Origin of the sequence: Polaromonas sp. AER18D-145 (assembly GCF_002379095.1) — a bacterium.
Lineage (GTDB): Bacteria > Pseudomonadota > Gammaproteobacteria > Burkholderiales > Burkholderiaceae_C > Polaromonas.
In genome coordinates this window covers 1-55,870 of record NZ_NBZV01000031.1, presented here as the reverse complement: position 1 = coordinate 55,870, position 55,870 = coordinate 1, and the positions used below count along the sequence as shown (strand labels likewise).

Annotated in this window: 56 protein-coding genes and 1 pseudogene; 31 read left to right on the top strand and 26 right to left on the bottom strand. The window is 60.1% G+C overall.

Annotated elements, in window-relative coordinates:
- Positions 1-100: 100 nt before the first annotated feature.
- From B7G52_RS15530 to B7G52_RS15520, 3 genes are read right to left on the bottom strand one after another with little or no spacing between them, the layout of a single operon-like run.
- A complete protein-coding gene (locus B7G52_RS15530; protein ID WP_096698453.1) occupies positions 101-490 on the bottom strand; it encodes a response regulator in 390 nt (129 codons plus the stop codon).
- A 15-nt stretch (positions 491-505) separates the two neighbouring features.
- Positions 506-853, bottom strand: a complete 348-nt coding sequence (locus B7G52_RS15525) for an Hpt domain-containing protein (protein ID WP_096698452.1) — start codon at positions 851-853, stop codon at positions 506-508.
- Positions 854-857: 4 nt separating this feature from the next.
- On the bottom strand, positions 858-1,676 hold the full coding sequence (locus tag B7G52_RS15520; RefSeq protein WP_096698451.1) for a M48 family metallopeptidase: 819 nt from the start codon (positions 1,674-1,676) through the stop codon (positions 858-860).
- 69 nt (positions 1,677-1,745) lie between these two features.
- Here B7G52_RS15520 and B7G52_RS15515 point away from each other — a divergent pair, with 69 nt between their 5' ends.
- The 4 genes from B7G52_RS15515 to B7G52_RS15500 all read left to right on the top strand — a co-directional run bounded on the left by B7G52_RS15515 (position 1,746) and on the right by B7G52_RS15500 (position 6,459).
- Positions 1,746-3,152 carry an AmpG family muropeptide MFS transporter gene (locus tag B7G52_RS15515; RefSeq protein WP_096698450.1) on the top strand — a complete coding sequence of 469 codons (1,407 nt, stop codon included), beginning with the start codon at positions 1,746-1,748 and terminating at the stop codon, positions 3,150-3,152.
- A 270-nt stretch (positions 3,153-3,422) separates the two neighbouring features.
- Positions 3,423-4,133 carry a response regulator transcription factor gene (locus B7G52_RS15510; protein ID WP_096698461.1) on the top strand — a complete coding sequence of 237 codons (711 nt, stop codon included), beginning with the start codon at positions 3,423-3,425 and terminating at the stop codon, positions 4,131-4,133.
- Positions 4,134-4,292: 159 nt separating this feature from the next.
- Entirely contained in the window at positions 4,293-5,504 is a 1,212-nt protein-coding gene (locus B7G52_RS15505) for an ATP-binding protein (RefSeq protein WP_096698449.1), read from the top strand.
- 337 nt (positions 5,505-5,841) lie between these two features.
- The gene (locus tag B7G52_RS15500; protein ID WP_096698460.1) at positions 5,842-6,459 is read left to right on the top strand and encodes a carboxymuconolactone decarboxylase family protein; all 618 of its coding nucleotides are present in this window, start codon (positions 5,842-5,844) and stop codon (positions 6,457-6,459) included.
- 3 nt (positions 6,460-6,462) lie between these two features.
- On the opposite strand, the gene waaF is transcribed toward B7G52_RS15500, so the two are convergent.
- From waaF to radA, 5 genes are all read right to left on the bottom strand, one after another.
- The gene (gene waaF / locus B7G52_RS15495) at positions 6,463-7,482 is read right to left on the bottom strand and encodes a lipopolysaccharide heptosyltransferase II (protein WP_096698448.1); all 1,020 of its coding nucleotides are present in this window, start codon (positions 7,480-7,482) and stop codon (positions 6,463-6,465) included.
- 99 nt (positions 7,483-7,581) lie between these two features.
- Positions 7,582-7,791 carry a zinc-finger domain-containing protein gene (locus B7G52_RS15490; protein ID WP_096698447.1) on the bottom strand — a complete coding sequence of 70 codons (210 nt, stop codon included), beginning with the start codon at positions 7,789-7,791 and terminating at the stop codon, positions 7,582-7,584.
- A 2-nt stretch (positions 7,792-7,793) separates the two neighbouring features.
- Positions 7,794-8,735, bottom strand: a complete 942-nt coding sequence (locus B7G52_RS15485) for a branched-chain amino acid transaminase (protein ID WP_096698446.1) — start codon at positions 8,733-8,735, stop codon at positions 7,794-7,796.
- Between the two features lie 98 nt (positions 8,736-8,833).
- The gene (locus B7G52_RS15480; protein ID WP_096698459.1) at positions 8,834-9,268 is read right to left on the bottom strand and encodes a glycerate kinase; all 435 of its coding nucleotides are present in this window, start codon (positions 9,266-9,268) and stop codon (positions 8,834-8,836) included.
- Positions 9,269-9,443: 175 nt separating this feature from the next.
- Complete coding sequence (gene radA, locus B7G52_RS15475) at positions 9,444-10,811, bottom strand: DNA repair protein RadA (RefSeq protein WP_096698445.1); 1,368 nt, start codon at positions 10,809-10,811, stop codon at positions 9,444-9,446.
- A 107-nt stretch (positions 10,812-10,918) separates the two neighbouring features.
- Between radA and hpaR the strand changes: the two genes are divergently transcribed.
- The 11 genes from hpaR to B7G52_RS15420 all read left to right on the top strand — a co-directional run bounded on the left by hpaR (position 10,919) and on the right by B7G52_RS15420 (position 20,014).
- Positions 10,919-11,350 (top strand): homoprotocatechuate degradation operon regulator HpaR, encoded by a 432-nt coding sequence (hpaR, locus tag B7G52_RS15470; RefSeq protein WP_096698444.1) that lies wholly within the window; start codon positions 10,919-10,921, stop codon positions 11,348-11,350.
- Entirely contained in the window at positions 11,347-11,970 is a 624-nt protein-coding gene (locus B7G52_RS15465) for a fumarylacetoacetate hydrolase family protein (protein ID WP_096698443.1), read from the top strand. The genes hpaR and B7G52_RS15465 overlap by 4 nt, the downstream gene beginning before the upstream one ends.
- Positions 11,967-12,713, top strand: coding sequence for a fumarylacetoacetate hydrolase family protein (locus tag B7G52_RS15460; RefSeq protein ID WP_096698442.1), 747 nt, complete (start codon positions 11,967-11,969; stop codon positions 12,711-12,713). Before B7G52_RS15465 ends, B7G52_RS15460 begins: the two co-directional genes overlap by 4 nt.
- 2 nt (positions 12,714-12,715) lie before the next feature.
- Positions 12,716-14,176 (top strand): 5-carboxymethyl-2-hydroxymuconate semialdehyde dehydrogenase, encoded by a 1,461-nt coding sequence (gene hpaE / locus B7G52_RS15455; protein WP_096698441.1) that lies wholly within the window; start codon positions 12,716-12,718, stop codon positions 14,174-14,176.
- 142 nt (positions 14,177-14,318) lie between these two features.
- Complete coding sequence (gene hpaD, locus B7G52_RS15450; protein ID WP_096698440.1) at positions 14,319-15,242, top strand: 3,4-dihydroxyphenylacetate 2,3-dioxygenase; 924 nt, start codon at positions 14,319-14,321, stop codon at positions 15,240-15,242.
- A gap of 14 nt (positions 15,243-15,256) precedes the next feature.
- Complete coding sequence (locus B7G52_RS15445; RefSeq protein WP_096698439.1) at positions 15,257-15,664, top strand: 5-carboxymethyl-2-hydroxymuconate Delta-isomerase; 408 nt, start codon at positions 15,257-15,259, stop codon at positions 15,662-15,664.
- Positions 15,665-15,666: 2 nt separating this feature from the next.
- The gene (gene hpaH / locus B7G52_RS15440) at positions 15,667-16,467 is read left to right on the top strand and encodes a 2-oxo-hept-4-ene-1,7-dioate hydratase (RefSeq protein WP_096698438.1); all 801 of its coding nucleotides are present in this window, start codon (positions 15,667-15,669) and stop codon (positions 16,465-16,467) included.
- Positions 16,468-16,476: 9 nt separating this feature from the next.
- A complete protein-coding gene (locus B7G52_RS15435) occupies positions 16,477-17,298 on the top strand; it encodes an aldolase/citrate lyase family protein (RefSeq protein ID WP_096698437.1) in 822 nt (273 codons plus the stop codon).
- A 12-nt stretch (positions 17,299-17,310) separates the two neighbouring features.
- Entirely contained in the window at positions 17,311-18,081 is a 771-nt protein-coding gene (locus tag B7G52_RS15430; protein WP_096698436.1) for a class II aldolase/adducin family protein, read from the top strand.
- A gap of 38 nt (positions 18,082-18,119) precedes the next feature.
- Positions 18,120-19,115, top strand: a complete 996-nt coding sequence (locus B7G52_RS15425) for a 2-dehydropantoate 2-reductase (RefSeq protein WP_096698435.1) — start codon at positions 18,120-18,122, stop codon at positions 19,113-19,115.
- Positions 19,112-20,014 carry a DMT family transporter gene (locus B7G52_RS15420; RefSeq protein ID WP_096698434.1) on the top strand — a complete coding sequence of 301 codons (903 nt, stop codon included), beginning with the start codon at positions 19,112-19,114 and terminating at the stop codon, positions 20,012-20,014. The genes B7G52_RS15425 and B7G52_RS15420 overlap by 4 nt, the downstream gene beginning before the upstream one ends.
- A 25-nt stretch (positions 20,015-20,039) precedes the next feature.
- Here B7G52_RS15420 and B7G52_RS15415 read toward each other — a convergent pair whose 3' ends face one another.
- Together B7G52_RS15415 and alr are read right to left on the bottom strand one after the other, a co-directional pair.
- Positions 20,040-20,843, bottom strand: coding sequence for a hypothetical protein (locus B7G52_RS15415; protein WP_096698433.1), 804 nt, complete (start codon positions 20,841-20,843; stop codon positions 20,040-20,042).
- On the bottom strand, positions 20,840-21,937 hold the full coding sequence (alr, locus tag B7G52_RS15410; RefSeq protein WP_096698432.1) for an alanine racemase: 1,098 nt from the start codon (positions 21,935-21,937) through the stop codon (positions 20,840-20,842). The genes B7G52_RS15415 and alr overlap by 4 nt, the downstream gene beginning before the upstream one ends.
- 195 nt (positions 21,938-22,132) lie before the next feature.
- Here alr and lplT point away from each other — a divergent pair, with 195 nt between their 5' ends.
- The 3 genes from lplT to B7G52_RS15395 are packed head-to-tail and all read left to right on the top strand — an operon-like array spanning position 22,133 to position 24,894.
- Complete coding sequence (lplT, locus tag B7G52_RS15405) at positions 22,133-23,413, top strand: lysophospholipid transporter LplT (RefSeq protein ID WP_096698458.1); 1,281 nt, start codon at positions 22,133-22,135, stop codon at positions 23,411-23,413.
- Between the two features lie 10 nt (positions 23,414-23,423).
- Positions 23,424-24,353: a DMT family transporter gene (locus B7G52_RS15400; protein ID WP_096698431.1), complete on the top strand. Its 930-nt coding sequence runs from the start codon at positions 23,424-23,426 to the stop codon at positions 24,351-24,353.
- A gap of 55 nt (positions 24,354-24,408) precedes the next feature.
- Positions 24,409-24,894 carry a glutathione peroxidase gene (locus tag B7G52_RS15395; protein ID WP_096698430.1) on the top strand — a complete coding sequence of 162 codons (486 nt, stop codon included), beginning with the start codon at positions 24,409-24,411 and terminating at the stop codon, positions 24,892-24,894.
- Positions 24,895-24,941: 47 nt separating this feature from the next.
- Here the strand turns inward: B7G52_RS15395 and glcF are convergent, their stop codons facing one another.
- The 7 genes from glcF to B7G52_RS15360 form a co-directional block, all read right to left on the bottom strand.
- On the bottom strand, positions 24,942-26,168 hold the full coding sequence (gene glcF / locus B7G52_RS15390) for a glycolate oxidase subunit GlcF (protein ID WP_096698429.1): 1,227 nt from the start codon (positions 26,166-26,168) through the stop codon (positions 24,942-24,944).
- Positions 26,168-27,265 carry a glycolate oxidase subunit GlcE gene (gene glcE / locus B7G52_RS15385; protein ID WP_096698428.1) on the bottom strand — a complete coding sequence of 366 codons (1,098 nt, stop codon included), beginning with the start codon at positions 27,263-27,265 and terminating at the stop codon, positions 26,168-26,170. Before glcE ends, glcF begins: the two co-directional genes overlap by 1 nt.
- 78 nt (positions 27,266-27,343) lie before the next feature.
- Positions 27,344-28,273 (bottom strand): SMP-30/gluconolactonase/LRE family protein, encoded by a 930-nt coding sequence (locus tag B7G52_RS15380; RefSeq protein WP_371329027.1) that lies wholly within the window; start codon positions 28,271-28,273, stop codon positions 27,344-27,346.
- The gene (locus B7G52_RS15375; RefSeq protein ID WP_096698426.1) at positions 28,273-29,139 is read right to left on the bottom strand and encodes an aldose 1-epimerase; all 867 of its coding nucleotides are present in this window, start codon (positions 29,137-29,139) and stop codon (positions 28,273-28,275) included. Before B7G52_RS15375 ends, B7G52_RS15380 begins: the two co-directional genes overlap by 1 nt.
- Before the next feature lie 171 nt (positions 29,140-29,310).
- Positions 29,311-30,828: an ammonium transporter gene (locus B7G52_RS15370; protein WP_096698425.1), complete on the bottom strand. Its 1,518-nt coding sequence runs from the start codon at positions 30,826-30,828 to the stop codon at positions 29,311-29,313.
- A gap of 27 nt (positions 30,829-30,855) precedes the next feature.
- The gene (gene glnK / locus B7G52_RS15365) at positions 30,856-31,194 is read right to left on the bottom strand and encodes a P-II family nitrogen regulator (protein ID WP_077591625.1); all 339 of its coding nucleotides are present in this window, start codon (positions 31,192-31,194) and stop codon (positions 30,856-30,858) included.
- A 37-nt stretch (positions 31,195-31,231) separates the two neighbouring features.
- Positions 31,232-31,999: a TorF family putative porin gene (locus B7G52_RS15360; protein WP_240523479.1), complete on the bottom strand. Its 768-nt coding sequence runs from the start codon at positions 31,997-31,999 to the stop codon at positions 31,232-31,234.
- 204 nt (positions 32,000-32,203) lie between these two features.
- On the opposite strand from B7G52_RS15360, the gene B7G52_RS15355 reads away from it, so the two are divergent.
- From B7G52_RS15355 to B7G52_RS24480, 6 genes are all read left to right on the top strand, one after another.
- A complete protein-coding gene (locus B7G52_RS15355; protein WP_240523478.1) occupies positions 32,204-33,514 on the top strand; it encodes a YifB family Mg chelatase-like AAA ATPase in 1,311 nt (436 codons plus the stop codon).
- 927 nt (positions 33,515-34,441) lie between these two features.
- Complete coding sequence (locus B7G52_RS23650) at positions 34,442-34,867, top strand: hypothetical protein (protein ID WP_170954781.1); 426 nt, start codon at positions 34,442-34,444, stop codon at positions 34,865-34,867.
- Entirely contained in the window at positions 34,785-36,815 is a 2,031-nt protein-coding gene (locus tag B7G52_RS15350; RefSeq protein ID WP_096698424.1) for a DDE-type integrase/transposase/recombinase, read from the top strand. The genes B7G52_RS23650 and B7G52_RS15350 overlap by 83 nt, the downstream gene beginning before the upstream one ends.
- A 9-nt stretch (positions 36,816-36,824) precedes the next feature.
- A complete protein-coding gene (locus tag B7G52_RS15345; RefSeq protein ID WP_096698423.1) occupies positions 36,825-37,763 on the top strand; it encodes a TniB family NTP-binding protein in 939 nt (312 codons plus the stop codon).
- Complete coding sequence (locus tag B7G52_RS15340; RefSeq protein WP_170954780.1) at positions 37,750-38,790, top strand: TniQ family protein; 1,041 nt, start codon at positions 37,750-37,752, stop codon at positions 38,788-38,790. The genes B7G52_RS15345 and B7G52_RS15340 overlap by 14 nt, the downstream gene beginning before the upstream one ends.
- Positions 38,787-40,367, top strand: coding sequence for a TniQ family protein (locus tag B7G52_RS24480; RefSeq protein ID WP_096698421.1), 1,581 nt, complete (start codon positions 38,787-38,789; stop codon positions 40,365-40,367). The genes B7G52_RS15340 and B7G52_RS24480 overlap by 4 nt, the downstream gene beginning before the upstream one ends.
- Before the next feature lie 350 nt (positions 40,368-40,717).
- Here the strand turns inward: B7G52_RS24480 and B7G52_RS15330 are convergent, their stop codons facing one another.
- Positions 40,718-41,194: a hypothetical protein gene (locus tag B7G52_RS15330; protein WP_141397476.1), complete on the bottom strand. Its 477-nt coding sequence runs from the start codon at positions 41,192-41,194 to the stop codon at positions 40,718-40,720.
- 1,019 nt (positions 41,195-42,213) lie between these two features.
- Here B7G52_RS15330 and B7G52_RS15325 point away from each other — a divergent pair.
- The 3 genes from B7G52_RS15325 to B7G52_RS15315 all read left to right on the top strand — a co-directional run bounded on the left by B7G52_RS15325 (position 42,214) and on the right by B7G52_RS15315 (position 46,035).
- On the top strand, positions 42,214-42,759 hold the full coding sequence (locus B7G52_RS15325) for a thermonuclease family protein (RefSeq protein ID WP_205853073.1): 546 nt from the start codon (positions 42,214-42,216) through the stop codon (positions 42,757-42,759).
- A 298-nt stretch (positions 42,760-43,057) separates the two neighbouring features.
- A complete protein-coding gene (locus tag B7G52_RS15320; protein ID WP_096698419.1) occupies positions 43,058-44,305 on the top strand; it encodes an SIR2 family protein in 1,248 nt (415 codons plus the stop codon).
- Positions 44,305-46,035 carry an ATP-binding protein gene (locus B7G52_RS15315; protein WP_096698418.1) on the top strand — a complete coding sequence of 577 codons (1,731 nt, stop codon included), beginning with the start codon at positions 44,305-44,307 and terminating at the stop codon, positions 46,033-46,035. Before B7G52_RS15320 ends, B7G52_RS15315 begins: the two co-directional genes overlap by 1 nt.
- A gap of 455 nt (positions 46,036-46,490) precedes the next feature.
- Here B7G52_RS15315 and B7G52_RS15310 read toward each other — a convergent pair whose 3' ends face one another.
- The 7 genes from B7G52_RS15310 to B7G52_RS15280 all read right to left on the bottom strand — a co-directional run bounded on the left by B7G52_RS15310 (position 46,491) and on the right by B7G52_RS15280 (position 51,589).
- A complete protein-coding gene (locus B7G52_RS15310; RefSeq protein WP_096698417.1) occupies positions 46,491-46,994 on the bottom strand; it encodes a hypothetical protein in 504 nt (167 codons plus the stop codon).
- A 63-nt stretch (positions 46,995-47,057) separates the two neighbouring features.
- Positions 47,058-47,633 (bottom strand): AAA family ATPase, encoded by a 576-nt coding sequence (locus B7G52_RS15305; RefSeq protein ID WP_096698416.1) that lies wholly within the window; start codon positions 47,631-47,633, stop codon positions 47,058-47,060.
- Positions 47,633-48,250: a PolC-type DNA polymerase III gene (locus B7G52_RS15300; RefSeq protein WP_096698415.1), complete on the bottom strand. Its 618-nt coding sequence runs from the start codon at positions 48,248-48,250 to the stop codon at positions 47,633-47,635. Before B7G52_RS15300 ends, B7G52_RS15305 begins: the two co-directional genes overlap by 1 nt.
- Positions 48,247-49,638, bottom strand: a complete 1,392-nt coding sequence (locus B7G52_RS15295; RefSeq protein WP_205853072.1) for a radical SAM protein — start codon at positions 49,636-49,638, stop codon at positions 48,247-48,249. The genes B7G52_RS15300 and B7G52_RS15295 overlap by 4 nt, the downstream gene beginning before the upstream one ends.
- A 151-nt stretch (positions 49,639-49,789) precedes the next feature.
- Positions 49,790-50,554 carry an ImmA/IrrE family metallo-endopeptidase gene (locus B7G52_RS15290; RefSeq protein ID WP_096698413.1) on the bottom strand — a complete coding sequence of 255 codons (765 nt, stop codon included), beginning with the start codon at positions 50,552-50,554 and terminating at the stop codon, positions 49,790-49,792.
- Positions 50,544-50,960 (bottom strand): hypothetical protein, encoded by a 417-nt coding sequence (locus B7G52_RS15285; protein ID WP_096698412.1) that lies wholly within the window; start codon positions 50,958-50,960, stop codon positions 50,544-50,546. The genes B7G52_RS15290 and B7G52_RS15285 overlap by 11 nt, the downstream gene beginning before the upstream one ends.
- On the bottom strand, positions 50,957-51,589 hold the full coding sequence (locus B7G52_RS15280; RefSeq protein ID WP_240523475.1) for a hypothetical protein: 633 nt from the start codon (positions 51,587-51,589) through the stop codon (positions 50,957-50,959). Before B7G52_RS15280 ends, B7G52_RS15285 begins: the two co-directional genes overlap by 4 nt.
- 138 nt (positions 51,590-51,727) lie before the next feature.
- On the opposite strand from B7G52_RS15280, the gene B7G52_RS15275 reads away from it, so the two are divergent.
- From B7G52_RS15275 to B7G52_RS15260, 4 genes are all read left to right on the top strand, one after another.
- Positions 51,728-51,952: a DUF2188 domain-containing protein gene (locus tag B7G52_RS15275; protein WP_096698454.1), complete on the top strand. Its 225-nt coding sequence runs from the start codon at positions 51,728-51,730 to the stop codon at positions 51,950-51,952.
- Positions 51,953-52,107: 155 nt separating this feature from the next.
- Entirely contained in the window at positions 52,108-52,566 is a 459-nt protein-coding gene (locus B7G52_RS15270) for a hypothetical protein (protein ID WP_096698411.1), read from the top strand.
- A gap of 45 nt (positions 52,567-52,611) precedes the next feature.
- On the top strand, positions 52,612-53,505 hold the full coding sequence (locus B7G52_RS15265) for a hypothetical protein (RefSeq protein WP_096698410.1): 894 nt from the start codon (positions 52,612-52,614) through the stop codon (positions 53,503-53,505).
- Between the two features lie 421 nt (positions 53,506-53,926).
- Positions 53,927-54,733: a hypothetical protein gene (locus tag B7G52_RS15260; RefSeq protein WP_096698409.1), complete on the top strand. Its 807-nt coding sequence runs from the start codon at positions 53,927-53,929 to the stop codon at positions 54,731-54,733.
- Between the two features lie 101 nt (positions 54,734-54,834).
- On the opposite strand, the pseudogene B7G52_RS15255 reads toward B7G52_RS15260, so the two are convergent.
- Positions 54,835-55,713 (bottom strand): annotated as a pseudogene (locus B7G52_RS15255) (protein kinase); the annotation flags it as partial.
- Positions 55,714-55,870: the final 157 nt, after the last annotated feature.

Sequence of the window (55,870 nt, the reverse complement as noted above, 5' to 3'; positions counted from 1 at the left end):
GGCATGGGGCGGGGTGCTGGGACGGGTCTGGCTTCAATGGCCGGCGGCGAATCCGGTTCTGCGCTGAAGCGTTCCGGACAGGCTGCAGGCGCAAATGTTTTTACTGCCCCCGCTGCGCCCAGATGCGGCTGATCTGCGCCGACAGCTCCATCGGATCAAACGGCTTGTGAATCACGTCGATCGCACCGAGCTCGCGGTACTGCGCCACTTCGGCGGCCTGCACCTTGGCGGTCATGAAAATCACCGGCGTGCCGGCCGTGGCGGGCAGCGCCCGCAGGGCCTTGAGCGTGCTCGGGCCGTCCATGCCCGGCATCATGACGTCCAGCAGCAGCAGGTCGGCCTGGGCGGTCGGTGCCGCGGCCAGCGCTTCGCTGCCGGACGGGCAGGCGATCACGGTGAAGCCGCCCACGGCCTCCAGAGCCATCTGCGCCACCATGCGGATGTCGGGTTCGTCTTCGACATAAAGAATGCGGGCAAGTGTTTTGCTCATGGCTATCGTCCTTGGTCAAGAAAGAGGTTCATCGGCCGGCAGGCTGGCCTGCAGCACGTCAACGGCCAGCGCAATTTCGGCGCGCTGTGGTGGCAAGGGTACCTGACCGGCCGGCGCGGCCTGCTCGAGCAGCAGTTCCAGCGCCCTGGCGGCTGCCCCCACCTCATGAAACCCCAGGGTGCCGGCCGTGCCGGCCAGCGTGTGCACCAGGCGCTCCAGCTCCGCCGGCGGCGCCGTGTCGCCACCGCCGGCCACCGCGTTCCACAGGGTCCGGATGTGCGCCATTTTTTCCGGCAAGGCACGCCGGTAGTCGGCGCGCTGCTGATCGAGAAACTTCTGAAAATCCTGTTGCGGGGTGCTCATGCGCTCAGCTTTTTCGCGCCCGCTCGTACAGCGGCATCACCCTGGGCAGGGTGCGCTCCATGTCGGCAATCCGCGTGGTGCCGGCCGGGTGGCTGCTCAGCCACTGCGGTGGTGCGCCCTTGCTGGCCGCGGCCATTTTCTGCCAGAGTGTGATGCCGGCGCGCGGGTCAAAGCCGGCACGCGCGCCGAGTTCCATGCCGACCAGATCGGCCTCCGACTCGTCTTCGCGGCCAAAACGCAGGTTGATCAGTTCCACGCCGAGACCTGCGACGGTCTGGCCCAGATCCCCCAGGCCCAGCAGTTGCGACAGCAGGCTGGCACCGATGTTGGTGGCCGCCGACTTGCCCATGCGCTCGCGCGCGTGTTCACGCAGGGCATGGGCCATTTCGTGGCCCATGATCATGGCCACCTCATCGTCGTTCAGCTGCAGCTGGTCCAGGATGCCGGTGTAAAAGGCAATTTTTCCGCCCGGCATGCAAAACGCATTGATCTGCTTGCTGCCGATCAGGTTGACCTCCCACTGCCAGTCCTTCGCACGCGGGTTCCAGGCCACGGCATGCGGGATGATGCGCTGGGCAATGCGGCGCAGGCGCTGCAACTGCGGATGGCTGGCAGGGGCCAGCGCCTTCTGGGCCGCCGCCTCCTGCAGCATCTTGCCGTATTGCTGCCGGGAGGCCTGCTCGATCTCCCCCGCCGGCACCAGCTGGGTGAAGCCCGAGTTGCCGCCGAAGGTCACCCCTTCACGCTGGGCCTGGGCCGGTGCCGCGCCCAGCAACAGGGCTGCGGACAAGGCCGCCAGGGTCAGTCTCAACGCAAATGTCATCGCCTTCTCCAAATAAAGGGGCAGGTTCCGGCCGGTCGGGCAAAACGGCCCACAGCGTATTATTCCTGCATGAGCGAGACCTTATCCGACGATCCCCAGGCAAAACGTCAGCCAACGCCGCTTTCTGAAGCTCATCTTTCCGCAATCGCTCCCGCCCGGGCCGCGCGCCCAAGCTGGGGCGAGACCTTGCGCGTCTACCTCGAGGCGCCCACCCTGCGCATGCTGCTGCTCGGGTTTTCCGCCGGCCTGCCGCTGCTGCTGGTGTTCGGCACGCTGAGTTTCTGGCTGCGCGAAGCCGGTATTGACCGCACCACCATTGGTTACCTGAGCTGGGTCGGGCTGGCGTATGGCTTCAAATGGGTCTGGGCGCCGCTGGTGGACCGCTTGCCGATTCCGCTGCTGACGCGCCTGCTGGGACGCAGGCGCAGCTGGCTGTTGCTGTCGCAGTCCGTCATCATGGCGGCCCTGGTCGGCATGGCGCTGACCGACCCCAAACTCGCCCTGCTGCCGGTGGTCTGGTGCGCGCTGGCGGTGGCCTTTGGCTCGGCGACGCAGGACATTGCACTCGACGCCTTTCGCATCGAGTCGGCCGACGTGCAGCGCCAGGCCGCGCTGGCGGCGGCCTACCAGACCGGCTACCGCATGGCGATGATCTGGGCCGGCGCCGGCGTCCTGTGGATTGCCGCGCGCGCCGAGGTGACCGGTGCGGACGGTGTCATCGGCTACCAGCACGGTGCCTGGCAGATCGCCTATTTCGCGATGGCGGCGTCCATGCTGCTGGGCGTGGTGACGGTGCTGTTTTCGCCCGAACCGGCCCCGCGCGAGCTGCCGCCTGCGCGCAACGCCGCCGAGTGGCTGAAAAGCGCGCTGGTCGAACCCTTTGCCGACTTCCTGCGCCGTTATGGCAAACAGGCGGCGCTGATCCTGATGCTGATCGCTGTCTACCGCATCAGCGACGTGGTGATGGGCATCATGGCCAACCCGTTCTACGTCGACATGGGTTACACCAAGGACGAGGTCGCGGCCGTCACCAAGATCTATGGCGTGATCATGACGCTGGTCGGCGCCTTTGTCGGCGGGGCGCTGGCCATGCGTTTTGGCGTGATGCGCGTGCTGATGCTGGGCGCCGTCCTGAGCGCCGGCAGCAACCTGCTGTTTGCCTGGCTGGGCTCGCTCGGCCACGATGTCAATGCGCTGATCTTCGTGATCTCGGCCGACAACCTGTCCAGCGGCATCGCCTCGGCGGCCTTCATTGCCTACCTCTCGAGCCTGACCAACATCAACTATTCGGCCACGCAGTACGCCTTGTTCAGCTCCATGATGCTGCTGCTGCCGAAATTTCTGGCCGGCTACTCGGGCACCTATGTGGACGCGTTTGGTTACAGCAGTTTTTTCACGGTGACGGCCTTGCTGGGGGCGCCGGTGCTGCTGCTGGTGTGGCTGGCTTCACGTATGAAAATGCCGCCCAGCCCTTGATTCACGGGCGCCAACAGCTACTGATTTCATAGCACTCCAAAAGCCCTGGATCGACCAATCCGGGCGGCCGCGACGGTTTACCTAACTTTACAGCGGCTTTAACGCGACTTGTTACGCGGCGCGCACCATGAGGCGGTCATTGACGAAGGAGCCTCCATGAGTGACCGTACCCCCAGCCCTTTCACCACCGACGTGCTGGCAGCCACCCCGCCGGCGGGCGCCAATAGCTACACTGATCAGCCCACAAGCACCCGCACGGTGAACCCGCCCATGACACAGCAACTCCTGATGATCGAAGACGACACCCGCCTGGCGACCATGGTGGGGGAATACCTGCGCCAGTCGGGTTACGGGTTTACCCATGCGGTCGACGGCGGCAAGGGCCTGGAAGCGCTGCAAAGCTGCAAACCCGATCTGGTGATCCTCGACCTGATGCTGCCCGACATGGACGGCCTCGAAGTGTGCCGGCGCATCAAGGGCCTGGGCGGCGACGCCGGCCGCACGGCCGTGCTGATGCTGACCGCCAAGGGCGACCCGATGGACCGCATTGTCGGCCTGGAAATCGGCGCCGACGACTACCTGCCCAAACCCTTTGAGCCGCGTGAACTGCTGGCCCGCATCCGCGCCGTTCTGCGCCGCGGCGGCGAGGCGACCAGCACCGGTGGCAGCCAGCAGACCATGCGCTTCGGCTCGCTCGAGATCGACCGCGACGCGCGCACCGTGTCGGTCTCCGGCAAGCTCTGCGAACTGACGTCCTACCAGTTCGACCTGCTGGTGGCGCTGGCCGAGCGCGCCGGCCGCGTGCTCTCCAGAGACCAGATCATGGAAGCCGTGCGTGGCCGCGAACTCGAAGCTTTCGACCGCTCGATCGATGTGCACATGGGGCGCATCCGCAGCGCCATCGAGCTCGATGCGAAAGACCCCAAACGCATTCTCACGGTGCGCGGTGTGGGCTACGTTTTTGCCAAGCAGCAGGATTGAACGGAGTGCGTCGAATGGAACTTCTAGAAATTCGATTTCCGGGATGCAGGGTGAGGCGCACGGAGCGCAGGACACCGGAATGCACTTCGGTGCATGAGGATTCCGAGCACCGGGCAACGAAGCCATGCGCCCGGAAATCGGATTTATAGGAGTTCCGGGATGTGGTCACGTTTTACCTCGCATCTGTATGTACGGATCTGGCTCGCCGTGGTGGCCACGGTGGTGGTGCTCGCCTTTCTCGTCGGCGCCGCCTGGCAACTGAGCACCGACCCACCCCAACTGCCGATCCGCGAAGTCCTGGTGTACAACGCTGCCGGCGAAGTCATCGGCCGGGCACAGACCAGGCCGGACCGCAAACGCGGGGACGATCTGGAGTTTGATGTGCAAACGCGCGACGGCCAGACCCTGAACCTGCAGCTGCCCCGACCCAAACGCCCTCCCGGCAGCTCCTGGAACCGCCCGCCCTACGGTTTTGGCTTTGGCTGGATGCTGGGCCTGGTCGCGCTGGCTGTCGCGCTGGGCGCCTATCCCATCATCCGCCGGCTGACGCAGCGGCTCGAAGGCCTGCAGCGCGGCGTCGAGCGCTGGGGCAGCGGCGACCTGTCGGCCCGCATGGTGGTCCAGGGCAGCGACGAAGTGGCTTTTCTGGCTGAACGTTTCAACCACGCCGCGGAGCGCATCGAGACGCTGATGGAGTCGCAGAAAGCCTTGCTGGCCTCGCACAAATCACTGCTGGCCAACGCCTCGCACGAGTTGCGCTCGCCGCTGGCGCGCATCCGCATGGGCCTGGAGTTGATGGGGGGCGGCGCCGGCTCGACGCAGCGCGCCGAAATCTCGCGCAGCATCAACGAGCTGGACCAGCTGATCGACGAAATCCTGCTGGCCAGCCGGCTCGATACCAAACAGGCCGACGCCGAACCGTTCGAGGTGCTGGACCTGACCGGTCTGGCCGCCGAGGAATGTGCCCGGGTGCAGGCCGAACTCGGCACGGCGACCCAGACCGAAAGCCTCACGCTGCAGGGCTCGGCACGCCTGCTGCGCCGCCTGATCCGCAACCTGCTGGAAAACGCCAGGCGTTACAGCACCGGCGAAGTCAGCCTGGAACTCGGACAGACCGGCGCGGGTGCTCAGCGGCGTGCCGTGATCCGCGTCAACGACCACGGACCGGGTGTGCCGCCGGACCAGCGTGAACGCATTTTCGAGCCTTTCTATCGCCTGCCGGGCGCCAGCGAACGCGAAGGCGGTGTGGGGCTGGGCCTGGCGCTGGTCAAATCCATCACCGAGCGCCATGGCGGCAGCGTGCGCTGCGAGGACAGGCCGGGCGGAGGCGCTTCTTTTGTGGTCGAGCTGCCGATGCCCGCTGCCGCCTAGCGCAGGCGCCGGACAGGGCCGCCGCGCTTACGCAGGCGTGAAGAAAATCTCATTTTGGAATACTGTTACGCGAAAAAACGACATCCCTCCCCTAAATAGGGGATGCCATAAAAACTATCTACCCTTTAAAGTCGCGCAGTTGCTGTGACAACATCGATCGCTGAAAACAAAGGCAGAAGACTCCAAATCGATCAACAGATCATCAGTCTCAACGACGTCCCTCAAAGGACTTGGCAAGGCCACCGCAAGGTGGTCTTTTTTTTGCCCGGTTACACCTGCGGGACAGCCGCTCTCCCCGCGTTACCATCGGCAGCTACTTGATTGCGGGAGTTTGAGCGTGAACACCAACCATCCGGCGGCACCTGTCCGCCAGGGCTTCTCCACCCCGGCTCCGGAACGGCTTCCCATGCTGCCAGCCGAAGCGATGTCCGCCGCGCAGCGTGAAGCGGCCGATGCCCTGATCGCCGGCCCGCGCAAGGCGGTGTTCGGTCCTTTCATTCCCCTGCTGCGCAGTCCGGCGCTGATGTCGCGCGTCGGCCAGGTGGGCGAGTACCTGCGTTTTGACAGCATGCTGGACGTGTGCATCCGTGAGCTGGCGATGTGCCTGGTGGCGCGCCATGTGTCCAACCAGTTTGAATGGCTGATGCACGCACCGCTGGCACTCAAGGCCGGCGTGTCGCAGGCCAGCCTGGATGCCATCGCCGAAGGCAGACACCCGCACAGCACAGCCCCCGACGAAGCGGCCATGGTGGACTTCGTGACCGAACTGCTGCAGCACCACGGCGTCAGCGACAGCTCGTACGCCGCCGCCCTGGCGCTCTTCGGCGAACAGGGCGTGGTGGAACTGACCACGCTGGTCGGCTATTTCGCGATGGTCTGCTGGGTGATGAATGTGGCGCGCACACCGGGGCAGCCGCAGCCGGGCTTCAGCGCCCTGGCGGCCTTTCCGGCCTGAGTTTCAGGGCGACAGTGCCGCGAGCACCCGCGCCGCGCTGATGTCGTTCAGGCAGCGCGTGTGGCCCAGCGGGCATTCGCGCTCGAAGCAGGGCGCGCAATCGAGCGGTGGCAGGTAGTCCGCATCGTTTTTCAGCCAGAGCACCGTGGCTTTCGCGCTCAGCGGCGGCGTGTGCAGCGGGCTCGACGAGCCGAAGATGGCAACCTGCGGCACGCCAAAGGCCGCCGCCACATGCATCAGGCCCGAGTCGTTGCTGATTACCTGACGGGCCGCCGCGATGGCGCACAGCGCCTGCACCAGCGTGGTCTTGCCGGCCAGGTTGATGCAGGCACCGGGTCGCACCGCGTTGGCCGGCCCGGCGATCTCTTCGCACAGCGCCGCTTCCTTGCCCGAGCCCAGCAACACCACCGGCAAAGCCAGGCGTTGCGCCAGTTCGGAAAAATGTGCGGCGGGCCAGCGCTTGGCCGGCCCGTATTCCGCGCCCGGGGCAAATACGTCGTAGCCGCCGCGCGCCAGGCCGAGCTCGGCCAGCGCTTGCCCGACCTCGGCCGCCGGCATCTGCAATTGCGGCCGGTCTGCGTCCAGGCCGGTGTCGCCGCTGAGCGCCGAGTAAAACGCCACCATGGGCGGACGCTGGCCCTTGGCCGGATTTTTCAGCCGGTGTGTGAGCAGGCCGATGCGCGCTTCACCGAGGTAGCCGACCCGTTTGGGAATGCCGGCCAGCAGGGGCAGCAAGGCGCTTTTCAGCGAGTTGGGGAGCACGTAGGCGGTGTCGAACTGGCCGGCAATCCGCCTCGCCAGCGCGCGCCGCGCCTTCAGCTGCAGGCCACCGTGCGCAAACGGGAATTCAATGACCTCGTGCACCTGCGGCATCGCGCGGTACACCGGCGCCACCCAGGGCAGCGCGCCGACGCTGAGCTGTTCACCGCGCGCGTGCAGGCGCCGCAGCAGCGGCTCGGTCATGACTGCGTCGCCTATCCACTGGGGGGCGATGACCAGGGTTCGGCCCGAATTATTCTGCATGACTTCCGTTCGCCCTGAGCTTGTCGAAGGGTGTTTGCAAACTGCCATGGCGGGAGAAGGCTTCGACAGGCTCAGCCCGAACGGCAAGGCAGGGCCAACTCAGTGGTGGCCACCGACGTGTTCGCCGGCTTTCAGGCGATACAGCGTGCCGCAATACGGGCACTTGGCCTCGCCGGTGCGCGCCACATCGAGGTAGACCTTGGGGTGGCTGTTCCAGATGGCCATGTCGGCCTTGGGGCTGGGACAGAACACGCCACCTTGCGGGTTCAGGTCCTTGGCGAGCAGTTCGACGGTGAAAGAGGTACTCATGGTCAGACCTTGGCCAGCCAGCCGGCGTATTTGGGGTTGCGGCCGTTGACGATGTCAAAAAACGCGCTCTGGATTTTTTCGGTGATGGGACCGCGCGAGCCGGCGCCGATCTCGATGCGGTCAAGTTCGCGGATCGGCGTGACTTCCGCGGCGGTGCCGGTGAAGAAGGCCTCGTCGGAGATATACACCTCGTCGCGCGTGATGCGTTTCTGGATCAATTCGAGGCCGAGGTCCTTGCAGATGTGCAAGATGGTGTTGCGCGTGATGCCGTTAAGGGCACCGGCCGACAGGTCGGGCGTGTAGACCACACCGCCCTTGATCACGAAGATGTTCTCGCCCGCGCCTTCGCTGACGAAACCCGAGGCATCGAGCAGCAGGGCTTCGTCGTAACCGTCGTCGAGCGCTTCCATGTTGGCGAGGATGGAGTTGGTGTAGTTGCTGACCGCCTTGGCCTGCGTCATGGTGATGTTGACGTGGTGGCGCGTGTAGCTGGAGGTTTTCACGCGGATGCCGCGCCGCATGCCTTCTTCGCCGAGGTAGGCACCCCAGGGCCAGGCCGCCACCATCAGGTGGATGGTGTTGCCCTTGGGGCTGACACCCAGCTTTTGCGAGCCGATCCAGGTCAGCGGGCGCAGGTAGCAGCTTTCCAGCTTGTTGTCGCGCACCACGGCCTTTTGCGCTTCCATGACCTCTTCCTTGCTGAAAGGAATTTTCATGCGCAGGATCTTGGCGCTGTTGAACAGGCGCTCGGTGTGTTCTTCCAGCCGGAAGATGGCCGTGCTGCCGTCGGCCGTCTTGTAGGCACGCACGCCTTCGAAGGCGCCGCAGCCGTAATGCAGGGTGTGGCTCAGGACGTGGATTTTGGCGTCACGCCATTCGACCATCTGGCCATCCATCCAGATTTTGCCGTCGCGGTCTTCCATGGAGGGTGCTACTGGGGACATGGTGCTGATCCTGTGATGAATGTCGTGAAAGGGTTCCCGGCGCCTGGCCTGCTGCCGGCCGGACCGGAGAACCTGCCGAAAAACCCGAAACGCTGATTTTACGGGCCGGGCGGCGGGCCGTCGGCGGCCGGCAGCGAATCCGTCACCGGTGGCCTGAAAAGTTCATGGTGCGCCAGCTTGCCGCCGACAAAGGTGCAGGTGACATGCGACTGGCTGCCATCGGTCCAGCGGAACACCTCGGGTTGCGCGTCCTTGTCGGATTGCAGCGCGCCCAGGCTTCGGGTCATGGCCACCACATGCAGCAGCGTCATCCCCGCCTTGAGCTTGGCATTGAGCATGACGGCGCTGTCGACATAACCGATGGGCCGGTTGGCCGCGCGCTTGAGCACCTGCATCATGCGGGTGAAGTGGAGCAGCAGCCACATCATCAGGCCGCCGACCGCAGCCGCCACACCGGCCCAGCCGAAACCGCGGTAAGCCAGCACCACCACAGCGACGCCGGCAATCGGAACAAAAATTTTCTGGAAGTTCATGGCGCTATTTTCGCAGCCGCCGGCCGCCTCCCGGCTGCGGGGAGTGCGTACGGCATGCCGCACGGCGGTCGCCACGTGTCATTTTCAAGCGAAATTGGCCTTCAGCCCAGACAGGTCGGGCGCCAACAGCTACTTATTTGATAGCATTGAATCCGCCGCACCATGGCGGATCCCGCTATGCGAGGCTTCGCACCACCTCGATCGCCTGCTCCACACGTTCGACCGCATGGATGGTCAAGCCTTCGATCGGCTTTTTCGGCGCATTGGCCTTAGGCACCACGGCCACGCTGAAGCCCAGCTTGGCCGCTTCCTTGAGCCGCTCCTGGCCGCGCGGCGCAGGCCGCACCTCGCCGGCCAGCCCGACCTCGCCGAAAGCGATGAAACCCTTGGGCAGCGGCTTGCCGCGCAGGCTGGAAGTGATGGCCAGCATCACGGCCAGGTCGGCCGCCGGCTCGCTGATGCGCACGCCGCCGACGGCGTTGACGAACACGTCCTGGTCCATGCAGGCAATACCGGCGTGGCGGTGCAGCACCGCCAGCAACATCGCCAGGCGATCCCGGTCCAGGCCCACCGACAAGCGGCGCGGGCTCGGCCCACCGCTGTCGACCAGCGCCTGGATTTCCACCAGCAACGGGCGTGTGCCCTCCAAGGTCACCATCACACAGCTGCCGGGCACCGGTTCTGCGTGCTGGCTCAGAAAAATCGCACTGGGATTGCTCACCCCCTTCAGGCCTTTTTCGGTCATGGCAAACACGCCGATCTCGTTGACCGCGCCGAAGCGGTTCTTGATGGCCCGCACCAGGCGAAAACTCGAATGGGTGTCACCCTCGAAATAAAGCACGGTATCGACCATGTGTTCGAGCACGCGCGGACCGGCCAGTGCGCCTTCCTTGGTGACATGGCCGACCAGGATGATGCAGACGCCGCTGGACTTGGCGGCGCGCGTCAGGTGGGCCGCACATTCGCGTACCTGGGCGACCGAGCCCGGCGCCGACGTGAGCTGCTCGGAATATACGGTCTGGATGGAGTCGATCACGGCCACGGCCGGCCGCGTGGCCTCCAGCGTGGCAAGGATTTTCTCGAGCTGGATCTCCGCGAGCACCTTGACCTGCGAGCCGTCCAGCCCGAGCCGGCGCGAGCGCAGCGCCACTTGGGCGCCGCTTTCCTCGCCGGTCACATACAGGGTGTCGAGTCCGGCGCGCTGCAGGGAATCGAGCGCCTGCAGCAGCAAGGTGGACTTGCCGATGCCCGGGTCGCCGCCTATCAGCACCACACCGCCTTCGACAATGCCGCCACCCAGCACACGGTCGAGCTCCTCGTGGCCGGTGGGCGTGCGCGCCATGTCGGTCGCTTCGATGTCGGCCAGGGTCGCGACTTCTGACGGTTTGGCCAACGAGGCAAAACGGTTTTTCACCGGCGACTGACTCTCCGCGACCGACTCGATCAGCGTGTTCCAGGCACCGCAGTGCGGGCATTTGCCCAGCCATTTGGGGCTGGTGCCGCCGCATTCGGTGCAGGTGTAAATCGTTTTGTCTTTGGCCATGCGGCGATATTACTGTAGTTATTCACAGTACGGGTTAATCCCGGCCTCGCGCGCTTGGCGGCCAACTCCGAATCATTTAACATGTTAAATAAATTCACCCCCAGCCCATGAACACGCCGTTTACCCACCGCAACCTGCCCCGCCTGCTGCTGCAGGCGCGCGAGTCGGTCATGGCGCACACCCGGCCGCGCCTGCGCGAACATGCGCTGAGCGACCAGCAGTGGCGCGTGTTGCGGGTGCTGGGCGAACACGGCGTGGTGGAAACCGGCAAGGTGGCACGCGAAGCCTTCATCCTCGGCCCCAGCCTGACGGGCGTGCTGACCCGCATGGAGCGCGACGGCCTGATCCAGCGCTCGCGCGATCCGGCGGACCAGCGGCGCACCACCGTGGAAGCCACGGAAAAAGGTGTGCAACTGGTGGCCACGCTGTCGGGGGCCATCGAAGCGCACTACGCCTGGATGGAAACAACCCTGGGAAAAGACAAACTCGCCCAGCTGTACGCGCTGCTCGACGAAGTGATTGCACTGGAGCAGCCATGAGCTGGATACCTGAAGGAACCGTGTACGGCGTGCTGCTGAACTTCCGCGCTGAGGTCGAGGCGCTGGCGCCACAGATGAACCAGCCGCCGTACAAAGCGCCGCCCCAAGCGCCGGTTCTGTATGTCAAGCCGGCCAACACCTGGAGCGCCAGCGGCGCCAGCATCCCCGTGCCGGCTCGGGTCCCTGAGGTCGAAGTCGGCGCCAGCATCGCCATGGTGATGGGTGAGGCCGGCGAAGTGGCGGGCTACGTGCTGGTGAACGACCTGTCCGTTCCGCACGCCAGCTTTTTCCGGCCGCCCGTCAAGTTCAAATGCCTGGACGGCTTTCTCGGCATCGGCGAGCAACTGGTGCCTGCCGGCGAAGCCGGCGATCCTTCGGGCTTCATGCTGGAGGTTCGCATCAACGGCGAACTCAAACAGACCGTGAACTTCAACCACCTGGTGCGCGACGCCGCCCGGCTGCTGACCGATGTCGGCGGCTTCATGACGCTGCGTCCGGGCGATGTGCTCATGCTGGGCTGCGATGCAGGCCAGCCGCTGGCCAAAGTGGGTGACCGCATCGATATCAGCGCGCCGAGCTTCGGCATGCTGAGCAACACTCTCGTAGCGGAGGCGTCATGAAGCACGCCCGCGTTGTGTATGAGGGCAAGGCACAACACGCCATCGAACGCGATGGTCGATTGCAGCTCGATGATGGCCGGCTCGTCAGTGAAGACGCCGTCACCTGGCTGCCGCCGCTGGCGCCCACGCCGCGCCCGCGCACCATTCTTGCCCTGGGCCTGAACTACGCCGACCACGCGAAAGAACTCGAATTCAAGGCGCCCGAAGAACCCCTGGTGTTCATCAAGGGCGAAGGCACGCTGACCGGCCACCGGCAGCTCACGCGCCGCCCGGCCGGTGTGCAGTTCATGCATTACGAGTGTGAACTCACGGCGGTCATCGGCCGGACCGCCAAAAAGGTGAAGCGCGACGATGCGTATGACTTCATCGCCGGCTACACCATCGCCAACGACTACGCGATCCGCGACTACCTCGAGAACTGGTACCGTCCCAATTTGCGCGTCAAGAACCGCGATGCCTGCACGCCGCTCGGGCCCTGGCTGGTGGAAGCGGCCGATGTGGCCAATCCCATGGCGCTGGCGCTGCAAACCACCGTCAACGGAAAAATCACGCAAACGGGCAACACGCGCGACATGATTTTCGACCTGCCCTTCCTGATCGAATATTTCAGCAGCTTCATGACACTGCAGCCGGGGGACCTGATCCTGACGGGCACACCCGATGGGGTGGTCGATTGCCGGCCCGGCGACGTGGTTGTCACCAGCATCGAGGGCCTGGGCGAACTTTTCAACACGATTGAATGAATATGAAAATAGATCACCTCATCAACGGCAAACCGGTTTCCAGCGAAAACTATTTTGAAACTGTCAACCCCGCCACACAGGACATGCTGGCCGAAGTCGCTGCTGGCGGAGAAGCCGAAGTCAACGCCGCCGTGGCCGCCGCGAAAGAGGCTTTTCCGAAGTGGGCCGGCATGCCGGCGCCGCAGCGCGCCAAAATCATCCGCAAGCTCGGCGACCTGATCGCCGCCCAGGTGCCCGAAATCGCGCAGATGGAAACCAACGACTGCGGCCAGGTGATTGCGCAAACCGGCAAGCAGTTGATCCCGCGGGCGGCCGACAACTTTTATTACTTTGCCGAGATGTGCACCCGGGTCGATGGCCACACCTACCCGACCGAAACCCACCTGAACTACACGCTGTACCACCCGACCGGCGTCTGTGCGCTGATCTCGCCGTGGAACGTGCCCTTCATGACGGCCACCTGGAAAGTTGCGCCCTGCCTGGCTTTTGGCAACACCGCGGTGCTGAAGATGAGCGAGCTGTCGCCGATGACGGCGGCACGGCTGGGCGAGCTCGCACTCGAAGCCGGCATTCCGCCAGGGGTGCTCAACATCGTGCATGGCACCGGCAAGGACGCCGGCGAGCCGCTGTGCCGCCACCCCGACGTGCGCGCGATTTCATTCACCGGCTCAACCGCCACCGGCAACCGCATCGTGCAGGCCGCCGGCCTGAAAAAATTCAGCATGGAGCTGGGCGGCAAATCACCGTTCGTGATTTTTGACGACGCGAACCTCGAGCGCGCGCTCGATGCCGCGGTGTTCATGATTTTCTCCAATAACGGCGAACGCTGCACGGCGGGCAGCCGTATCCTGGTGCAGCAGTCGATCTACGCCGACTTCACCGCCAAGTTCGCGGAGCGCGCCCGACGCATAAAGGTCGGCGACCCGCTCGACGAGGCCACGACCATCGGCCCGATGATTTCGCAGGGCCACCTGGCCAAGGTGCGCAGCTACATCGAGCTCGGCCCCAAGGAAGGCGCGACCCTGCTGTGCGGCGGGCTGGGCGCGCCGGACCTGCCGGAGCGCGTGAAAAAAGGCAACTACGTGTTGCCCACGGTGTTTGCCGATGTGGACAACCACATGCGGATTGCGCAGGAAGAAATCTTCGGCCCGGTCGCCTGCCTGATCCCGTTCAAGGATGAAGCCGACGCGATCCGCCTGGCCAACGACACGCCCTACGGCCTGTCGAGTTATGTCTGGACCGAGAACCTCGGCCGCGCCCACCGCGTCGCCGCCGCCGTCGAAGCCGGCATGTGTTTCGTCAACAGCCAGAACGTGCGCGACCTGCGCCAGCCTTTCGGCGGCACCAAGGGCTCGGGGACCGGGCGCGAGGGCGGCACCTGGAGTTACGAGGTGTTCTGCGAGCCCAAGAATGTGGCTGTGTCACTGGGAAGCCATCACATTCCGCATTGGGGGGCCGCATGAACATGACACCTTGTCATCCCGGACTTGAGGAGCCTGCCCCGGACTCCGATCCGGGGGGATCCATGTCCGCAAGAAGCGGCGCCCTGTTCCACCACCATGGATTGCGGGTCAGGCCCGCAATGACAAGACCGGGGGTATTCCTGTGGGAACACTAGCTCTCGCCGCCAAAATCACCCACGTGCCCTCGATGTACCTCAGCGAGCTGGACGGCCCGCGCCAGGGCACGCGGCAGGACGCGATTGATGGCCACCTGGAAATGGACCGACGTTGCCGCGCCCTGGGCGTGGACACCCTCGTGGTGTTCGACACGCACTGGCTGGTCAATGCGAATTACCACATCAACTGCGCGCCGCACTTCAAGGGCCTGTACACCAGCAACGAGCTGCCGCACTTCATCAGCAACATGGGCTTCGAGTTTCCGGGCAACCCGGCACTGGGCCAGCTGCTGGCCAAAGTCTGCAATGCGCACGGCGTCGAAACACTGGCGCACGACGCCACCACGCTGAACCCGGAGTACGGCACGCTGGTGCCCATGCGTTACATGAACGCCGACCAGCACTACCAGGTGGTGTCGGTCTCGGCGCTGTGCCAGGCGCATTACCTGAACGACAGCGCACGCCTGGGCTGGGCCATGCGCCGCGCGATTGAAGACGAGTACGACGGCACCGTGGCCTTTTTTGCGAGTGGCTCGCTGTCGCACCGTTTTGCGCAGAACGGCCTGGCACCCGACTACGCGTTCAAGGTCTGGAGCCCCTTCCTCGAAACGCTGGACCATGAGGTGGTGCGCATGTGGCAGCGCGGCGACTGGAAGGACTTCTGCGCCATGTTGCCCGAGTACGCCGCCAAGGGCCATGGCGAAGGTTTCATGCACGACACCGCCATGCTGCTGGGCGCCTTGGGCTGGTCCGACTACGACGGCCAGGCCGAGGTCATCACGCCCTACTTCGGCGCCTCGGGCACGGGGCAGATCAACGCGGTGTTTCCGGTCACGCCGCAGACCGGCGCCGCCATTCCCGCCGCGCAGGCTTCGTCCGCGCAGGGCTACCAGGCCGTGAGCCGACTCTGACCCAACAAGACAACATGCCACACCTCGTCATCCTCTACACCCCCAACCTCGAGACCGCCAGCGACATGACGGCGCTGTGCCGCGCGCTGGCCGACACCATGCTGGCCGTGCAGGACGACGAAGGAAAGCAGGTCTTTCCCACCGGCGGCACGCGTGTGCTGGCCTATCCGGCCGCGCATTACGCGGTGGCCGACGGGAAGCAGGACTACGCCTTTGTCTACCTGAACCTGCGCATGGCCGCCGGCCGCTCGGACGCTACCAAAAAGAGAGCTGGTGACGCTTTGCTGGCGGTCGCCACGGCCCATTTTGACCCCTTGATGAAGGACCGGCTGATCGGCATCACACTGCAGGTGGACGAAAGCCCCGGCCAGGTCTACGACGGCAAACACAGCAACCTACACCCTCTCTTCCAGAAAACCTGACCATGTTCAGTCCCGAACTCATTGCCCAGCTGGCCGTCGAACTGGACCACAGCGAGAAGACCCGCGTGCAGGTCGAGCATTTTTCAAAACGTTACCCCGGCATGAGCGTCGCGGACGGTTACGCCATTTCGCGCGCCTGGGTGCAGATGAAGATCGCCGGAGGGCGCGTGGCCAGGGGCCACAAGATCGGCCTGACCTCGCGCGCGATGCAGATCTCCAGCCAGATTGACGAGCCCGACTACGGCACGCTGCTGGACGACATGTTTTTCGAGCCCGGCGACATTCCGGCGGCTCGCTTCATCGCGCCGCGCGTGGAAGTGGAGCTGGCCTTCATCCTGAAGAAAAAGCTGGAAGGCACACACATCACGATCGACGACGTGCTGGACGCGACCGACTATGTACAACCCGCGATCGAGATCATCGACGCGCGCATCGAGCAGTTCGACCGCCACAGCAAAACCATGCGCAAGGTGCAGGACACCATCAGCGACAACGCCGCCAACGCCGGCATCGTGCTGGGCGGCCGCAAGGTGTCGCCGCAGGGCATCGACCTGCCCTGGGTCGGCGCCATCCTGCGCCAGAATGGCGTGGTCGAGGAAACCGGACTGGCCGCAGGTGTGCAGGGCCACCCGGCGACTGGCGTGGCCTGGCTGGCCATGAAACTCGCCCCCTGGGGCGAAGGCCTGCAAGCCGGCGAGGTGGTGCTGGCCGGCTCCTTCACCCGGCCGGTCGCCGCGAAAGCCGGCGACCGCTTCGACGCCGACTACGGACCCCTCGGTCGTTTTGAATTTCACTTTGTTTAAAGATACCCCATGCAAACACCCCTGAATCCCTTCAAGCAGGCCATCGCCGAAAAACGCGCGCAGATCGGGCTCTGGCTGGGCCTGGCCAGTCCCTACAGCACCGAAATCTGCGCCGGCGCCGGTTTTGACTGGCTGCTGATCGACGGTGAGCACGCTCCCAACGACATCAACAGCATCCTGGCGCAGTTGCAGGTGCTTGCCGGCTACCCCGGCTCGCACGCGATTGCACGTGTGCCCATGGGCCACGGCCATGTCGGCGAAGCGCTGATCAAGCAGTACCTGGACATCGGCGTGCAGACCTTGCTGGTGCCCATGGTGGACACGCCCGCGCAGGCCGCCGCGCTGGTGCGCGCCTCGCGTTATCCGCAAGCCGACGGCCAGGGCGGCATACGCGGCATGGGCGGTGCCCGTGCCTCGCGCTGGGGCCGCTACCCGCAGTACGCGCATGAAGCCAACGCACAGGTTTGCCTGCTGGTGCAGGCCGAGACGCAGGCCGCGCTCGACAACCTGGACGCCATCGCCGCCGTGGACGGTGTAGACGGTGTCTTCATCGGCCCGGCCGATCTGTCGGCGTCCATGGGCCATGTGGGCAACCCGGCCCATCCCGAGGTGCAGGCGGCGATTGCCGACGCCATCGAGCGCATCACCCGCGCCGGCAAGGCCGCCGGCATCCTGTCGCCCGACGAAGCCACGGCGCGCAGGTACCTGGCCCTGGGCGCCACCTTTGTGGCCGTGGGGCTGGACACCCACCTGCTGGTCCGGGCCACCAGCGCGCTGGCTGCCGCTTTCAAAACAGCGGCGGCGCCCGCGCCTGTCAGCAAGACCTATTGACCGGAGACCGCCATGAACGCCATCCTCCAGAAACCCGGCATCCATCCCGACGAATGGAAAACCCGCGTCGAGCTGGCCGCCTGTTACCGCGTGTTTGCCATGCTCGGCTGGACCGAGATGATCTACAACCACATCACGGTGCGGCTGCCGGACAGCGTAACCGGCGGCCAGAAGCAGTTTCTGATCAACCCCTTCGGCCTGCACTACAGCGAGGTCACCGCCTCCAACCTGGTGAAGATCGACCTGCAGGGCCGGGTGCTGGACGGCTCGACCCACCGGGTCAACCCGGCGGGCTTCACCGTGCATGCGGCGATTCACGACGGCCTGCCCGATGCCCACTGCGTGATGCACACCCACACCACCGCCGGCGTGGCGGTCGCCTGCCTGCAGGGCGGCCTGCAGCAGACCAACTTCTACACGGCCCAGCTGCATGACAAGGTCGCTTACCACGACTTCGAAGGCATCACCATCCACGCCGAGGAAGGCCCGCGCCTGGTCAACAACATCGGCACGCGGCAGGCAGTGATCTTGCGCAACCACGGCCTGCTGGCCTGGGGCCACACCCTGCCGCAGGCCTTTGCCATTTTGTGGACGCTGCAGCGTGCCTGCGAAATCCAGCTGGCCACCTTCAGCATGGGCCCGGCAATTCCGGTGACAGAAGAAGTGGCGCAAAAATCCACGCGCGACGCGCTGCAGTTCCAGCCGGCCTACGGCGCCGGCCAGGATGTCTTTGACGCGCTGGTGCGGCAGGTCGACCGGCTCGACAACAGCTATCAAAACTAGAGCGCCATGCGCCCGTCAATAAAGGGCCAGAAGCCAAAATGACTCACAAAACAATCAACACAGCCTGTATTTACGGCGCCGGCGCCATCGGTGGCTGGCTGGGCGCCGGACTCGCGGCGGCGGGCTGCGACGTCAGCGTGGTGGCGCGCGGTGCGACGCTGGAAGCGTTGAACAGCCACGGCCTGCGCGTGGCAAGCGGGACGGACACGCGTTCCGTGGCTGTGCGTGCCAACGCCGACCCGGCCGCGCTGGGCGTGCAGGACCTGGTGGTGATCGCGGTGAAGGCGCCGGCGCTGCTCGACGTGGCACGCCAGATCGCACCGCTGATCGGCCCCGAGACCCTCGTCCTGACTGCCATGAACGGCGTGCCCTGGTGGTTCTTCCAGGGTTTTGGCGGCCCGTACGCCGGCACCCAACTGAAGGCGGTGGACGCCACCGGCGAAATCGCCGCGGCCATTCCGGCGGCGAACATCATCGGCTGCGTCGTGCATGCGAGTTGCTCGGTCGATGCGCCCGGCGTGATCCGCCATCATTTCGGCAACGGGCTCATCATCGGCGAGCCTTCGGGCGCGCAAAGCCCGCGTGTGCAGGCGCTGGCAGACCTGCTGGTGCGCGCCGGTTTTGCGGCCAGCGTGTCGGCGCAGATCCAGAAAGACGCCTGGTACAAGCTCTGGGGCAACATGACGGTCAACCCGATCAGCGCCTTCACCGGTGCCACCACCGACCTGATCCTCGGCGATGCCCTAGTGCGCGACTTCATCTCCAAGATCATGCTCGAAGCCAAAGAGATAGGCGCACGCATCGGCATCCCGATCGCCCAGCAACCGGAAGACCGGCATGCGGTGACGCTCAAGCTGGGCGCCTTCAAGACCTCCATGCTGCAGGACGTGGAAGCCGGCAAGGCGGTCGAGCTCGACGCCCTGGTCAGCGTGGTGAAGGAACTGGGCGAGCTGACGCAGGTGCCCACCCCCTTCACCGACGCGCTGCTCGGTCTGTCGCGCCTGCATGCCCGCGTTCACGGGCTTTACCCATGAGCACCCGCCGGGCCCTGAGCGGCACCGCCTTTGCCACCCTGCTGCTGATCGCCCTGATGATGGGCGCCAACCACGTGGCGGCACGCCTGGCTTTCAACAACGGCGTGGACGTCGCCACGGCGGTGGCTTTCCGCAGCGTGGTCACTGCCCTGGCGGTGGCGGCCCTGCTGGCCATCCAGCGTGTGCCCCTGCGCTTCACCGCGCGCAACAAACGCATCCTGCCGGTCATCGGCCTGTTGATCGCGGTGCAAAGCCTGTGCCTGTATTCGGCCGTCGCACGGCTGCCGGTGGCGCTGGCCCTGCTGGCCTTCAACACCTACCCGATCTGGACGGCGCTGTGGGACTGGGTGCTGTACCGGCGCTCGCCCGAGCGCGCCCTGCTGCTGGCCATGCCGGTGATCCTGATCGGGCTGGCGCTGGCGCTCGACGTGCTGGGCGCCGCGTCGGGCCTGGGCGCGGCCGGGCAGTGGGGCCGCATCGGCACCGGCGTGGCCTTTGCGCTGGCGGCGGCGGCCACCTTCGGCGTGGCGCTGGTGCTGACCCAGCACGAGGCCGGTGATGTCGATGGCCGCGTGCGCACCCTGACCACCATGAGCATCGTCGGCCTGTTTGCTCTGGCGGGCGTGGCCGTGCAAGGCGGCTTCCAGCTGCCGCAGGCGCCCATCGGCTGGTGGGGCCTGGCCGCGCTGACCTTTCTGTACGGCACGGCCTTCACCATCATGTTCACCGTGCTGCCCAAACTCGGCGTGGTCGGCAACTCGGCCATCATGAACGTGGAGCCGGTGTTCGCGCTGGTGCTGGCTTGGCTGATTTTGGGGCAAGCGATTGCGCCGGTGCAAGTGGCTGGCGCGCTGCTGGTGGTTGGCGCGGTGATGGTGCTGGGCTTGCGCAAGCGCTGAGCCCGCGCCGACGGAACCGGGGTTCTCAGCCGGCGCCCCTGATCAGCCTGATCGCGTGGGGCAGGGAATGCGCGGCAGGAATGAAATAATCCAGCGTGACGCCCAGCAGCACCGCGCAGAAAAACGCGCCCAGCAAGGGCTTCCAGGTCAGCCGGACCGCCGCGGACAGCCAGCCTTCGCGCACCACACGCACCGCCGTGCGCGCCGACACATAGGAGAAAGCCAACTCCACCGCCACCGTGAGCAGGGCTTCCCAGCCGAAGTAGAGCAGCAGCAACGACCCGGTCCCGAGCAGGAGGGCGCAACCTATCAGGAAAATGGCCACCACGGGAACCACGACGACAGCACCTTCGTCGGCACTGCCCGCTGCCTCGAGCGCTCCGCTGGCAATATCCCCCAACCCTGGAGATGCCTGCGTCGCACTGGAAAAATCGCCGGTCGCACCCCCTCCGCCGAAATCGCCACCGCCACCCGACAGAAAAGCGGTGTCCGGGACTGACATGCCGGGGTTCAGGCCGCCGCCCACATCCGGCACGGGAAGGTCGGCACTGAAGCCATCTCCCCTGGACGCAGGCGCGACAAGCGCTGCCGCCCAGATGCGCAGGACCAGCAGGTAACTCAGGTAGCCGATGCCCAGGGTCACCGCGTAACGCAAGGCCAGCGAATCCGAACCCATCAGCATCTGCAAATGCGCCGTCGCCCACATCACCCCCATCACGATGGAGCCGATGCAGGCCCCGTGCAGCCACAGCCAGTGTCTCTGGCGCAACTGCCTCTCCACACTGCTTTCCCAAAGCCGAACCGATCGCCAGTTCGACAGATTGATCATTCGGCTACCACCACCGGCACGCGCGGTGCCACGGCACACATCAGCTCATAACCGACCGTGCCCGCTGCCGCGGCGATCTCGTCAATCGACAAGACGGCGCCGCCCGGAGACTGCCCCCACAAGGTCACGTCCGACCCCATGCCCGCATTGGGCACCGGTGTCAGGTCCACCGTGATCATGTCCATGCTGACGCGGCCCACCATGCGTGTGCGCACGCCCTGAACCAGCACCGGCGTGCCCGTGGTGCAGTGCCGGGGGTAGCCGTCTGCATAACCGCAGGCCACGACGCCGATGCGCAGCGGGCCGTCGGCCGTGAAGCTGGAGCCGTAGCCCACCGTGTCGCCCGCCACCAGGTGTTGCACGCCAATGATTTTCGACGCCAGCGTCAGGGTCGGCAGCAAGCCCCAGTCGGCGGCACTGTGTTCGGGGAAATCGGGTGAACTGCCATACACCGCGATGCCGGGCCGCACCCAGTCGGACTTCTCGCCGATGGCCAAGCCGTGGCGCAGGGTGGCCGCGCTGTTGCTGAGCGTGCGCTCGCCGGGCAGGTCATGGGTGACCGCCTCGAAGACCTGCAGCTGGTGGGCAATCCCGCGCGCGCCGTCGGCGTCGCTGAAATGGGTCATCAGCGAAATTTCTTCCACCTGCGGCAAGGCGTTCAGCCGCGTCCAGGCCGCGCGGTAACGCTCGGGCGTGAAGCCCAGGCGGTTCATGCCAGAGTTCATCTTGAGGAAGACGCGGTGCGGCACCTGGGTCTTGTGGGCCGCCAGCATGTCGATCTGCTCGTCGCAGTGAATGGCGTGCCACAGGCCCAGGCGTGAACACAGCTCAAGGTCGCGCGCGTCAAAACAGCCCTCCAGCAGCAGGATGGGGCCGCGCCAGTCCAGCGCGCGCAGGCGCTGGGCCTCGGCCAGGTCCAGCAGGGCAAAACCGTCGGCGCTGCGCAGCGCATCAAACACGCGTTCGATGCCGTGGCCGTAGGCGTTGGCCTTGACGACAGCCCAGACCCGGGCGTCCGGCGCGGCAGCGCGCGCGCGCGCCAGGTTGTGGCTGACGGCGGCGGCATGAACAGTGGCAAGAATGGGGCGGGGCATGTCAGGCAACGGCTCGTGGTGGTGGTGGGAAACAGGACGGGGCGAGGGTTAACGCAGGCTTGTCAAGGCCTATTTGTCGATTCTGCCATCCTGCCGCGTGCTATAAACCTCGATAGTCAGGAGACATTCACTTATATCGTGCCGCATCAGACTGCCTGATGCATTCGCCACAGTGACCCACACCGTTCAATGAAGCTGAAGCGCGGTTTTTACACCATCATGGCAGCCCAGTTTTTCAGCTCGCTGGCTGATAACGCGCTGTTCGTCGCCGCCGTGGAGCTGCTCAGAACCAGTGGCGCGCCCAAATGGCAACCGGCTGCGCTGGTGCCGATGTTTGCACTGTTTTATGTGGTGCTGGCGCCCTTTGTCGGCGCCTTTGCCGATGCGCAGCCCAAGGGCAAGGTCATGTTCATCAGCAATGCCATCAAGGTGGTGGGCTGCCTGATGATGCTGTTCGGCACGCACCCGTTGATGGCCTATGCGATTGTCGGCCTGGGCGCTGCCGCCTATTCACCGGCCAAATACGGCATCCTCACCGAGTTGCTGCCGGCCTCCCAGCTGGTCAAGGCCAACGGCTGGATCGAAGGCCTGACGATTGCCTCCATCATCCTGGGGGTGCTGCTCGGCGGCCAACTGGTCGGCCATTCGGTGTCGCACCTGTTGCTGTCGTTCGACTTCCCCGTCATCAGCACCGGCATCGACACGCCGCCCGAGGCGGCCATCTGCGCGCTGATCCTTCTGTATGCGATCGCGGCCTGGTTCAACACGCGGATTCCGCTGACCGGCGTGGAGATGCGCCCGATGCCGCGCAACAAGCTCGAGCTGCTGCCCGACTTCTGGAACTGCAATTCGGCCCTGTGGCGTGACAAGCTGGGCCAGATTTCGCTGGCCACCACCACGCTGTTCTGGGGCGTGTCGGGCAACCTACGTTACATCGTGCTGGCCTGGAGCGCGGCGGCCCTGGGCTACAGCACCACGCAGGCGTCGTCGCTGGTGGGGGTGGTGGCCATCGGCACGGCTGCCGGTGCGATCCTGGCGTCGATGCGCATGCGGCTGGAACACGCCACCCTGGTGATGCCACTGGGCATCGCCATGGGTGTGCTGGTGATCCTGATGAATTTCATCACCAACGTCTGGGTGGCCGCACCTTTCCTGATCTTGCTCGGCGGGCTGGGCGGCTTCCTGGTGGTGCCGATGAACGCGCTGCTGCAGCACCGCGGCCACAACCTGATGGGCGCCGGCCGCTCCATCGCCGTGCAGAACTTCAACGAGCAGGCCTGCATTCTGGCGCTGGGCGCCGGCTACAGCCTGTCCACCGGCATGGGCCTGTCGGCCTTCGGCGCGATCACCGCCTTTGGTGTGGTGGTGGCCGGCTTCATGTGGCTGATCCAGCGCTGGCACAAAAGCAACTGCATCAAGTACAAAGAGCAGGTGGACCACCTGCTGACCATCGCGCGCAGCGACAACTCGCACTGATGTGGCAGACATGGATGGGCGGCCATGCCGCGGCCCCGGAGGGTCAGACGCCGTGAACCACCGTGGCGCCACGCTGGCTGCATCCGCGCTGGTCTTCAACGCCTTTGTCTGGGGCGTGTCCTGGTGGCCGTTTCGCGAGCTGCAGTCGCAGGGCCTGCATCCCCTGTGGGCCACCGCGCTGATCTACTTCTTCTCTCTGGCCTGCGTGGCGCTGGTCTGGCGCGGGGGCTGGCGCGGCTTTGCCCGACACCCCCAGCTGTGGCTGCTGGCCGTGGCGGCGGGTTTGACCAACGTCGGGTTCAACTGGGCCGTGACCGTCGGGGACGTGGTGCGGGTGGTGCTGCTGTTTTACCTGATGCCGGCGTGGTCCGTGTTGCTGGCCTGGGGCCTGCTGGGAGAAAAACCGACCCGCACTTCGCTGCTGCGCCTGGCGCTGGCGATGGCGGGTGTGCTGATCGTGCTGAAGTCGCCGGACTCGCCCTGGCCGGTGCCGCACAGCGCGGCCGACTGGCTCGCCCTGATGGGAGGCCTGAGTTTTGCCGCCACCAACGTGCTGCTGCGCAAGCTGGCGTACACGCCCAGCGAATCACGCATGATGGCCATGTTTGGCGGCGGCGGCCTCATGGCCATCGCCACCGCATTGCTGGGCATGGCCTGGCACATCGTGCCGGCGCCGGTCTGGAGCACCTCGTGGGCCGGTGTGGCGCTGGGCCTGGCCGTGGCCTTCCTGTTCAGCAACATGGCGCTGCAGTATGGCGCGGCGCGCCTGGCGGCCAGCACCACCGCACTGGTGATGCTGACCGAGATCCTGTTTGCCAGCCTGTCGGCGGCCGCGCTGGGCGCAGCGGAATTCAGCCCGCGTACCCTGCTGGGCGGCAGCCTGATTGTGCTGGCCGCCGCGCTGGCAGCACTGGCCCCTGCGCCATCTCCCCCCAAATAGCTTTCGGGTTTTTCGGCAAGCTGCCGTACAGTGGCAGATCAACCGGGAGCGCACCATGAGCAGCATTTACGACTTCGCAGCGCGGCAGATCAACGGCCAGGACATTGCGCTTTCGCAATTCAAGGGCAAGGTCATGCTGATCGTGAACACGGCCAGCCAATGCGGCTTCACGCCGCAGTTCGGCGGCCTCGAAGAGCTGCACAAGGCCTACACCGGCAAAGGCCTGGTGGTGCTGGGTTTCCCGTGCAACCAGTTCGGCGCCCAGGACCCGGGCGCCGACGGCGAGATTGCCGAGTTCTGCCAGGTCAACTATGGCGTGAGTTTTCCGATGATGGGCAAGATCGACGTCAACGGCCCGGCCGCGCACCCGCTGTACAAGTGGCTGTCGTCGGAAGCGCCCGGCCTGCTGGGCAGCAAGGCCATCAAGTGGAACTTCACCAAGTTCCTGGTCGGCAAGGACGGCCAGGTGATCCGGCGGTATGCACCGACCGACAAGCCGGCCGACCTGGCGAAAGACGTGGAAGCTGCTCTGGCCGCCTGATTCACAACAAAATCCGGATCTTTCCCTTTATTCACGGACGCCATCAGCTACTGATTTGATAGCGAATCGTCGAGCACTTCGATCCAGTGTCGCACCGGCGTGGCCGTGCCGCTTTGCAGGTGGGTGATGCAGCCGATGTTGGCCGACACAATCACTTCGGGCATCATCTCGCCCAGATTCGCCAGCTTGCGGTCGCGCAGCTGGAAGGCAATCTCCGGGTTCAGCACCGAGTAGGTGCCGGCGGAACCGCAGCACAGATGCGCCTCGCAGCTGGCGACCTTCACGTCGAAGCCCAGGGCGCCCAGATGTTGCTCAACGCCGCCACGCAGCTGCTGGCCGTGCTGCAGGGTGCAGGGCGGATGAAACGCGATCTGGCCGGCCTGGGCCGTCACGCGCGCACGCAGCGGCTCCACCAGTTCGGGCAGCAGCTCGCTCAGGTCACGCGTCAGTTCGCTGATGCGCGCCGCCTTGCCCGCATAGGCCGGGTCGTCCTGCAAGTGGTAGCCGTACTCCTTGACGGTGACGCCGCAGCCCGAGGCGTTCATGACAATCGCCTCCACACCCGCCTCCACATGCGGCCACCAGGCGTCGATGTTGCGGCGCATCTCGGCCTTGCCGCCGTCCTGGTCGTTCAGGTGAAACTTGACGGCGCCGCAGCAGCCGGCCTTGGCTGCCACCACGGTCTGGATGCCCGCCGCGTCGAGCACACGCGCCGTCGCGGTGTTGATGTTGGGCATCATGGCCGGTTGCACGCAGCCGGCCAGCATCAGCATCTTGCGGGGGTGTTCACGCTGCGGCCAGCGGCCCGCTGGCTGGCGCGCCGGCACCTTGTTCTTCAGCGCCGCGGGCAGCAGGCCACGCACGGCCTGACCAAGTTTCATGGCCGGTGCAAACAGCGGCGACGGCAGGCCTTCTTTCAGCGCCCAGCGCACCACGCTCTCGGAAGCGGGCCGCGGCACCCGCTCATCGACCAGCTTGCGGCCAATGTCGACCAGGTGGCCGTACTGCACGCCGCTGGGACAGGTGGTCTCGCAGTTGCGGCAGGTCAGGCAGCGGTCCAGGTGCAGCTGGGTCTTGCGCGTCGGCGCCTGGCCTTCGAGCACCTGCTTGATCAGGTAGATGCGCCCACGCGGTCCGTCGAGTTCGTCGCCGAGCAGCTGGTAGGTCGGGCAGGTCGCGGTGCAAAAACCGCAGTGCACACATTTGCGCAGAATTGCTTCGGCCGCCTGGCCGTCGGCGCTGTTCTTGAATTCGGGGGCGAGGTGGGTTTGCATCAGAAGTCGGGGTAAAGGCGGCCGCGGTTGAAAATTCCGGCGGGATCGAACTCTTTCTTGAGCTGCCGGTGAATCCGGTCCAGCGGCGGTTTCAAGGGATCAAATCGACCCTCGGCCATTTCAGGACGGGCACCACCAGCTATAAAAAGCGTAGCGGATCCGCCAACGGCGGCAGCGGCATGGCGCAGGCGCTGCGCCTCGCCGGCGGCGGCCCGCACCCAGCGCTGCGCCCCGTGCCATTCGACCAGCGGCGGCTCGGGCAGGTCCAGCACTGGCGCGGTCTGCGGCACCGACAGGCGCCACAGGTCGCGCTCGCCGCGCTCGAGAAACCAGGGCAGCTGCTGGTCGCGGCACAAGGTCCAGTCGGGCGCGGCCGCGGCCTGGTCCTGGCGTTCGCCGCCCAGTGTTTTGCAGGCGGCCTCGACCGCTGCGATGGCGCCGCGCAAACGCAGGTACAGGGTGGGTGCGCCGGCGTCGTCGACCCAGCAGCTGGCATTGAGCGGCAAGGGCTGCCCACCCCAGCGATTCAACTTTGCCAAGGCCTCTGACTGGCTCATTCCGAACTTCAGCGTGGCCTCGGCTGGCGCGACCGGCAACACCTTGAGGCTCAGTTCCGTGAGAAGCCCCAGCGTGCCCATGGCGCCCGCCATCAGCCGGGAGACGTCGTAACCTGCCACGTTTTTCATGACCTGGCCGCCAAAGGTCAGCAACTCGCCCTTGCCATTGAGCAGGGTGGCGCCCAGCACATAGTCGCGCACGGCACCCACACTGGCGCGCGCCGGGCCGCTCAGGCCGGCGGCGACCATGCCCCCCACCGTGGCGCCCGGCCCGAACCGGGGCGGCTCGAAAGGCAGGCACTGGCCGCGTTCGGCCAGCAGCGCTTCAAGTTCGGCCAGTGGTGTGCCGGCCCGCACGGTGACCACCAGTTCGGTAGGCTCGTAACTGGTGATGCCCGCCAGCGGCGTGACGTCCAGCACCTCGCCCTGCGGCGTCTGGCCGTAGAAGTCCTTGCTGCCACCGCCGCGTATGCGCAGTGGCGTGCCGCTGGCTGCCGCGGCCTGCACCCGGTCGATGATCAATTGAAGCGCTGAGTCCATGGTCCTGATGGTAAGGGGGCGCCGGTCGGCCGGGTTTGATATTTTTGAACGGCGGCTGTTCGCTTTTTTTGGGGGGGGTCAGCCCGGGTCCGCGAAGAAGTTGACCGGCAGACCGGGCACATCGACGCGCATGGAAAACACGCAGCCGGACTGCGGCAGCGCTTCGAGCTCTGTGGCCGGTCGCCCATGACGCGCCGTGGTCAGGTAGAGCGTCTGCAGGTCGTCGCCGCCAAAACACACCATGGTCGGGCACACCACGGGGGTGGGCATGTCGGCCAGCAGTTCGCCGCCCGGCGACAGCTTGAGCACGCGCCCGCCCTCGTACATGGCCACCCAGTAATTGCCCTCGCTGTCCACCGCTGCGCCGTCGGGCCGGCCGCCATACCCCGGCATGCCGGCCTGCCAGCCGGACGGCTTGGGCGGGAACTGCCGGAACACGCGCTGCCGGGCCAGGGTGTTGCTGGCGGCGTCCCAGTCCCAGGCATGGATGACATGGCCGGTCGTGTCGGCCCAGTACAGGGTCCGGCTGTCGGCGGACCAGGCCAGGCCGTTGCCCACGGTCGCGTCGCCGGCCATGCGCAGCAGCGCCGGTGTGTGGCCCGCCCGGCTGTCCAGGCAATACAGCGCCGCCTCGCGCGCATCACGCGGCTCGTAAATGGTGCCGGCCCAGAAGCGGCCCAGCGGGTCACATTTGCCGTCGTTGAAGCGGGTGGTTCGCGGGTCGTGCGCGGCCTCGGCCAGTTTCTCCAGCGGACAGCCCCAGGTCCGCGCCCGGTAGATGCCGTCGCGCAGCGCGACCACGAGCCCGCCGCTTCGCGCCGGTGCAATGCAGCCGGGCTCCAGGTCGTGCGGGGCGGCCATGGCCCAGCTTTCCACCGTGCCCATGAACACATTGCTGCGCTTGATTTTTTTACCCGCGATATCCACCCAGTAAAGCAGCTGCTCGTCGGGGTGCCACAACGGCGATTCGCCCAGTTCGCTGGGCTGCGCCACCGTGGTCGTCCAGATCACGGCGCAGGCTCCACCTGGATGCTCATGTGGGCACTCATCGATTCGCCCGGTGCCAGCACCTGGATGCCCAGCTCATCGGCCTGGCCCGCGCCAGCCTGCAGCAGGTTGACGGCATTGTTGACATGGCTGACCGGCTCGATCGCCACAAAGTCCCGCTTGGGGTTGGTGAACACCACCAGGCGGCCCAGGTTGGACGCGATGCGTGTGTGCATTTTTTCGTCATGCAGATGCACCACGCCGTTCCAGCCGTCAAAGCAGTGGTCCACATCGAGCGCGCCGCAGTCCACATCGAGTCCGTGCGCCGGCTGGCGGTGGGTCGGCAGTTTTTCCTCGTTCATCTCCCAGCGCCCGGTCGCTTCAAACGTGATGCGGCTGCGGCTGCGCTTGACGAAGTAGGGGTGCCAGCCGAGACCGGCCGGCGCCGGCGTGGCTGACTGGTTGGTCATGCTCAGTGTGAGTTCGAGGATGTTTCCACTGAGGCGGAAAGTCTGCGAGGCGTCAAAGGCAAACGGCCAGGAGGCGTCGGCGCCGTGTTCGAAGGCGAGCATCAGGAGCTGCTCGTCCTGCTCGAGCACCTGCCAGGGCCGCTGCCAGCCCAGGCCGTGGATGGCGTGCGGTTCCGGCCCGTTGTTCTGCACCAGCGGATGGCTGGTGCCCTGCCACTTCAGCCTGGCATGCCCGACACGGTTGGAAAACGGCACCAATGGATAACTGCCGGCCAGGCGCACCGACATCAGCTCGCTGGCGGGCGTCGAGCGCAGCACAGGCAGGTCGCCCAGCCAGAGGCCGGCTATGCAGCCCCCCAGGTCGGGCTTGATGTCACAACGCAGGCTGGCGCTGGACAAGGTGATGGGCTCGGTCATGGGCAGGTCTCCTGCCGACATTGTGCACCGGTGGACAAACAGCCCAGGCAAAAAAAAGCCCGCCAGAACCGAAGTTCTTGCGGGCTCAACATCCAAAGGAGACTCTCGCTATTTATCCCAAATTCATTCAAGCTGCCGTGGCCACCCGGGGGCGGCCACGGCTTGTGCCGGTCAGCGGCTGTAGGCGGCTTCACCGTGCGACGTGATGTCGAGGCCTTCGCGCTCGTCTTCTTCGCTGACACGCAGGCCGATGGTCAGGTCCACCACCTTGTAGGCGATGAAGGACACCACACCGGACCAGACAATCGTGATCAACACCGCCTTGAGCTGGATCCAGACCTGGGCAACGATGGAGTAATCCGCCGCCGTCACCATGGTGGCCGTGACCCAGTCCGCCACGTAGCCGGGGCCCCCCAGGCTGGGGGAATTGAACACGCCGGTCAGCAGGGCACCGAGGATACCGCCGATGCCGTGCACGCCGAACACGTCGAGCGAATCGTCCGCGCCCAGCATTTTCTTCAGGCCATTGACACCCCAGAGGCAGGCAAAACCAGCCACCAAGCCAATGATCAGGCCGCCGCCGATGCCGACGTTGCCGGCTGCCGGCGTGATCGCCACCAGGCCAGCGACTGCACCGGATGCTGCACCCAGCATCGACGCCTTGCCGCGCATCAGCGCTTCACCGACACACCAGGCCAGCACCGCGGCTGCCGTGGCACCCAGGGTGTTGATGAAGGCCAGGGCGGCGAAGCCGTTGGCTTCCAGCGCGGAACCGGCGTTGAAACCGAACCAGCCGACCCACAGCAGGGCGGAACCGACCATGGTCAGTGTCAGGCTGTGGGGCGCCATGGCTTCCTTGCCGTAGCCGATACGCTTGCCGACCATGTAGGCGCCGACCAGACCAGCGACAGCGGCGTTGATGTGCACGACGGTACCGCCGGCAAAATCAAGCGCACCCGACTGCCAGATGTAACCGGCTTTGGAGGTCATCTCGTCAACAACTTCCTTGGCGGTGTAGGCGTCAGGGCCCATCCAGAACCAGACCATGTGGGCCATCGGTGCGTAGCTGAAGGTGAACCAGATGACCATGAACATCAGCACGGCGGAGAACTTCATGCGTTCGGCAAAGGCGCCAACGATCAGTGCGCAGGTGATGCCGGCGAAGGTGGCCTGGAAGGCGGCGAAGATGATTTCAGGAATCACAACGCCCTTGCTGAAGGTGGCTGCATTGGCAAAAGTTCCGGCAGCGTTGTCCCAGACACCCTTCATGAACAGCCGGTCAAAGCCGCCGAAGAAGGCATTCCCCTCGGTGAACGCCAGGCTGTAGCCGTAAATGAACCACAACACGACGATCATCGAGAAGGTGACCATGACCTGCATGAGCACCGACAGCATGTTTTTGCTGCGGACCAGGCCGCCATAGAACAGGGCCAGACCGGGGATGGTCATCAGGATCACCAGCATGGTCGACACCATCATCCAGGCCGTATCGCCCTTGTTGGGGACGGCGGCAGGTGCGGCAGGTGCCGCTGCTTCGGCTGCAGCCGGTGCAGCCATCGCTGCAGGAGCGGCCGCCGGTGCGGCGGCTTCAGACGCCGCGGGGGCAGCCGCCGGCGCCTGTGCCAGCACGGCGGCGCCGGAAGTCAGCAGGCTCAGTCCCAGAGCCAGGGAGGCAAGTAGTTTTTTCATGTCTATTTCTCTTTTTAGGGTTGAGGCTTAGAGCGCTTCCTTGCCGGTTTCACCGGTGCGGATACGCACGACCTGCTCGAGGTTGTAGACGAAGACCTTGCCGTCGCCGATCTTGCCGGTACGGGCTGCGCCCTCGACGGCTTCGATGACGCGGTCCACCAGCTCGTCGGATACCGCGGCCTCGATCTTGACCTTGGGCAGGAAGTCCACCACGTATTCAGCGCCGCGGTACAGCTCCGTGTGGCCTTTCTGGCGGCCGAAGCCCTTGACTTCGGTCACGGTGATGCCCTGCACACCAATGCCGGACAGCGCCTCGCGCACTTCGTCCAGCTTGAACGGTTTGATAATGGCCGTTACGAGTTTCATGAGTTCTCCTTTGCCTCAGCTTCTAAGCCGTGTTATTTCAGAAACTTTTCTTGACGGACAGGACCAGGCCATCCTTGGCGAGGTCACGGGTGCCCGAACCAGGCAGGGTGTAGGGCGCGCCCAGGCCGTTGGTGCCCACCACCGCCAGGCTCACCACCAGCCCGTCGATGTCCTTGTTGACGGCCACCGAGTAGTCCGTGTAGGAATTGCCGTTCTTGATTTTCTGCGCGCCGATGTGCGGCACGATGGACCAGCCGGAACCCAGGTCAAAGTTGGCGCTGAGGTCGAGGTAGCCGCTGTTCTTGCTGTTGGCCGTGCCAAACAGGTTGGTCGTGGCGTGCGAGTACTTGGCCGTGACGATGCCGAAGGTGAGGGCGCCGTACAGCTCGAAGGTGTTCGGGCTGACCTGCCCGGCCGTCTTTTTCATGTTGTTGCCGGCATACCAGTAGTAGAGGCCGCCGACGTCATAACCCACGCTTTCGGACAACGCACCTTTGTAGCCGCCGTAGAGGTCGATCTCGACCGGGCCTTTGGTCGTGTTGGGATTGGCGGTGGTGTCTTTCAGCCAGCTGATGGTCGAAGCCCAGGTACCGAGGTAAAAGCCGCTTTTGTGGGCGTAGTCAATGCCGCCATTCAGCGCTGGTTTCTTGCCGGTCTGCGAAATGCCGCGGTAGCGGTAGTCGGTGGTGGCGCCGACGTTGTAGGACAGGGTGTAGTCCGGCGCAGGGGCTGCGGTCTGGGCAAAGGCCGAACCTGCCAGGGCAAGTACCATCACCAGCATTGATTTTTTGGCGGCTGATTTCATTGAGGGCTCCATGGATAGTTAAAAAGGGAATTTGGCGCGTTGAACACTTAGCATGGAGCGTGCCAAATTTTGTAGACCTGAAGCTCCTTCGTCGTCGTCAGGAAGGGCTGACGCGTTAACTTGAACTGGAATAAATACAAGATGCGCACCGAACAAGTGCATCAATGTATGCTTGTTTTTGGTGCATGAGGGAGAAATCGACAAATGAGCTTATCTTTAGTGCAGAGTCGCGCCTTGCTGGGCATGCAGGCGCACCCGGTCTGCGTCGAAGTGCATCTGGCCAACGGCTTGCCAAGTTTTACGCTGGTGGGTCTGGCGGAAACAGAGGTCAAGGAAGCGCGTGAGCGGGTGAGGTCGGCCATCCAGAACACCGGGCTGGAGTTTCCCGGCAACAAACGCATCACCGTGAACCTGGCGCCAGCCGACCTGCCCAAGGACTCCGGTCGCTTCGATTTGCCAATTGCGCTGGGCATTCTGGCGGCCAGTGGCCAGATCGACACCGCCAAGCTCGCAGGTTACGAGTTTGCCGGCGAGCTGTCGCTGGGCGGGGAATTGCGCCCCATACGCGGCGCCTTGGCCATGAGCCTGGCCCTGCCCGGCCGGGACGCCGGCCAGCCCCGACCCCGGCTGGTGCTGCCGGGCGGCAGCGCCGAGGAAGCGGCGCTGGTGCCGGATGCGGAGGTCTACCGGGCCCACCACCTGCTCGACGTGGTCAGGCAATTTCTGCCGGGCGACATGGTTCCCGAGGACACGGGCGGCTGGGTCCGGCTCCAGCCCAGCGCACCGCAGGACGCCACCCCTTACCCGGACCTGTCCGACGTCAAGGGCCAGGCGGCGGCCAAGCGCGCACTGGAGATTGCCGCCGCTGGCAGCCACAGCCTGCTGATGGTGGGCGCGCCGGGCTCGGGCAAGTCCATGTTGGCCCAGCGTTTTGCCGGCCTGCTGCCGGCCATGAGCACCGCCGAGGCGCTCGAAAGCGCAGCCGTCGCCTCGCTCGGCGGCCGCTTTTCGCTGGACAGCTGGGCGGTGCGGCCCACCTGCGCTCCGCACCATACCGCTAGCGCCGTGGCCCTGGTCGGCGGCGGCTCGCCGCCCCGGCCCGGTGAAATTTCACTGGCGCACCACGGCGTTTTATTCCTTGATGAACTCCCCGAATTCCCGCGAGCCGCGCTGGAAGCCCTGCGCGAACCGCTGGAGTCAGGCACCATCACGATCTCCCGCGCCGCCCAGCGCGCCGAGTTTCCGGCCCGCTTCCAGTTGATCGCAGCCATGAACCCCTGCCCCTGCGGCTACCTCGGCTCCAGCCTGCGCGCCTGCCGCTGCTCGCCGGACCAGGTCTCGCGTTATGTAGGTGTTCAGAGTTATTGCACATTGATCAAAGTTATTGCATTACCTTGGTCAAAGTTGCTGCCCATATCCGTAAGACCCGTATCCGGTCGAGGGGTAAGGAGGAGGAGCACCTCTCTATTTCATTGTCCCAAACACAGGGGCCCCAAGCCTCTTCACTTGGCGTGATCCCAAGCTTTGAAGCTAGCCGCGCGGTCGCATATCTATGGCCGGCGCCAATGCACGTGTAGCTACGGCTTTTATATATCTCTCGATCGTTGTAGATAACGCTGCTGCTACTCGGTTTTTTGGGTAATACGGCATGTGCGCAGTTGCGTGCGCAAGACAGTTTCTGTCACTCGACAAAACAGCATGCTCTAAGACGTGCCTGGAGCTCATCCAGAGGAGAAAGAGCACGCTCAATTTCCAAAGCTATATGTTTTGGTTTTCAAAGCATGCACATTGGAGTTTCACGAACGTCAAACATCAAAAAAGCTTCGCCTTTTTTACTTTGAAATTTGTGATTTCGCGTCTAGCATTTGACGCTCCCAATCGTCCGCACAGCCATTAATCCCCTCATGGCATCCAACGAAAGCACATCATGAAATAAAAAAAAGCCGCGAACCCGAAGGCTGGCGGCGTATGTAGTCGATTTATTGTAGAAGTCAGAGATCTGCAGTATGTCATTCGACTAATTCCCCAGTCAAGCCAAACCGACCCAATCACAGAACTTTTTTTTGTTGTGAGGGATTTCTGTTGTCTTTTGAATACTGGAGAAAGCGATGACCACATCGTTAATGGAGAGATTTGCCCTGTTGGTAGGGCGAGATCCGCTCTTTCGTCCCCGTCGGATCGTCACCCGCAGCGGTGCGCGAGTACGCGGGATTTTCCCCTCCCATCGTTTCAGCCGGGCCCTCCACTGGGAATCTGCGTTAGAAAGAGCGCTGATTTACCGCCTTGAGTGCTCCTGGCTTGTTGTCGATGCCTGCACCCAGCCCACAACAGTGAGCGTTCCGTCCGCTGACGGAACTCGATTTCGACTACACACCCGACGCGCTTGTCCTGGATGCCACCGGGCGACTCATCTGCATAGAGTGCAAACCACAGCATCGCCTTTTGAGTTCCGAACTCCGTGCTCGGTTGATCGACATCAGAAATTACCTCCGCCGGCTCGGGGTGCATTTTGTGATCGCGACAGAGGCCACCCTTGCGTCGGAGGTATGTCTTCAAAACACACGCCTGCTAGCACGGGCCCACAGAGACGCGGCCACTCCCAACCCCAATTTGGCCATCCTCAAGCCGCTTCTGGCAGAACGTCCGAGCACCTACGGCGCGCTTGTTCGCCTTTTCGGCTCCCGAACCAGTCTGTCGGCACTGGCTTGCGGCCTGGTGTATTTCGACGTGCATTCGGCCCTTTGCTTAAACACTCCGCTGACGTACACGCTCAAGGAGAAGTTTGATGCAGCTGGTTTCATTTACACCAAACCGGTCAATCTCGCTGTTCCACCAGAACTACGTGATTGTTTCTACATCCGGCAATAGCGAACTCGTACTTCGAGACGACCAAAACGTCGAAACGGTATGGACTGTCGAGTCACTAATCGGTCACTACATCAGCGGAAACCTCCGCGCCGGCACCACGATTACGAACGGCAGTCCTTCTTCTACGGCAAAGAGGATTTCAACGCGCCTTGTTGGCGACGTTAGCGAGCGGTCGAAGGAGGAAGGCCTGGCTCGCAATAGCTACGTCGGCGCAATATTGGCCAGCGGCGTGCCTATTCGAAGTAACAGCAGCGCCCTTTCAAAGGTCGTAGCCTTGGTCAGTGAAAAACTGGGAAGAGTACGAAGCCCGTCCTTTTCCACAATTCAACGTTGGCTAAGCAAATACCGGCGGCAAAGCGGGTCCAACTCAGCGCTTATCCCCTATTTCGACCGGCGCGGTGGTGTTGGGAAAAGCCGACTGTCTACCTTGGCTGATCTTGCAATGAAGGCCGCGATTGACAACGTCTACATGACAACTGAGAGATACACCGTCACGCGAGTCCATCAAACCTTGATTGCCGATCTATCCGAAAAGAACAAGTGGCGACCCAAAACCGCTCAGATCCCCATCCCCTCCTACTCAACCTTTCGCCGTGCCATCGCCAAGCGTTCAGGCTATGAAGTCACGGCCTCGCGAGAAGGCGCAAGGACCGCCGACCGTCGCTATCGCTCCTCAAGCTCGAGCCCTGAAAACTACGGCTTGAACCAGTGTTGGGAGATTGACCATTCGGTGCTCGACCTGTTTGTGGTCGATCAGCACACAGGGTTAGTACTAGGACGCCCTCGCGTAACGGTAATCGTCGACCATTTCAGTCGAAGTGTCATGGGGGTCGACATTGATTTTTCTGGCCCATCAACACAGGCTGTCCTGAATTGCATAAAGGCGGCGATCCTGCCGAAAACGGAACTCCTGAAGAGCTTTCCCGGAATCGTTGGTGGTTGGCCTTGTTACGGGCTGCCGATGGTAATCAAGTGCGACAACGCGCCAGAGTTTCATGCCACGACTCTTCAGGATGCGTGCTTTGCCCTGGGAATCGAGTTGCAATACTGCCCGGTTAAGCAACCGTGGTTCAAGGGACGCGTAGAGCGTTTTTTCAGGACGTTTAGCGAGCAGGCAATGGCGGGCCTCCCAGGAGCAACAGGGGCCCATCTCTACAAACTCAGTGAGGACCAAAACCCTGAGAAGTTTGCTGTGATGGAGCTCCAGGAGCTTCAAGCCTACGTGTACATGTGGATCGTGGACGTCTACATGACTGGCCCTCAGGAGAACAGAGGCAGTCCTTTAAACATTTGGAATCGTTTTTTTTTGATCGAAGAATCGTTTGTGCCTGGCGATCTGGATGAGCTATCTGTAATCTGCTGCGAGTCTGCGACTCGGGTGATTACCCACATTGGAATAGAAATGGAGAACTGCGTGTTTAACAGCGAAGAGCTACAGGAGATCAGGAGGAGGTCTCCGGCCGGCAGGAAAGTTTCAGTTGAAGTGAAATACAACCGCTGCTTAATGAATCACATTTGGGTTACCGAACCGACCAGTCTGGTTCGGATTCAAATTCTCAATTCAGATCCAGCCACGCGCGATTTGTCTTCACAGCAGATCGGTGCAATACGGAAGATGCAGCGCGAGCTCCAGGATCAAGGTCACATCGTAGGACGCGCGCAAGCCTTTGAAAAGCTAAAGCTAGCCGCTCGCGCACAGCTCTACGCAAAGACGCAAAGCAAGCGCAGGCAAGCCAGAAAGATTCTCGGCGTCGAAATGGAGGCTGACCAAATTGCCCCAAAGACAAAAAAGATGACCAAGCCGAAACGCGCGTCAAAGCCGCGAGTTACTCCTCACCAACTGTTGGCCATCGGCGTTTCACCGGACTCCCCACCAAAAAAGGGCCCTGACAAGCCGGACATGAGCCCTGTAGCGCTCCCTATCTATAACGTCGTCACAAGCGCGTAAAGAGACATCATGGCCATCAAAAGAGTTGAGTTCCCCGCATTTCGGGAGGCCTGGGAGGCGATTAAGGAAGCCCACGCAGATTCGGGCTCAGATTGCAATCCGATGAACATGTTTTTGCTCGGCGTCTCAGGCGTCGGTAAAAGTTTTCTACTTCGGCAGTATGAAGCAGCGCATCCCAAGATCCACACTGACGAGTTGACGGTAATCCCCGTCCTATTCATAACCATTCCCTCGTCTCCGACACGGCGAGGCATATACGTCGCGTTTCTTGAAGGCTTGGGTCAGGATGGCAGCAGAGGATCTACCGCCCAATTGCAGCGAAGGGCAAAAATTCTTTGTCAGAAGGTCGGCGTAGAGATCATTTTCATTGATGAGATCCAGCACTTTCTGGACCGAGGTCAGGCCCATGCGCATGCTGCAGCGGCTGATACCTTGAAAGAGATGTTGGACTTGCTAGGCCGCCCGGCTGTTTTTTCAGGCGCGCCCAGGTCGCGAATCCTGTTTAACCACAACAGTCAGCTTCGCTCACGGATCATGACAACCATAAGGCTTTGGCCTTTTGATCTGAACCAGATTCTCCCCCTCCGAGGATTTGTGCACGCATTGACAGCGGACTTTCCGGAGGCGAGCCGTCAATGGCTTTCGAGCGACGAGGTGGCAACTCGCATTTTTTTTGCGACTGATGGGATTCATCGCAACATAGCCGGCTTGCTTAAGCTGATTTCGAAGTCTTCGGCCAACAACGTCGCCCCTGACTTTGCTTGTCTCAAGAAAGTGTTTGAAAGGAAATGGAGCCCTTCAGATGCGACGCTAAACCCCTTTCATGAGCGCTTTCCAATGCGCAGATTAAACCTGCAGGGAGAACCATTCATGCCAACTTATCTCGATGGCGACGACCACGCCGACTTCTTTCATCCCACCGGAACAGCGACGTATGAAACAGTCTGATCTCACAATCAAGGACAGCCGGCTTGAGTTCCTGGTACGTCCTAAACCTTTCGGCCTTGGCAGCGCCGCCGCGTTTCATTGGGAGTCACAAGCCTCGTGGCTAGCCAGATTTTTCATCGCAAACGGGCGGGACACGATCTCTCACCCGGGTGAAGCTAAATATTGGCGACTTGGAGCGATGGATAGTGGGCCCAAACAGGCCGCGTGGCAGGATCAGCTCGCAAAACTTTCCGGTCATGAAGTCAGTCAATTCGGTTTCACCGGTTTTGGGAACAAAGTTCAGCCGCATGGCGCAGACGGGGTATCGTGGAGTTACGTTGGCGGTCTCAACATGAGTGCCCTCGGTTCTGGGCATGTAGTCTGTGCGCATTGCCTCGCGGATGACGAGGTCCCGTATTGGCGCAAAAGCTGGCGAATGGCATTCATCGTTGACTGTCCCTTCCACCGGACGCCAATGCTGGAGGCATGCCAAGGGTGCGGTGCGACCTTTTCCCTGCAAAGGAAACTTCCGCCCTCCCTTAGTCACTGCCCAAGTTGCTCTCGGCTGATCGTAGCGGGATCACTTTCTCAGCCTTCTGTGTCGACAAAGTCGGTCTGGGTTGACCTCTTCGACGTACTGCCTTGCCACCGCAGCAATCTCAAACGGTTGTCTGGTCGACATGAGCTTGCGCTGGAGATTTTAAGTAGCTGGCCGGACTTTATATGGCTCTTCAACTTCCTTGCCGGTATCGCATGTAAAGCTGATCCTAAGAACGATTGGTTCCACTCGCTCGTCGGTATGACCAGTACTGGCATTAGAGTAGAGCGTTTTTGCCACTGCAGGATTGCCGAGCGGCGTCAAGTTCTCACTTTTGTGGAAATCCTGCTCAACGAATTCGGCATCAAGTTTGCGCAGATGCTGCGCAACAAAAGGCCTGATGTTCGGTTGCTGGAAGGCTTCTCTTATATTGCGGGCCGCTCGCTCGGGAGTCGAGGAAAGCGCACTGAAACAGATGCATCCTCTCCACCGGAGCGGCGACTAAAATGAAGTCCCTAACGAGCGCGTTGCTGGTGCGGACACCCCCGATTGTTTCTGCTACGGATAGGGAGTCTTTACAGTCCTGGATATTTCGATTAGCTCAAGCAAATGGATTCGAAAACTGTGGCCAGCTCTTTTCGAATGAGGGCATCAAGGTGCCCAGCAATGTGGCTCTCGATGTGGCGCCTGAGCGCTGGGGCCTTTTCGACTGTTTAAATCACATGACTCTCTATCCCCATGCTCGCTTGGCGGAGCTGGCACTTGCTGAGGAAACACTGGCACTTTCCAATACCAGCTCACCCGCCTTGGCCAGATGGGTTTTGACAGCCGCCATTGGCGATGCAAGCAGAGGCAGTCGATATTCGGTTTGTCCAACGTGCATTACGGAAGATGTGACTTGTTACTGGCGGCGCAAATGGCGATTATCCACATCGACTTTTTGCGCGCGGCATCGCACGATGCTTTTGGATCGATGTCCGGTCTGCCAATCCGCTTTCACTTTGTCTGGAACGAGAAAAACTCCTTTAAATCGGTGCAGCAACTGCGAATGTGAGCTTGCCTCCACTGCAAAGCTCAGCGCTAGATTTCGGCCCGCGTTTTGGCGGCAAGCGACACCGACCGCTGCGGGCTTTTCTTCATTTCCAGTTCCCCTTGCCTACAGCCACTTGTGGTGGGACGGCATACGTGTGTTGCTCCACGTCCTTACCCGGCCGCAACTTGCAAGAAGATTGGGGCGGTCCACTCTCCCGCCCGCACTCGGTAGGGTTTTTACCCGCATTAGCGCTCAAGATCGCACTGACTTCGATAAACGTTCTGTTGAAGATAGGCACGAACTTCTAAACTTCATGGATTGGGCAACACAGGATTGGCCCACCCGATTTGTTCTCTCAATGAGAGAGGCCGACATATCTTGGACTCAATTCTCGTCCTGTGAAATCGAAATGCCATATTGGCTCTTAGCCGTGTGCGGGTTTGACCTCAATAAACGTCGTTATCAAGTCTCCAGCGGGGAAGTCCGAGCGGTCTCAGCGTTGCTCGCGTGCAGTGGTGTTTTGGTCTCCAAGATAGCTTTAAAACGCGTCCTAGGGATAGCGGAGGCAAAGACTTTGGATGCCCAGTACCCAGCGAGAAAGCTAGGGCTCACTGAAACGGAGCTGCTTTTAGTTGCGGAGACTCTCGACCTCCACCTTCGCAATGCCTCCAGTGGTCGAGACGTTCAAGCGGTACTTTTGAGAGACGCTTGCTGCATCGCAGCCGCGGCCTGGCGGTGCATTTCACTTCGATCTGCGTCAACGCTGGTACTTAACGATGGGTATCAGCTAAGGAGGGAATGGGGCGCTGCCTCCGGCGAGGCTGGGGTCAGGGGGAGTACTGCTCAACTTTTCGACAGATGGATGGCCCTCTATCTAAACGGGACAAGAGTGAGATTTGAGCGGTTTGGGCCACCGCAAAATGCACTATTTTTGTCCCGATTCGGGAAGCCCACCGCCGGCTTCGGCTTGGCAGCCAGATTTGCGGCGCTACTGCGCTCTTGCGGTATTCAAGACTGGGCTCGAGGGGCTAGGTTGCTTGTGGGCGTCGCTTAGGTGCTAGAGCCCAATCGGCCGGCGTTACGGCTGAATGATTTCTCGCCCAACCGGCGCAAACGACAAATGTTCACCGCCATGCTTATCCGAATCAAAGGCTTTAAGGCGTTCTTCCAGAGTCGGTTGCCCGACTTGCCCGGGGTCACAGAGATGTTGAACTTGCCTTATCTGAGACTCAGAAGGTTTGCGCGCTCCTGCAGATGAGTCATCCGCAGAACTCGGGACTTTCGATTCTTCCATTTAAACGTCCTTTCTGGACAAAGGGTGGAGAGACACCATGAAGATGTTTTATGCACTGGTGCTATTGCTTGCAAGCGGATTGTTGCCGCACATTCAGGCGGGACAGAAACTCAGGATTCGTCCACAGCCTTCGCCACCTCAAACTTAGCACGCCCCTCTTGCCACTTTCGCTCTTCCTCGACCAAGTCAACCCCGTCAACGCTCATGAAAAATTCGTTTTGACTGTAGCGTTTCAGGCGCACAAGCTCCGGCTCATGACGACATGGCATCGTCAAATCTAGCGGCTGACCGCCGAACTCAATCACGGCATTAGACAGCAAATCGCCAACGAGCGTCCACGCCTCGAAAGCCACCTCCAGCAAATCGCGCCCAGGGATTTGCTGAATCATCCACGTGCGCCAGATCGCAGGTGACGAATCGCAGTCGGGTCCGAGCCCGCGCCAGAATTTGTCGTTTCGACATACCTCTTTGTATCTTTCGTATGCCTCATCTGAGCTCTCCCAAGGCTCGACTGGAAACGGAAAGCTGACCTTCACTTTTTGCCCCTCCATACTGCGGATGCTCCCCTTGCTGTCAACAGCTAGCATCCCTTGGTGGACTATAAAGTTTCGCCTCACACGTAGGACAGCGAAGAGAGCAGTGGACTCTAGTTCCTTGAGTTTTGGCTTGATTGACCGTCGCACTAACTCGTGTCGCTCCAGATCCTTCGTGAGCAACTCTGGAACGTCAGCGATTGCACGTATGAAGGAGTTCAATGAGTACCGAAATGGAGCTGGCTCATGATAGTTGCTTTCCATTTGGTGCAAATGCCAATGGCACTCGTGCCACCGATCTAGCGAAGCTTCAATGGGTGCATGGGCGCAAGACATAGACACATTGAACCATCAGAAGCGCAACACGGGACCGAGCAGCAACATGACCGAGTTCAGCAAATGCCTTCTCAGTCGAAAGAGAAACGGGAACCCAATTTATTTAACATCCGCGCCAATTCTTCGCCCTCTCCGATTGGGGTGCCTCTATTGAGATGGATCCACACCAGGTCCCCGTTAAAGCCAGGCGCTCTATCATGAAACTCGATGAGAACCGCCACACCAACGCTGCCATCGCCTGAGGCCGGTTCTTTCACACTGGCAGTGAAATTTCTAGACATATTACCCCCCGAAAGTAGTGCTCACAGTATGAGCATCAAGACGCCTTAATGGCGCCCCGGTCCGACGAGTGGGCGCCTAGTTCAGCATCAACAGCCCCAACAATGGCACGGTCCTGACGCCAACGTGGCCATGCCAGCTGTGCCGTTCAATAGGTTTCGGTTAACCCATTGGGTAGGGGATAGCTCGTCCATGGTGTTTATCATACTGTACATAACAACAGTAGTCCAGTAGGATGGCTGACCGATGAGTACCGACAGAGGCGACTCCATGCAAGCTTTCAATCTCCAACCGGCCCGTGTGCCGGTCCAGCCTTTCACGCCGCCGCCTATTATTCGCCGCTATCCCTCTTGGCCCTTCCCTGCCGCCTCGGTTGGACGCCCCTCCAACGATGTGGCTGCCAATGCCAGGAAAGTGATTGCGGCCACTGCGCGTGCTTTTCTGGGGCCCCTCTCCTTATGAAGGCAGGCGCGCAGCAGCTGCCATCGCCGGTTTTTGGCCGGAGGGTGTGGCGCGGCCTGCTGGCCTCGCTTATGGCGCTGGGCATTTCCGCCGGTGCGGCTGCGGCTGTCCTGGCTGGCAAGGTGGTGGCCGTGACCGATGGCGACACCATCACGGTGCTGGATGCAGGCAAGGTCGAACATGCGGTGCGCCTCTCCGGCATTGACGCGCCGGAAAAGAAGATGCCGTTTGGCCAGCGCTCCAAGCAACACCTCTCGGATCTGCTCTATGGCAAGTGGGTGGAGGTCGAGGGCGAGAAGAATGACCGCTACGGCCGGCTGGTGGGAAAAGTGCTGGTGAATGGGATCGACGCCAACCTGGCACAGGTCCAGGCAGGCATGGCTTGGCATTACAAGCAATACGAGCGCGAGCAGACTGCGTCAGACCGGCAGACCTTTGCGGAAGCGGAAATCAGATCTGCAACTGCCAGGCAAGGCTTGTGGGTGGATCGCGATCCGGTGGCGCCATGGGACTGGCGTAAAGAGCGTCGCCGCAAGGAGTAGGTCCTGCCGAGTGGGCTGGTCCTGGCGCGTCCAGAGATCAGGTCGATATCCGAAGGCCATGGCCGCTATAGATCTCTAACTGTTCCTTTACCTCCAATCATTTTGACAATGCAGGCCGAAGCATTCAAGAATATTGAGGTTGTCGGCCACGGGTGTTTCGTCCGCCTCCCCTTCATTTAGAGGTCGACTCTGGTGCCGGTTCTACGTGAAAATCACCGTATAAGCCCAAATAGACGCGGTATTCGCCGAATACTTGCCAACGGCCAATAAGCGCCGTAACGTCCGGCCAGGAGGAAAAATGCAAGTATTTACATACCGCAGCAGTGGAGCTTGGCTCACCGTCAAGCAACCAGTCGAAGACGAAAACGGCAAAACTCTTCCCGACGAAGCGTTAAACGAGATTTCTCGCAGCCTCTCGGACTGTTTTCGATGCAATAACCTGATTGTTCTGACTGGATTAGGGACTTCTCTGCATGTCAACCTTGTGCCGCCACCACCAGATGATCCGTTGAAACGAGTGGCAAAAGCTGGCAAACATATAGCGCCGATGATGAGTGACCTCTGGGAGTCTGTAAAGGCGGTCAATGGCCCGCTGTTCGACGAGGTGGTGGCGCTCTCCAGATTCCCTGCTTTGCACCAGGGCAATATCGAAGCGCTGTTGTCCTATTGCAAAGTTGCCGCTGATTTTGTTGATGAGAAAGACGGTAAACAAAAGATCAAAGACTTCATCAAAACGGCAGAGGAAACCGTTCGCGATCAAGTCCGTTTCTTAAATGCAGACGACGACCTTGGTCTGCATGCTGACTTTCTGAGACGCCTCGCAAGGCGATCTTCGCGAAAGCTCCGTGCAAAAGTTTTCACGACTAACTATGACTTGTGCTTCGAATACGCTGCGCGAAAGGGACGATACGTAGTTATCGATGGGTTCTCGCATACGACACCGCAAGTCTTCGACAGCTTGTTTTTCTCTTACGATGTGGTGAAGCGCGACAGCAATCCCGATAGTCACGACTTCATCTCCAACGTCTTTCATTTATACAAACTTCATGGCTCAGTTGACTGGACCAAGAATTCGCTAACAAAAGAAATTGAGAAGGACCCTGCGACACCGACACCTCTTCTTGTTTATCCCAGAAACACGAAGTACGAGTTGTCTTTTGAGCAGCCCTATCTCGAGATGATGTCATCGTTTCAGGCCGCATTGCGACAGCCAGATACAGGGTTGTTGATTTTGGGGTTTGGTTTTAATGACAACCACATCGCGGAGCCTATTCTTTCAGCCATAAATTCGAACTTACACCTGAAGGTGGCAATTTGTGATCCAGCGCTGGGGCCACGGGAAACCCCGGCAGGTCCAAAGCAAGGCTCCGAGACCTGGAATACCCATCTCACAAAGATCAAGTATTTAATTGAGCATGGGGATGCTCGACTTTCGTTAGTCGGAGCGACTTTCCAGCAAATCGTTCCTCATCTTCCAGACATCGCTGCCGAGACTGATCTTGAGCAGCACATTGAACGTGTTCGTCAGCTGCGCGGAGCGGTCTGATGACCGGTAAGCTCGCCACAAGTCCGTTCGATCCTAGCCGCTATATAGGCTCAGTAACCTATATCAGTCCTGACGCCGCGAAGATCAATCTCCCGTATGCTGCAAGCGTGACCGCTCGTCAATATTCGGGATACGTTGTATTGGGCGGACAAGTCGGTGAGTTCGTCTTCATTGAAGGTGAAGGTGTTGCGGTTCTGGGTCGCATCACTGAAGTCAAGCTGCCGGACGGTGAGCGTCTGAAGGCGGAGCCTGCCATAGGCCAACCTCTTGATGCACACCCCATAGGATTCGTCCAACTTTTGACCACATTAGAGTTATCAACAGGGCGGATCATTTCAGGAATTCCGCATCACCCTCGCATTGGTCAACACGTGTATTCAGCGCATCCCCTCTTGGTGAAGCACATCGTTGAGGGCAACAACGCCGGGGCCACAGGAGTGATTGAGTTGGCAACTATTCCGCAGGATCTAAGCACAAAGGTTAATGTTAGCCCTGCCAATATGTTTGGTCGTCACTGCGCTGTCTTGGGAGCGACAGGTGGCGGTAAGAGTTGGACCGTCGCGCGCATTGTTCAAGAGACAGCCAGAATTGGCGGCAAAGTCATTCTCATAGATCCCACAGGCGAGTTTCATACCTTCACGGCTGGCGTACAGTCGGTCTATCTTGGAGGACAGAGTGAAGGGGGCAAAGACGAACGCACATATGTCGCCTTCCCTTACTGGCAACTAACAGAGGCAGATCTCTTCGCTATTTTTCAGCCGAGCCCGGGGGCTCAGGTTCCGAAACTCAGGGAGGCACTCAGAAGCCTCAAACTCAACTACGTTCTTCACGGCGACGCTGAGCCCAATATATACAAAAAGACCGGGGCATCGCGTAAGGACTTCAACTTTTCTGCGAATAAGAACGAGGCGGCAATTGAAGCCGAGGGAGCGAAGTACCTCATAAAGCACCTAGCCCGCCAAATCTACGAGGAATGCGTCTTTGAGAGCGGTGGCTCTCGTGATCATCCAGATCACACAGTGTGGGGTAACTATGACGAGCGCACTAGAGGTTACTGCGACACGTTGGTCTCGAAGGTCTTTTCCATCACCCGTTCGAAGTCCCTTCGCTGCTTGTTTAATCCAGAATCTTTCGATTCGTTGACAGACAAAATTGCGAGCTTTTTGGCGTCGGGGGACTCTGTATTGCGTATTTCGATGGAGCACCTTCCATTCGACTACAACGCACGTGAATTGCTGGCCAATGCATTGGGTCGTCACTTGCTTGGCCTTGCGCGAGAAGGCAAGTTCGAAAAAATGCCAACGGTCGTTGTCCTTGACGAGGCGCACCAATTTTTAAACAAAAACTTGGGCGATGAGACTAATCGCGTACAGCTGGATGCTTTCGGGCTGATCGCCAAGGAAGGGCGCAAGTACGGCTTAACCACTATCCTTGCAACGCAACGTCCACGGGACATTCCAGAAGACGTCCTCAGTCAGATGGGCATGTTTATCGTCCATCGTCTCATTAATGAGCGCGACAGAGAAGTTGTAGAAAAGGCTTGTGGTAGCTTGGATGCGTCTGCTGCTGCTTTTTTACCTACTCTTGGGCAAGGCGAAGCAATCCTGGTCGGCGTGGACTTTCCTATGCCAACGCCGGTTAAGGTGACGGAACCTGTCCACCCACCCAAGTCAGAAGGACCCTCTTATGAGAAATATTGGGTTAGGCGACCGATCGTCACACGCGCATAGTTGCTGTCACTAAATATTCGGTCGAGGCAATCAGTTTCACTACCTGTTTCCGACTCGCTGTTTGGAATCGACTTCGTTGAGTGCATGAATGAATCGCCGCGACAAGCAGAACTCCAAATTACTTTGCGCCGACTGTGGCGGATTGAACTTATGTTCTTGCCTGATATGCAGTGGGATTGGCCGTAAGAGCAAACAAGTGCCTCATCGTTTTCTCCCGACTCAATGAGCGATACGCTTAACAATCGGCCCCCAACCAGGCCAATCGCTCGTTCCCGTCTTCCCATCTCCCAAGTGAAGTCTTTCCCACTCAGCCAAAGCGTGTTTTTCTTCTGCATCCATCAATTGGTACGCGTAATGGAGCCTCTCCATCGTTAGTAGAAAGGGGTTTGACATATGTTTTTTTGTGGCAGGTTTCATATGGCTCCGGGATATCAAGCGCCATCAGCAGCATGATCTCAAGCGCTGACGGGTCCTTGGCGGAAATTCGCGTTGACTAATTTGATCTGAATGCCTGTTAGCTGCCGAATGGACTTGGGAAAAGAATGAATCTCACAATTGAACTCAATGTTGCCGTCGATACTTATGGGGTTATTCACAAAATGGCTGGCAACTTGGTTAGCTTGTCCATCCGACATTGACTCCTCAAGGAAGATGCTTGCGATCTCCCCTGCGACAAAGGTTCGTCTCTCCAAGACCGCAGCCTTCAGAACAACTGATCCGCAGGAAAACCTGAAGTTCGCTCTATCGAGCTCCAACCGAAATGGAGAAAGGTTAATTAACTGAAGATGCAATCGAAAAGACGCATCGCTGCCAAGATTTACAACAGCCGATTCGTTCCTGGGATACATGTCGAAGTAGACAAGCTGCGCTAGCCGCTCCTTCGTGAAGTACCAACGGAGCATGAAAGCGGGCAAACGCCGGGCCAGAGGCCACAATCCCGAAATTGCAGAAAGCTCCATTGGCAAAGTCTTTTTAAGTTGTTGTTTGAATAACCAACACTGCGAGCGGTGTGGCCATGAATTTCATTTCATCTTCGAGTCAAGAATCTTTCCCAAGATTGAATCTACGACATCTGTTGTCTTTGGATCATGAGGGTCGCTTGCGGCGCAGTTCAGGGTTGCTAGCACCTTTGTGATCCATCTGCCCGCACCAATCCTGAACTCAGCATCTTGATCTCTACCTTCTCCGAGGGGAATGGATTGGTCCAACTTCGTGTTTAGCAAAAGCGAGTACCTCGGTACGTGCATCGCCGCCAAGCGGTACAGATAATTGCGCTCAACTTCGGTTATCGTCCGACCGGTCATCTCAAGCGCGGCCTCGAGATATCCAAGTGCGTCAGGAACAGGACGGTCGACTATCACAAGATCAGTGTTAAGGCCCGCTTCAAGCTCTCCACGTATAACCGAAGACATGATCCAGAGCGTGCTCTCAAATGTATGTGCACGCAGGATTCCGAACCCTACCGACCGGCAATCCGTTGCCTTATCGGCGACCGATCTAACGGTAATGCCCATGCTCTCGGCTTTCTCTTTCAAGCTGCCTACAAAGGTCGATTTACCGGTTGAGTGAGTACCAGCGATTCCAATAAAACACGTCATTAAAACAGGCCCTGCTGAGGAAGTTTGAAAAAGGAGTCGTCGGGAGACGCCGCTGATTCCGCCAGCGCTTGAAGACTCATGTCGCCAGCGCGGTCCAGCAGGCTGGCGACCGCGAGGAAAAGTTCTGCCGCCGCGACCGCATCGCTAGCAGCTCGATGTGCCACTCCGCCGGACTTGCGCTTTATACCGAATTCAACGAGCAATGCGTCTAGGCCAAAGCTGCTGGCGTTGGGCCTGACCTTTCGCGCAAGTCGCATGGTGTCGATAGCCACCAATGGCTGCCACGTTGGTATCTTCTCCTTCAGAAGACGTATATCCACCGAAACGTTATGCCCAATTACCGGGTGCTCACCTAACCCCTCAGATACGTCCGGTGATATCTGCTCGAAAACTGGCTTCATAGCAAGATCCTCATTAAGGATTCCATGAAGCTTGGAGGCTTTTGCAGTAACTGATTTAACGGGCTTTACGAGCCACTCATGAGCGAGAGTGACCTGAAAGTCTTTCACATGTACCAGAGCTACTTCAATGATTTCTTGCTGCGCATGGCCATTTCCCTCAATGTCGATAGCAACAAAAGTCCATCGCGACCAATGAGTTTCCGAGCGTGGATTCATATACGGGATCCACCGACATTGGGCGTGCTGTAGATAGAAATTGGAATTCTGATATTCGTTTGAGTTCGATCTTGCTGAGATTCCGCCTGTCGTATTTGTTCAAGCAGAGGGGTCAGCCGCTCTTCGTGCAGACTCTCTAGTTCTTTCTTGAACATGCGTACCTTCAAATCGGCGATGGCATCCGTCAATCGAGCGACTCGACTTGCCTTTGTAGCTTCATCAATCTGCCGATCAAAATTCTCAGCTGGAGTACCTGGACGCGGGGAAAATGGAATTGCCACGTTAATTTGCAGATTCAGGACATTTACAAGATCCATAGTTCGTTGAAAGTCTTCTTCTGTCTCTCCCGGGAACCCTACCATCCAGTTGCAATAGAAAACTGTCGCTGAGTCTCTGAATTGCGAATAGATACCGGCCAACTTGGCAATATCGTAGTTGCGGTTCATTTCGGTCAGTATCCGTTGAGAACCGCTTTGTAGGGATATATAAAGCAGTTCGAGTTTTCCGGAAGCGCAGAGCTCTCGAAGCATATTTGCATGCTTCAAAAATGGTTTTGGCTCTATGTATCGGATGGAGAACTTGAGCTCGTCGCTTACTTCGATCAAGGCCCTCATTAACTCAGCAAATTTGGCACCAACAGTGTCAACACCATAGTTTCCAATCTCATCGCCCACCAGAATAATGTGGCGAATACCCTTTGCCAAAGCCTCTTGAGCTTTAACGAGAATATCTTTTAAAGGGACTGACTCGAAAGCACCTCGCCCTTTGGGGATGCTACAAAAGCTGCACTTGTAAAGGCAGCTTCGAGTTACTGTAATTAATTCGGATGCTTCCACCTCGTTGTAGAACACGAAACCCTTTGTTGTTCTTCTATACAGACCTTCCACATTGGTTCCAAGCTCTCTATCGATCTCTTGCAAGACACCAACAATTGCAGCTTTGTCGGCACCAACGCGCTGACGCAAGTTACTCAGTCCGCTGCCTGGTTGGCCTTCATAGTTATGAGACGAACCTTGGGAAAACGTTCGATCAATTTCCTTGAAATCGAGCCCTGCATAACCCGTGAGAATTTCCTGCGGAGACTGAAAATTAATTGCTTGTGTGCGGGCCTTTGCCCGAACCACATCAGGGCTTACATTTGCGATGCAACCGGTGACTGTTACTTTTGCGCTTGGTGCACGCCTATGAATTTCGTCAATCTGGTTGACCGCATCAGTGACCCATACTTCCCGCACAGAACAGCCGGAGAAGATCACCTCATCGGCCAACTCCGGCTTTTCAACGATCTCGAAACCACCTTGCTCCAGCCCAGCCTTCAGCACATTGAGGTCGTAGCTGGAGTTCAAGCAGGAGTTGTGCGCTAGGAATAATTTCTTCTTGGTTGACATGTAGATCGCTATCCAATTTGCTACCGCAGGCGAGCGGATCATTGTGCGCTTCACTATCCAGCCTTTCCTCCCCCAATCGAAGGAGAGTATTCCTGAAATCGCACAATCTCCTCTAAGCCTAAGCATCACTCTCCCAGTAATCCCTCTAAATTCACTTAAGCAGCGAGATTACCGTTAACACGGCGTCGTCTGGAAGCTTCACCGACTGTGACTCAACCACGAGACGATAGTCATCCGGACCCGATAGCCAACGATTGGAGGCCTCTTTGACCGGACGCGAAATTTGTACTCCTTGACCAAATGCCATTGAGAATGCAGTCGTGTCCTGGTGTAATTCCCTCCTGACGTAAAAGTCATAGGGAAAGGCTAGATTTTTCTGAAACCATAGAAGCTTTGACTGGTTATGGCAGACCACACAAGCAGCCGTGCTTGCCCGCTTGACCACTTTGATCGCTGAGGCAGTAAGGCTCGCGTTGAAAGCAGCTCCAAGGGCTCTCGCAGTGTCAAGGTTTGCCCTTCTCCCATTCATCCACGGCTCAACCAGGAAATTGGGGAGAATCAGCTGACTAGCGTATGCGTTTGCGTGAGCTTCGATATTTTTTGCCTCGGCATTTTGCGGGCCGATATCTTCTTGTCCACAGTTAAACGAGCCTTGATCATGGTCGCAGATCCAGTGCGCGAGCTCATGGGCCAAGGAGAACCTTTGCCGTCCCTCGTAGCTTCCGATCCCGACGCTTATCACTGCTCGCTCCCTACACTTCACGAGGCGAGCGGCACATCCGTCAAGACGCCGATACACGACTTGAGCACCCCGATAATTGGCGATGGCTTCGAGGTCGATATGCTCCGGCGCCCTTACTCCGCAACCCCATAGCAGCTTTTCTGGCGCCGAAAGGCGATTGAAGTCAATCGTCATTTTCTTCGGGCTTTATTACTCCCATGCGCACTAGGTCGTCATACACAGTCTCTAGGTCGCTCTCCGACTGCTTTTTGCCATCTCGAAAGGCTATGGCGACTTCCGGCTCTCGCCGAAATACCTCTTCAAGAATTTCTTTGATGCGATCAAGAGCTGGGCGTTTCGAGGCTGTCGGTTGAATTTGAGTGGCAAGGATCGAACGTTCCTTGGCTGCTGCTACCCGATGTCTCATCGCGCCGGCGGTTGCGTCGCGAAGTTTTTCTTTAACCTGAGCCGATATCACACGGATATCCTCTCCACGCTCCAAGAATTCCTTTCTCAGATCCTCATCGCTCGTTTTCGCCAAATCTTCTAGAGCTCGAGCGCGGATGAATCTCATTTCGATGCTTTCTTTCGATCGCTTCATACTGTTCTCCTGCCTGGCATTAACTTATCGAGGCCTCGACGAAACCTTCGCCGGGCCGTGTCATAGGATTTTTGGCTCATTCCGGAGATATCCCTGATCTCCTGAGCTTTCATGCCATCTTTGTCACCCATGATCAGGTATTGGATTTCGTCGTCCTCAGCGAAATGAGCTTCAATAAGGTTGGCGTCGGCCTTGGCTCTTTCGCGCCGGAGCTCGCTTTCTTCGATCTCAAGCGCCTGCTCCTCCGCATCACAGTTGAAATAGCCCTCGTGGGCAAGTGCCCAACTGGGGCCGCCACTTTCCCCTGCCATGACTTCCAGATGGTCTGTTCTTTTTTGAACAATGGAATCGCTTGACCCATCAGCGATGCTGTGAATCGTCATTATCAAAAACGCGACGAAATGGACAGTCTTGGGCCAATGCCGTCCCGTCCCGCCGTCAGCGCCTTCCAGCGCTCGAACAATTGCCTCGTCCAACAGCTCCAGCGGGTCGGTGTACTCCGTGCCGAAAAGCGCATATTTGGCCGCGCTGTTTATCCTTACAAGCTCCTCCTCGGTCAGGGTCTCTATCGCCTCGCAGATTTCCTCAGCGTTGGCGTATTTATCGTCTGGTGGCTCCTCTAGTGACACGTTCGTCTCCCTTGTCTCGTTATTAGTATGTGCGGCAGTTTTTTGGACTCCGGACACTGTGACAGCATTTTGTCCGCGTTTCAATACACCGCCGCACATAGATATGAGCAGCAATTCCGCTGTGACAAGGAGTCAGAAATGACAAAGCGCAATCAGCATGTGGTCCCTCGGGATGACCAATGGGCAGTTCAGGGTGCCGGGGCCACTCGTGCCACTGAAATCTTCGACCGGAAAGCGGACGCGGTCCACCGGGCGCGAGAAATAGCCCAGAACCAAGGCACCGAGCTCTTGATCCACGGCCAGAACGGCCGGATTCAATCGAAGGACAGCCATGGCCACGATCCTTTCCCACCCAAAGGCTGACCTGACGGCCTCGGGAAAAGGACGTAGCTGGGATCGGGACGCCCGGCCAGCTTCGTCTCCGGTCACTGAACGTAAACCGGCGGTCACGGAGCTATAGAGTAAATGAACCGGTGTTCCGTTTCCGAATTTAATGGCGTCAATTAAGAAAGGCGGATATGTCCGAGTTCAAACTGACGACGGAAATCGTCGCGTTGTCGAGTGCCCGCGTGTGGGATGCAGCAAAACTGGAATGGGTATTGCACGAGGTCTTTGAATCCGATGAGCCGGATACCTGTCTCTGTGGGCACTATCCCATTATTGAGAACTGCGTGCTGCGCAATAAAGTCAATGGCAACCTGGCGACCGTCGGGAATTGCTGCGTCAAAAAGTTCATCGGACTTCCCTCCGATCTCATTTTTCAAGCCGTGAAACGGATTCGAGCCGATACCACTAAGTCCCTAAACGGTGAAGCCATAAATTACGCGTGCGAACGCGGCTGGGTCACAGCCTGGGAGTCGGATTTTTATTTCGACATCATGCGTAAGCGCAGTCTGACCGCAAAGCAAAGCAGTAAAAAGCGGCAAATCAATGAAAAGTTCCTATTCAACATGCGAGCAGCCAGGTCAGCTCACTAGGCAAGCAACCGACCATTCGAAAGCAATCCCTTCTAAGGCAAGACGATGACGCAACTAAAAGAAAATATTCCCATACTCAAGGACACTGCCGATTTAATCGGAACTTGCGCCAGATGGGGGACCATTTTGGTTGGCGGCTTCTGTCTCCTGTTGTACAGCAATGAAATCGGGCATTTCCCTGAAGGCCTAGATCTTGGGGAAGGACTGGCCTTCTATCTAGTTTGTGCCGGGTTCTGGCTAGCTTATTCGGTATATGTACTGATTGCCACTGCGATAGGTTCCTTGCTCTGGGGCCGGCCCGCAGGTATTCTGGAAAAACTCGGCTCAAAGCGAAACGTTAAGAAGCACCCTGACCGGGTAAATCTCGAGACCGATTTTTCGCCAATGTGGGAGTTTCCGGTTTGGGTGCTGGCCGTTTTTGGGTTTTTAATCTTGGTGCTTCTGTACCGCGACATCTCAAGCGTGGCAATCTTTCTCGGCGTGTCGCTTTTGCAAGGGATGTTGGTTGTTCTTCTGCTTGTCGTTCGACGTCGTGGTGAATACCTTCGAGCTGGGTTTATGCTTAAAAACGAAAGCGCTGAGGTCATTGAGAAAAGTCGATTAATCACTTTGACTACGCATCGAATTCTATTGGCCCTAATCGTCATCTTCCCACTGGCACTAGGTCCTGATAAGACTGCTTTGGTCTCCACAGCGTTTAGGGTAGCCCAACTGAGAAAAGAAAATGCCACCGTTCACGTTAAGAAGCCGTGGGCCGCACGAGTTTCTATCTCTACTTTGAAAGGAGGGACGAGCTTTCTCGGGGACGACCATGTCGAATTCAAAGGGGTCAAAGTTCTTTTACGATCTGTCGGAGAAAAAGTCATCATTGAATTACCTCAGTCTTCTGGCAAGGCGATCAAGCTACCCATACCTTCGGAGTCGATATATGTCGAGTGAAGGCTGTTCTGACGCAGTGCGATAAAGCGGCTTTTTTATCTTGCGAGGCAACGCTGCTAAAAGCCGCCGCCTTGTAGCAGAACCAGTGCTAGGCGCGTGACTGACGTTATAACCTCGCGAAAGGTCTGGTGCTTCATCTGCTCGCGTTGGGTATGTTGAAGAGCTTTCAGCGCCTGGACCCACGTCCTATCTTCTCTTCTTTCGCGGTGACGTACATTGCGATTTCGTCCACTTTTCATATCGAACTCCTATTTGATAGACCGAGCTTCTTCCAATCGAATCTGAAAGTCTCTTAAAACGCTTTAGTTCTTTGGAGAGGTGGAATGATCAATCGATCAGATGAAAATATCTTGGTGAAGCGTTTCACCAAAAATCAGCGGTGGGATGGCGGAGAACCCTGCCGTAGCGGAGAATCACGGGGGTGAATAGCAAACGGCAATCAAAGAAGCGCGACGAGCCCGTAGCGGGAAGTTGCTATGCCTGTGTGTGTACGGCTACGTCTCGCGAACACGTTCCTCCCAAAAATCTGTTTCCTGAGGCCAAGGATTTCCAAGGTGAAGATCTCCGGCAGCAGTTAATCACCGTTCCGTCTTGTGATATCCACAATTTGGCCAAATCCCAGGACGACGAATTTTTGATGGTGTGCCTTGCCGGCCTGGTCGGCAACAATTCGATTGGCTATCGCCACAATTTCGGAAAAGTCGGCCGAGCGGTGCGCCGTAGCGCTGGTCGGTTACTTCAGAAAATTTTCATCGCGCCGCAACGTCTCTACCGCGTAGAGCTGAAGGACAATAAATTCGTCGATGTGCTTTGGGGAAGCCCGGATGTTCCTCGCCTGCGGCGGTGTTTCGGACAGATCGTCCGGGGACTGCTCTTCCACGACTTTGGTCGGGCCTTTGAGGGGCAAGTTCACATTCATCTGGCGTTTCTGCACCTCGAAGCCGGAAATGCAAAAACTTTCAACGACTTTCTGAAGAAGCGCCTTGAAATGGATTTGGTCGATTGCCCTAAGCTTGGCTCGAATCCCGAAGTTTTTTACTATCAGCGTTCCGAACCTGACGAATTCGGCTTATTTGCTTACCGTCTGCGCTTTTATGGCCGCGTGGAAGTGATGGCTGGCGTTCTTCCCGCCGCATCCAATCCCCCCGCGAATATTATTCAAAAATTTATCGAGGGAGGGATCAAAACTATAGTCACCCTTGGACCTGAGGAATTTGAATTCAACTGAGAATGCTGGCAGATCGCGGGTGGCACACGCCCCTACCCTAGCATTGGTTCGCTATTTCCGACAGCACAGACGGTTTCTCGCGCCCGAACTGAAAAGGAAGGCTATGCTCTTACGTGCTGAACAGTAGCCGACCGCAGAGAGTCGATAAATACTCTTTGGATTGCTTGATAACGCACCTTCGTTTGCTCATCGATCGTGTCGTTGCCGTCAAATAGGTCCCGCAAATTAAAAATCTTTTGATTCAGTCGCCGCGCGAACCTACTAATGGTGGTGGCTCCGGTCTGTCTAATCTGAGAGGTGACCGCGTCAAGCTCGAAGAGCGGCGCCTTCATTAATGTGACGACTAGATTCTCCGCGTTTTGGGCCGCACGATCGTGATCTATGAAACCGCTAAGTTGCGAAAAATACTCGCAAAGCACGTCGAGAATGTTGAGCGTCTGCTCATAAGAAAGTCCACTGGGGTGAAACCAGAGCCTGTCGGAGCTTCCGTCTAGGAAAAGTTTCCTGGCTGTCTCATACATCAAGTTTGCCTCGCGCCTGAGAATATCGGCTCGCTTAGACCAGAACACGCTCGTCCCGGTATCAGCTACTTTGATGCTGAACGGTGAGTTGTCGGAGTCCATGTCATGCCCGTATATGTTGCCTGGATCCGGGAACACCAAGACATTGCCCAAATGAGGATCCCCATGGATCTCTCCTGTGCCGTGAATAAAACGTAACGCCCTGGAATAGAGCTTCCACAACAGGGTTCGCGCCTCCATTGTCGGATTGCCTTGCAGCCATTCTTTTCCTGACGAGCCAGCCACAAGTTCCATGACGGAATACGGGAATTGCTCAACTAACTGAAACTGATACGTGGCGACAATCAACGGATGATTAAGTTGCGCAATCTTGGCTGTTTCGTGCAGTGCACGATCCATGCCCCTGGTATTCCATACCTTCACAGCAACATGGCGCCTTAGTGACTCATCTATCGCTTCAAAGACAACCCCCCCGCGTCAGAATAGTTGTCGCCTCCATAGAACCAAGAATCCGGGGGCGGCGATGAAGGACAAGAATTGGCACGATACGGACAAGCATTCAAGGACCGGGCGGTAGCGCGGTTGTTGCCGCCTGAAAGCGCGGCGGTGGAGGAAG

Bases quoted from the DNA above. Each gene is read 5' to 3' on its own strand.
- B7G52_RS15530 (WP_096698453.1), bottom strand. From the start codon at position 490: ATGAGCAAAACACTTGCCCGCATTCTTTATGTCGAAGACGAACCCGAC.
- B7G52_RS15525 (WP_096698452.1), bottom strand. From the start codon at position 853: ATGAGCACCCCGCAACAGGATTTTCAGAAGTTTCTCGATCAGCAGCGC.
- B7G52_RS15520 (WP_096698451.1), bottom strand. From the start codon at position 1,676: ATGACATTTGCGTTGAGACTGACCCTGGCGGCCTTGTCCGCAGCCCTG.
- B7G52_RS15515 (WP_096698450.1), top strand. From the start codon at position 1,746: ATGAGCGAGACCTTATCCGACGATCCCCAGGCAAAACGTCAGCCAACG.
- B7G52_RS15510 (WP_096698461.1), top strand. From the start codon at position 3,423: ATGACACAGCAACTCCTGATGATCGAAGACGACACCCGCCTGGCGACC.
- B7G52_RS15505 (WP_096698449.1), top strand. From the start codon at position 4,293: ATGTGGTCACGTTTTACCTCGCATCTGTATGTACGGATCTGGCTCGCC.
- waaF (WP_096698448.1), bottom strand. From the start codon at position 7,482: ATGCAGAATAATTCGGGCCGAACCCTGGTCATCGCCCCCCAGTGGATA.
- B7G52_RS15490 (WP_096698447.1), bottom strand. From the start codon at position 7,791: ATGAGTACCTCTTTCACCGTCGAACTGCTCGCCAAGGACCTGAACCCG.
- B7G52_RS15485 (WP_096698446.1), bottom strand. From the start codon at position 8,735: ATGTCCCCAGTAGCACCCTCCATGGAAGACCGCGACGGCAAAATCTGG.
- B7G52_RS15480 (WP_096698459.1), bottom strand. From the start codon at position 9,268: ATGAACTTCCAGAAAATTTTTGTTCCGATTGCCGGCGTCGCTGTGGTG.
- radA (WP_096698445.1), bottom strand. From the start codon at position 10,811: ATGGCCAAAGACAAAACGATTTACACCTGCACCGAATGCGGCGGCACC.
- hpaR (WP_096698444.1), top strand. From the start codon at position 10,919: ATGAACACGCCGTTTACCCACCGCAACCTGCCCCGCCTGCTGCTGCAG.
- B7G52_RS15465 (WP_096698443.1), top strand. From the start codon at position 11,347: ATGAGCTGGATACCTGAAGGAACCGTGTACGGCGTGCTGCTGAACTTC.
- B7G52_RS15460 (WP_096698442.1), top strand. From the start codon at position 11,967: ATGAAGCACGCCCGCGTTGTGTATGAGGGCAAGGCACAACACGCCATC.
- hpaE (WP_096698441.1), top strand. From the start codon at position 12,716: ATGAAAATAGATCACCTCATCAACGGCAAACCGGTTTCCAGCGAAAAC.
- B7G52_RS15445 (WP_096698439.1), top strand. From the start codon at position 15,257: ATGCCACACCTCGTCATCCTCTACACCCCCAACCTCGAGACCGCCAGC.
- hpaH (WP_096698438.1), top strand. From the start codon at position 15,667: ATGTTCAGTCCCGAACTCATTGCCCAGCTGGCCGTCGAACTGGACCAC.
- B7G52_RS15435 (WP_096698437.1), top strand. From the start codon at position 16,477: ATGCAAACACCCCTGAATCCCTTCAAGCAGGCCATCGCCGAAAAACGC.
- B7G52_RS15430 (WP_096698436.1), top strand. From the start codon at position 17,311: ATGAACGCCATCCTCCAGAAACCCGGCATCCATCCCGACGAATGGAAA.
- B7G52_RS15425 (WP_096698435.1), top strand. From the start codon at position 18,120: ATGACTCACAAAACAATCAACACAGCCTGTATTTACGGCGCCGGCGCC.
- B7G52_RS15420 (WP_096698434.1), top strand. From the start codon at position 19,112: ATGAGCACCCGCCGGGCCCTGAGCGGCACCGCCTTTGCCACCCTGCTG.
- B7G52_RS15415 (WP_096698433.1), bottom strand. From the start codon at position 20,843: ATGATCAATCTGTCGAACTGGCGATCGGTTCGGCTTTGGGAAAGCAGT.
- alr (WP_096698432.1), bottom strand. From the start codon at position 21,937: ATGCCCCGCCCCATTCTTGCCACTGTTCATGCCGCCGCCGTCAGCCAC.
- B7G52_RS15400 (WP_096698431.1), top strand. From the start codon at position 23,424: ATGGATGGGCGGCCATGCCGCGGCCCCGGAGGGTCAGACGCCGTGAAC.
- B7G52_RS15395 (WP_096698430.1), top strand. From the start codon at position 24,409: ATGAGCAGCATTTACGACTTCGCAGCGCGGCAGATCAACGGCCAGGAC.
- glcF (WP_096698429.1), bottom strand. From the start codon at position 26,168: ATGCAAACCCACCTCGCCCCCGAATTCAAGAACAGCGCCGACGGCCAG.
- glcE (WP_096698428.1), bottom strand. From the start codon at position 27,265: ATGGACTCAGCGCTTCAATTGATCATCGACCGGGTGCAGGCCGCGGCA.
- B7G52_RS15375 (WP_096698426.1), bottom strand. From the start codon at position 29,139: ATGACCGAGCCCATCACCTTGTCCAGCGCCAGCCTGCGTTGTGACATC.
- B7G52_RS15370 (WP_096698425.1), bottom strand. From the start codon at position 30,828: ATGAAAAAACTACTTGCCTCCCTGGCTCTGGGACTGAGCCTGCTGACT.
- glnK (WP_077591625.1), bottom strand. From the start codon at position 31,194: ATGAAACTCGTAACGGCCATTATCAAACCGTTCAAGCTGGACGAAGTG.
- B7G52_RS15360 (WP_240523479.1), bottom strand. From the start codon at position 31,999: ATGAAATCAGCCGCCAAAAAATCAATGCTGGTGATGGTACTTGCCCTG.
- B7G52_RS15355 (WP_240523478.1), top strand. From the start codon at position 32,204: ATGAGCTTATCTTTAGTGCAGAGTCGCGCCTTGCTGGGCATGCAGGCG.
- B7G52_RS15350 (WP_096698424.1), top strand. From the start codon at position 34,785: ATGCAGCTGGTTTCATTTACACCAAACCGGTCAATCTCGCTGTTCCAC.
- B7G52_RS15345 (WP_096698423.1), top strand. From the start codon at position 36,825: ATGGCCATCAAAAGAGTTGAGTTCCCCGCATTTCGGGAGGCCTGGGAG.
- B7G52_RS15340 (WP_170954780.1), top strand. From the start codon at position 37,750: ATGAAACAGTCTGATCTCACAATCAAGGACAGCCGGCTTGAGTTCCTG.
- B7G52_RS24480 (WP_096698421.1), top strand. From the start codon at position 38,787: ATGAAGTCCCTAACGAGCGCGTTGCTGGTGCGGACACCCCCGATTGTT.
- B7G52_RS15330 (WP_141397476.1), bottom strand. From the start codon at position 41,194: ATGCTAGCTGTTGACAGCAAGGGGAGCATCCGCAGTATGGAGGGGCAA.
- B7G52_RS15325 (WP_205853073.1), top strand. From the start codon at position 42,214: ATGAAGGCAGGCGCGCAGCAGCTGCCATCGCCGGTTTTTGGCCGGAGG.
- B7G52_RS15320 (WP_096698419.1), top strand. From the start codon at position 43,058: ATGCAAGTATTTACATACCGCAGCAGTGGAGCTTGGCTCACCGTCAAG.
- B7G52_RS15315 (WP_096698418.1), top strand. From the start codon at position 44,305: ATGACCGGTAAGCTCGCCACAAGTCCGTTCGATCCTAGCCGCTATATA.
- B7G52_RS15310 (WP_096698417.1), bottom strand. From the start codon at position 46,994: ATGGAGCTTTCTGCAATTTCGGGATTGTGGCCTCTGGCCCGGCGTTTG.
- B7G52_RS15305 (WP_096698416.1), bottom strand. From the start codon at position 47,633: ATGACGTGTTTTATTGGAATCGCTGGTACTCACTCAACCGGTAAATCG.
- B7G52_RS15300 (WP_096698415.1), bottom strand. From the start codon at position 48,250: ATGAATCCACGCTCGGAAACTCATTGGTCGCGATGGACTTTTGTTGCT.
- B7G52_RS15295 (WP_205853072.1), bottom strand. From the start codon at position 49,638: ATGTCAACCAAGAAGAAATTATTCCTAGCGCACAACTCCTGCTTGAAC.
- B7G52_RS15290 (WP_096698413.1), bottom strand. From the start codon at position 50,554: ATGACGATTGACTTCAATCGCCTTTCGGCGCCAGAAAAGCTGCTATGG.
- B7G52_RS15285 (WP_096698412.1), bottom strand. From the start codon at position 50,960: ATGAAGCGATCGAAAGAAAGCATCGAAATGAGATTCATCCGCGCTCGA.
- B7G52_RS15275 (WP_096698454.1), top strand. From the start codon at position 51,728: ATGACAAAGCGCAATCAGCATGTGGTCCCTCGGGATGACCAATGGGCA.
- B7G52_RS15270 (WP_096698411.1), top strand. From the start codon at position 52,108: ATGTCCGAGTTCAAACTGACGACGGAAATCGTCGCGTTGTCGAGTGCC.
- B7G52_RS15265 (WP_096698410.1), top strand. From the start codon at position 52,612: ATGACGCAACTAAAAGAAAATATTCCCATACTCAAGGACACTGCCGAT.